At 68.6% G+C, this 57,671-nt stretch carries 50 protein-coding genes (1 of these 50 running past the window's edge); 21 read left to right on the forward strand and 29 right to left on the reverse strand.

Features of this window, described 5'->3' with window-relative positions:
* Positions 1-489 precede the first annotated feature (489 nt).
* From V9K99_RS24085 to mce, 7 genes are all read right to left on the reverse strand, one after another.
* Positions 490-1,059 carry a hypothetical protein gene (locus V9K99_RS24085; protein WP_337012275.1) on the reverse strand — a complete coding sequence of 190 codons (570 nt, stop codon included), beginning with the start codon at positions 1,057-1,059 and terminating at the stop codon, positions 490-492.
* Between the two features lie 13 nt (positions 1,060-1,072).
* Positions 1,073-1,462 (reverse strand): VOC family protein, encoded by a 390-nt coding sequence (locus tag V9K99_RS24090; RefSeq protein ID WP_337012277.1) that lies wholly within the window; start codon positions 1,460-1,462, stop codon positions 1,073-1,075.
* A 16-nt stretch (positions 1,463-1,478) separates the two neighbouring features.
* Positions 1,479-2,906: an AI-2E family transporter gene (locus V9K99_RS24095; protein WP_337012279.1), complete on the reverse strand. Its 1,428-nt coding sequence runs from the start codon at positions 2,904-2,906 to the stop codon at positions 1,479-1,481.
* The gene (locus V9K99_RS24100) at positions 2,903-4,555 is read right to left on the reverse strand and encodes a cell envelope integrity protein TolA (RefSeq protein WP_337012280.1); all 1,653 of its coding nucleotides are present in this window, start codon (positions 4,553-4,555) and stop codon (positions 2,903-2,905) included. The genes V9K99_RS24095 and V9K99_RS24100 overlap by 4 nt, the downstream gene beginning before the upstream one ends.
* Before the next feature lie 106 nt (positions 4,556-4,661).
* The gene (gene ccrA, locus V9K99_RS24105) at positions 4,662-5,993 is read right to left on the reverse strand and encodes a crotonyl-CoA carboxylase/reductase (protein WP_337012281.1); all 1,332 of its coding nucleotides are present in this window, start codon (positions 5,991-5,993) and stop codon (positions 4,662-4,664) included.
* Positions 5,994-6,129: 136 nt separating this feature from the next.
* Complete coding sequence (locus V9K99_RS24110; RefSeq protein ID WP_337012283.1) at positions 6,130-7,032, reverse strand: sensor histidine kinase; 903 nt, start codon at positions 7,030-7,032, stop codon at positions 6,130-6,132.
* A 101-nt stretch (positions 7,033-7,133) separates the two neighbouring features.
* Positions 7,134-7,568, reverse strand: a complete 435-nt coding sequence (gene mce, locus V9K99_RS24115; protein ID WP_337012285.1) for a methylmalonyl-CoA epimerase — start codon at positions 7,566-7,568, stop codon at positions 7,134-7,136.
* A 65-nt stretch (positions 7,569-7,633) separates the two neighbouring features.
* On the opposite strand from mce, the gene V9K99_RS24120 reads away from it, so the two are divergent.
* The 5 genes from V9K99_RS24120 to V9K99_RS24140 all read left to right on the forward strand — a co-directional run bounded on the left by V9K99_RS24120 (position 7,634) and on the right by V9K99_RS24140 (position 12,453).
* Positions 7,634-8,938 carry an AMP-binding protein gene (locus tag V9K99_RS24120; RefSeq protein ID WP_337012287.1) on the forward strand — a complete coding sequence of 435 codons (1,305 nt, stop codon included), beginning with the start codon at positions 7,634-7,636 and terminating at the stop codon, positions 8,936-8,938.
* Between the two features lie 54 nt (positions 8,939-8,992).
* Entirely contained in the window at positions 8,993-10,207 is a 1,215-nt protein-coding gene (locus V9K99_RS24125; RefSeq protein WP_337012289.1) for an acetyl-CoA C-acetyltransferase, read from the forward strand.
* Between the two features lie 14 nt (positions 10,208-10,221).
* Complete coding sequence (gene meaB, locus V9K99_RS24130; RefSeq protein ID WP_337012291.1) at positions 10,222-11,178, forward strand: methylmalonyl Co-A mutase-associated GTPase MeaB; 957 nt, start codon at positions 10,222-10,224, stop codon at positions 11,176-11,178.
* 284 nt (positions 11,179-11,462) lie between these two features.
* Entirely contained in the window at positions 11,463-11,621 is a 159-nt protein-coding gene (locus V9K99_RS24135) for a hypothetical protein (protein ID WP_337012293.1), read from the forward strand.
* A 121-nt stretch (positions 11,622-11,742) separates the two neighbouring features.
* Positions 11,743-12,453 carry a PH domain-containing protein gene (locus V9K99_RS24140; RefSeq protein ID WP_337012295.1) on the forward strand — a complete coding sequence of 237 codons (711 nt, stop codon included), beginning with the start codon at positions 11,743-11,745 and terminating at the stop codon, positions 12,451-12,453.
* 4 nt (positions 12,454-12,457) lie between these two features.
* On the opposite strand, the gene V9K99_RS24145 is transcribed toward V9K99_RS24140, so the two are convergent.
* From V9K99_RS24145 to V9K99_RS24160, 4 genes are all read right to left on the reverse strand, one after another.
* Positions 12,458-13,690 (reverse strand): RNA polymerase sigma factor, encoded by a 1,233-nt coding sequence (locus tag V9K99_RS24145; RefSeq protein WP_337012297.1) that lies wholly within the window; start codon positions 13,688-13,690, stop codon positions 12,458-12,460.
* A 7-nt stretch (positions 13,691-13,697) separates the two neighbouring features.
* On the reverse strand, positions 13,698-14,045 hold the full coding sequence (locus tag V9K99_RS24150) for a YciI family protein (protein ID WP_337012299.1): 348 nt from the start codon (positions 14,043-14,045) through the stop codon (positions 13,698-13,700).
* A gap of 78 nt (positions 14,046-14,123) precedes the next feature.
* On the reverse strand, positions 14,124-14,858 hold the full coding sequence (locus V9K99_RS24155; protein WP_337012301.1) for a maleylpyruvate isomerase family mycothiol-dependent enzyme: 735 nt from the start codon (positions 14,856-14,858) through the stop codon (positions 14,124-14,126).
* A gap of 32 nt (positions 14,859-14,890) precedes the next feature.
* A complete protein-coding gene (locus tag V9K99_RS24160) occupies positions 14,891-15,337 on the reverse strand; it encodes a DUF4231 domain-containing protein (RefSeq protein ID WP_337012303.1) in 447 nt (148 codons plus the stop codon).
* A gap of 41 nt (positions 15,338-15,378) precedes the next feature.
* Here V9K99_RS24160 and V9K99_RS24165 point away from each other — a divergent pair, with 41 nt between their 5' ends.
* The 6 genes from V9K99_RS24165 to V9K99_RS24190 all read left to right on the forward strand — a co-directional run bounded on the left by V9K99_RS24165 (position 15,379) and on the right by V9K99_RS24190 (position 22,913).
* A complete protein-coding gene (locus V9K99_RS24165; protein ID WP_337012305.1) occupies positions 15,379-15,882 on the forward strand; it encodes a MarR family winged helix-turn-helix transcriptional regulator in 504 nt (167 codons plus the stop codon).
* A gap of 88 nt (positions 15,883-15,970) precedes the next feature.
* The gene (locus V9K99_RS24170; RefSeq protein WP_337012306.1) at positions 15,971-17,644 is read left to right on the forward strand and encodes an acyl-CoA mutase large subunit family protein; all 1,674 of its coding nucleotides are present in this window, start codon (positions 15,971-15,973) and stop codon (positions 17,642-17,644) included.
* Positions 17,565-19,358 (forward strand): NAD-binding protein, encoded by a 1,794-nt coding sequence (locus V9K99_RS24175; protein ID WP_337012308.1) that lies wholly within the window; start codon positions 17,565-17,567, stop codon positions 19,356-19,358. The genes V9K99_RS24170 and V9K99_RS24175 overlap by 80 nt, the downstream gene beginning before the upstream one ends.
* Before the next feature lie 217 nt (positions 19,359-19,575).
* The gene (locus tag V9K99_RS24180) at positions 19,576-20,520 is read left to right on the forward strand and encodes a tetratricopeptide repeat protein (RefSeq protein WP_337012310.1); all 945 of its coding nucleotides are present in this window, start codon (positions 19,576-19,578) and stop codon (positions 20,518-20,520) included.
* 117 nt (positions 20,521-20,637) lie between these two features.
* The gene (locus V9K99_RS24185; RefSeq protein WP_337012312.1) at positions 20,638-21,522 is read left to right on the forward strand and encodes a MurR/RpiR family transcriptional regulator; all 885 of its coding nucleotides are present in this window, start codon (positions 20,638-20,640) and stop codon (positions 21,520-21,522) included.
* Between the two features lie 32 nt (positions 21,523-21,554).
* A complete protein-coding gene (locus V9K99_RS24190) occupies positions 21,555-22,913 on the forward strand; it encodes a hypothetical protein (protein WP_337012314.1) in 1,359 nt (452 codons plus the stop codon).
* 5 nt (positions 22,914-22,918) lie between these two features.
* On the opposite strand, the gene V9K99_RS24195 is transcribed toward V9K99_RS24190, so the two are convergent.
* A complete protein-coding gene (locus V9K99_RS24195) occupies positions 22,919-24,079 on the reverse strand; it encodes a citrate/2-methylcitrate synthase (RefSeq protein WP_337012316.1) in 1,161 nt (386 codons plus the stop codon).
* 84 nt (positions 24,080-24,163) lie between these two features.
* Between V9K99_RS24195 and V9K99_RS24200 the strand changes: the two genes are divergently transcribed.
* On the forward strand, positions 24,164-25,303 hold the full coding sequence (locus tag V9K99_RS24200; protein WP_337012319.1) for a citrate/2-methylcitrate synthase: 1,140 nt from the start codon (positions 24,164-24,166) through the stop codon (positions 25,301-25,303).
* A 38-nt stretch (positions 25,304-25,341) separates the two neighbouring features.
* On the opposite strand, the gene V9K99_RS24205 is transcribed toward V9K99_RS24200, so the two are convergent.
* Positions 25,342-26,784: a flavin-containing monooxygenase gene (locus V9K99_RS24205; protein WP_337012321.1), complete on the reverse strand. Its 1,443-nt coding sequence runs from the start codon at positions 26,782-26,784 to the stop codon at positions 25,342-25,344.
* A 197-nt stretch (positions 26,785-26,981) separates the two neighbouring features.
* Here V9K99_RS24205 and V9K99_RS24210 point away from each other — a divergent pair, with 197 nt between their 5' ends.
* Positions 26,982-27,353 (forward strand): YciI family protein, encoded by a 372-nt coding sequence (locus V9K99_RS24210; RefSeq protein ID WP_337012323.1) that lies wholly within the window; start codon positions 26,982-26,984, stop codon positions 27,351-27,353.
* Between the two features lie 69 nt (positions 27,354-27,422).
* The gene (locus V9K99_RS24215) at positions 27,423-28,676 is read left to right on the forward strand and encodes an RNA polymerase sigma factor (protein WP_337012324.1); all 1,254 of its coding nucleotides are present in this window, start codon (positions 27,423-27,425) and stop codon (positions 28,674-28,676) included.
* Here the strand turns inward: V9K99_RS24215 and V9K99_RS24220 are convergent.
* Complete coding sequence (locus tag V9K99_RS24220; protein ID WP_337012326.1) at positions 28,632-30,041, reverse strand: MFS transporter; 1,410 nt, start codon at positions 30,039-30,041, stop codon at positions 28,632-28,634. The two genes, V9K99_RS24215 and V9K99_RS24220, sit on opposite strands and share 45 nt — an antisense overlap.
* Before the next feature lie 24 nt (positions 30,042-30,065).
* On the opposite strand from V9K99_RS24220, the gene V9K99_RS24225 reads away from it, so the two are divergent.
* Positions 30,066-30,494 carry a MerR family transcriptional regulator gene (locus V9K99_RS24225; protein ID WP_337012328.1) on the forward strand — a complete coding sequence of 143 codons (429 nt, stop codon included), beginning with the start codon at positions 30,066-30,068 and terminating at the stop codon, positions 30,492-30,494.
* Here V9K99_RS24225 and V9K99_RS24230 read toward each other — a convergent pair.
* Both V9K99_RS24230 and V9K99_RS24235 read right to left on the reverse strand, forming a co-directional pair.
* Entirely contained in the window at positions 30,434-31,417 is a 984-nt protein-coding gene (locus tag V9K99_RS24230; protein ID WP_337012330.1) for an RNA polymerase subunit sigma-70, read from the reverse strand. The two genes, V9K99_RS24225 and V9K99_RS24230, sit on opposite strands and share 61 nt — an antisense overlap.
* Positions 31,417-32,331 (reverse strand): alpha/beta hydrolase, encoded by a 915-nt coding sequence (locus V9K99_RS24235; RefSeq protein ID WP_337012332.1) that lies wholly within the window; start codon positions 32,329-32,331, stop codon positions 31,417-31,419. Before V9K99_RS24235 ends, V9K99_RS24230 begins: the two co-directional genes overlap by 1 nt.
* An 82-nt stretch (positions 32,332-32,413) precedes the next feature.
* Between V9K99_RS24235 and V9K99_RS24240 the strand changes: the two genes are divergently transcribed.
* Together V9K99_RS24240 and V9K99_RS24245 are read left to right on the forward strand one after the other, a co-directional pair.
* Positions 32,414-32,797 (forward strand): DUF4870 domain-containing protein, encoded by a 384-nt coding sequence (locus V9K99_RS24240; RefSeq protein ID WP_337012334.1) that lies wholly within the window; start codon positions 32,414-32,416, stop codon positions 32,795-32,797.
* Positions 32,798-32,839: 42 nt separating this feature from the next.
* The gene (locus tag V9K99_RS24245) at positions 32,840-33,670 is read left to right on the forward strand and encodes an aminoglycoside phosphotransferase family protein (RefSeq protein ID WP_337012336.1); all 831 of its coding nucleotides are present in this window, start codon (positions 32,840-32,842) and stop codon (positions 33,668-33,670) included.
* Here the strand turns inward: V9K99_RS24245 and V9K99_RS24250 are convergent.
* The 9 genes from V9K99_RS24250 to arfA form a co-directional block, all read right to left on the reverse strand.
* Complete coding sequence (locus tag V9K99_RS24250; protein WP_337012337.1) at positions 33,663-34,691, reverse strand: NUDIX hydrolase; 1,029 nt, start codon at positions 34,689-34,691, stop codon at positions 33,663-33,665. The genes V9K99_RS24245 and V9K99_RS24250 overlap by 8 nt on opposite strands.
* 10 nt (positions 34,692-34,701) lie before the next feature.
* Complete coding sequence (glgB, locus tag V9K99_RS24255; RefSeq protein ID WP_337012339.1) at positions 34,702-36,984, reverse strand: 1,4-alpha-glucan branching protein GlgB; 2,283 nt, start codon at positions 36,982-36,984, stop codon at positions 34,702-34,704.
* A gap of 42 nt (positions 36,985-37,026) precedes the next feature.
* A complete protein-coding gene (locus V9K99_RS24260; RefSeq protein WP_337012341.1) occupies positions 37,027-39,909 on the reverse strand; it encodes an ATP-binding protein in 2,883 nt (960 codons plus the stop codon).
* An 82-nt stretch (positions 39,910-39,991) separates the two neighbouring features.
* Positions 39,992-41,404, reverse strand: coding sequence for a maltokinase N-terminal cap-like domain-containing protein (locus V9K99_RS24265; protein WP_337012342.1), 1,413 nt, complete (start codon positions 41,402-41,404; stop codon positions 39,992-39,994).
* Complete coding sequence (gene treS, locus V9K99_RS24270) at positions 41,404-43,125, reverse strand: maltose alpha-D-glucosyltransferase (RefSeq protein ID WP_442914775.1); 1,722 nt, start codon at positions 43,123-43,125, stop codon at positions 41,404-41,406. The genes V9K99_RS24265 and treS overlap by 1 nt, the downstream gene beginning before the upstream one ends.
* A 271-nt stretch (positions 43,126-43,396) precedes the next feature.
* Positions 43,397-43,780, reverse strand: coding sequence for a type II toxin-antitoxin system HicA family toxin (locus tag V9K99_RS24275; RefSeq protein ID WP_337012344.1), 384 nt, complete (start codon positions 43,778-43,780; stop codon positions 43,397-43,399).
* A complete protein-coding gene (locus tag V9K99_RS24280) occupies positions 43,780-43,989 on the reverse strand; it encodes a type II toxin-antitoxin system HicB family antitoxin (RefSeq protein ID WP_337012346.1) in 210 nt (69 codons plus the stop codon). The genes V9K99_RS24275 and V9K99_RS24280 overlap by 1 nt, the downstream gene beginning before the upstream one ends.
* A 6-nt stretch (positions 43,990-43,995) precedes the next feature.
* Entirely contained in the window at positions 43,996-44,583 is a 588-nt protein-coding gene (locus V9K99_RS42760; protein ID WP_442914776.1) for a sunset domain-containing protein, read from the reverse strand.
* 217 nt (positions 44,584-44,800) lie between these two features.
* Positions 44,801-45,868 carry a channel-forming protein ArfA/OmpATb gene (arfA, locus tag V9K99_RS24290; RefSeq protein WP_337012348.1) on the reverse strand — a complete coding sequence of 356 codons (1,068 nt, stop codon included), beginning with the start codon at positions 45,866-45,868 and terminating at the stop codon, positions 44,801-44,803.
* A 191-nt stretch (positions 45,869-46,059) separates the two neighbouring features.
* On the opposite strand from arfA, the gene V9K99_RS24295 reads away from it, so the two are divergent.
* Positions 46,060-47,283, forward strand: a complete 1,224-nt coding sequence (locus tag V9K99_RS24295; protein WP_337012350.1) for a glycoside hydrolase family 18 protein — start codon at positions 46,060-46,062, stop codon at positions 47,281-47,283.
* Positions 47,284-47,464: 181 nt separating this feature from the next.
* Positions 47,465-48,037, forward strand: a complete 573-nt coding sequence (locus V9K99_RS24300) for a winged helix-turn-helix domain-containing protein (RefSeq protein ID WP_337012352.1) — start codon at positions 47,465-47,467, stop codon at positions 48,035-48,037.
* Positions 48,038-48,119: 82 nt separating this feature from the next.
* On the opposite strand, the gene V9K99_RS24305 is transcribed toward V9K99_RS24300, so the two are convergent.
* Positions 48,120-48,728: a Type 1 glutamine amidotransferase-like domain-containing protein gene (locus V9K99_RS24305; protein ID WP_337012354.1), complete on the reverse strand. Its 609-nt coding sequence runs from the start codon at positions 48,726-48,728 to the stop codon at positions 48,120-48,122.
* Between the two features lie 63 nt (positions 48,729-48,791).
* Positions 48,792-53,153 carry a S8 family serine peptidase gene (locus V9K99_RS24310; protein WP_337012356.1) on the reverse strand — a complete coding sequence of 1,454 codons (4,362 nt, stop codon included), beginning with the start codon at positions 53,151-53,153 and terminating at the stop codon, positions 48,792-48,794.
* A 361-nt stretch (positions 53,154-53,514) separates the two neighbouring features.
* Between V9K99_RS24310 and V9K99_RS24315 the strand changes: the two genes are divergently transcribed.
* Together V9K99_RS24315 and V9K99_RS24320 are read left to right on the forward strand one after the other, a co-directional pair.
* Entirely contained in the window at positions 53,515-54,135 is a 621-nt protein-coding gene (locus V9K99_RS24315; protein ID WP_337012358.1) for a winged helix-turn-helix domain-containing protein, read from the forward strand.
* A gap of 11 nt (positions 54,136-54,146) precedes the next feature.
* Positions 54,147-55,307 (forward strand): threonine synthase, encoded by a 1,161-nt coding sequence (locus V9K99_RS24320; RefSeq protein WP_337012360.1) that lies wholly within the window; start codon positions 54,147-54,149, stop codon positions 55,305-55,307.
* Here V9K99_RS24320 and V9K99_RS24325 read toward each other — a convergent pair.
* Together V9K99_RS24325 and V9K99_RS24330 are read right to left on the reverse strand one after the other, a co-directional pair.
* Complete coding sequence (locus V9K99_RS24325; protein ID WP_337012362.1) at positions 55,276-55,668, reverse strand: hypothetical protein; 393 nt, start codon at positions 55,666-55,668, stop codon at positions 55,276-55,278. The two genes, V9K99_RS24320 and V9K99_RS24325, sit on opposite strands and share 32 nt — an antisense overlap.
* Before the next feature lie 46 nt (positions 55,669-55,714).
* Positions 55,715-57,671: the 3' portion of an alpha-1,4-glucan--maltose-1-phosphate maltosyltransferase gene (locus tag V9K99_RS24330; RefSeq protein ID WP_337012364.1), read on the reverse strand. It continues 32 nt past the right edge of the window; the window shows 1,957 of its 1,989 coding nt (coding positions 33-1,989); its start codon lies off the right edge, out of view; it ends in the stop codon at positions 55,715-55,717.

Below are 57,671 nucleotides of genomic sequence, written 5' to 3' on the forward strand. Positions count from 1 at the left end.
ACGAGGAGCCGGGCGTCGGCCCGGTTGGCCTCGGCGCGGTGGTCGGCGGCCGAGGCCAGCAGGTCGGTCGTCGAGAGTGTGGTCAGATCTCCGTCGAACATGTGTTCTAGTTTGGGTCACATCATGACATCGGCCAACTCCAAGAGGTGGCAGAATCCCTTATCCACAAGGGGAAACGTCACACAGGATGAGCTGTGGAAAGTGGTAGGAGTTGCTGCGTCCGGCTCCCGAACATGTCGATGGCCGGCGGATGCGTGGCACGGGTTCAGTGCTGAGTCCGCATCCGCCGATCGGCAACAGGGGCGTCGCCGATTACGCTTCGGGTGGTTTGCGGGGGCGGAATCTTGGCGGAATTTTGGGCCGTATTCGAGTTGGACGTAGCCCGAGGAGTGGACTCCGACCCCGAGGCTGCCGGGCCGGCTACCCCCGAGCCTGCGCCTTCCACACCACCCCCACCCCCGCCCCCGAAATAACCAAACTCGCCGGTCCCTAGCCGTCGTTGGTCACGCCGTCGGGTGTTTTGCGGCGGAATTTCGGGCGGAACTTCGAGTCGTACTCCAACTGCATGTATCCCGAGGAGTGCACTCCCACGGCGACACACCCAGTGGCCAGGAACGCGATTCCCGCAACGGTGGACATGTGCCAGAAGGCTGCGGTGAGGCCGGTGAACGCCGAGCCCTGGGCGATCGCCTTGGCCGCACTGACGGGCCGTGACCTGCTTGCGCGGCGACGGAACTCCTCCTGGCGATTCAGCACCAGGAGGGCGGCGAGCAACGGTATCGAGATGGCGATGGCGATGACGCACACCGTTGCCGAGGTGTCCAGCGAGTCCTCGGTCAGGAACGGCTGCACCACGACCAGGCCGGCGCCCGCCAGTCCGCCGTAGATCAGGTTGGACTGACGGATCCATTCCGCCTGGGCCGCCGGGTCGGCGACGGCGTCTTCGAATTCCTTCCGGATGCGTTTGCCTTCGGCATCGGCTTCGGCCGCGCCTTCGGTTCCGGCTTTGGCTGCGATGAGGTGCGCCTGGTCGGCCAGGAAGTCCTTGTCCTCGTTCATGGGCGTCCTTTGGTCAGGGGTGGCGGCCGGCGAGGACGCAGAATTCGTTGCCTTCTGGGTCGGCGAGGACGACCCAGCTTTCGTCGCCTGTCTGGCCGACGTCGGCGTGTCGGGCACCTAGGTCGAGGAGGCGGCGTACCTCTTCGTCCTGGTCCCTGTCGGTCGGGTTGACGTCGAGGTGGAGCCTGTTCTTGACGGTCTTGCCCTCGGGTACGTGCACGAAGGCCAACGTCGGCGGCACCGGGCCGGGGCGGGTCTTGCCTTCTCGCACCAGCGGGGAGCCGATGGTGATGAGTCCGTCCTCTTCGCCTTGTACCTCGTAGTCGAGGACCGAGCACCAGAACCGGGCGAGACCGCTGGGGTCGGCACAGTCGACCGCAAGCTCGGTGAACTTACTGGCCATGGCAGGACCTCCCGGTCTAAGAGTCGTCGGCCTTGCGGACCCAGACTTCCCGGATGATGAGCAGGATGGCGGCGGCGGTGGGGATGGCGAGCAGAGCGCCGACCACACCCAGCAGGGCGCCGCCCAGGAGGGCGGCGATGACGGTGACGGCGCCCGGGATGTCGACGGCTCGGCGCATGATGCGGGGAGCCACGATGTAGTTCTCGATCTGCTGGTAAATGATGCCGTAGGCGAGGCAGGCGACGCCGACCCACAGGCCGTCGGTGAAGCCGATCAGGGCGACGATGACGACACCGATCAGGCCACCGACCATCGGGATGAAGGCGGTGAACATCACCACGATCGCCAGCGCCAGGGCGTACTCGCGCAGGCCGACGATCTGCAGGAAGACGAACATGAAGAAGCCGGCGCAGGCCGCGACCAGGAACTGGCCGCTGACGTAGCCGCCGACCCGGCTGAGCACCTCGTCGCCGAGGATGGAGACGCGGGGACGGCGGCTGGCCGGGACCAGGCTGTACGCCGCCCGCTTCACCGAGGGCAGCGACGCGAGGAAGTAGAGCGTCAGGATGAGGATGGTGAAGCCGGAGAACAGGGCGTTCGCGACCACCTTGCCGACGCCGAGGATGCCGCCGAAGGCGCGCTGCGCCAGCGCCGGGTCCTGGATGTAGTCCTGGGCCTTCTGGATGAACTGGTACCGGTCGTTGAGCTCGTTCAGCGTCTGCGACTTGGTCAGCAGGTCGAGATAGTCGGGCGCGTTCTTGATCAGGCTGTTGATCTGGTCGGTGACGACCGGGACGATCGCGAAGCCGACGCCGGACACGGCGAGGATCATCAGCAGGAAGACGACCCCGACGGACAGGCCGCGCTTCAGGCCGCGGCGCATGAACCACTCGACCAGCGGGTTCAGGCCGACCGCGATGAACATCGAGACCAGCAGCAGGATGAGGACGGACCGGGCCTGGCCGAGCGCGTTCCACAGACCCCAGGCGACGAGTACGCCGAGGGCCGCGAAGAACCCGAACATGAACGGGTTCGACCGCCGCAGCGGCGGACCCGGCAGGCCCATGCCGACGTCGGGATGCCGCTCCTCGATCAGCAGCTCGTCGGCCAGGTTCTCGTCCGTCTTCTTCGCGGCCGCCTCAGCCTCGGCCTCGGACTCATCGGCTTCGTCGGCCGACTCATCGGCCTCGTCCGCCGCCTTGTCGGCCTGGACGGCGGAACCCGCGGCGTCCTCGGCGGAGGCGTCCGCCTTGTCGGCGGAGACCTCCGCCTGGTCCGCGGAGGTGTCGGCCTCCTGGGCGGACTGCTGCGCCTGGTGCGCGGCGGTCTCGGCCTGCTCGGCGGCGGCCTCCGCTTCGGCGGCAGCCGCCTTGGCCGAACGGGTCACCTCCGCGAGATCCTGCTCAGGCGTCGCTGTGGAGTTTTCGTCGCCGGATGGCGTCACATCTTGTCCTTCGGGGATCGCGAGCCGGAAACCGCCTCGTCGGCCTTCTCGTCGTCGGCGGCCTTCTCCTCATCGGACGTCAGTTCCTCGTCGGAGTCCGATGTGTCCGGCCGCGCCTGCACCGAAGTCTCCTGGTCGGCGAGGTCACTCAGCCGGAACTCGTCGATCTTGGTCGAGTCGGCCGGCTCCTCGTCGTCGTCCGCGGGACCGCCCGCGGACTTGCTGGCGAGCTCGTCGGCGGCCTTGGTGTCCACCCGCAGCCCGGTGTCGATCCGCGTCTCGTCCACCCGCGCGTCACCCGCAGCGACGCCGACGAACGGGCTGGACCCGGTGAAGGGTCCGTCCTCTTCGTCGTCGTACGGGCTGTCGGCAGGGGCCTCGTCCTTCGAGTGAACCGCGAACGGGCTCTCGACCGGCGCCTCGTCCTTCGGCTGCGGCCTGAACGAGTCGTCCTCATCCGGCTTCGCCGCGAACGGGCTGGCGGCCGGCTCCGGGGCGGCGGGGAGCGAGTTCTCCCGCGGCGCGAACGGGCTGGCCGCCGGTGCCGCGGCGGGCTGCTGCGGCCGGGAGAACGGGTTCACATAAGCCGGCGCGGCTGTTTCGGAGTCGAGCTCGGCAGCCTGGCGGGCGATGTTGCTGGCGATCTCGTTCAGCCCGGCGATCTGGGTGAGGATGCCGTCGCGGCGCTTGGCCAGTCGCTCGGTCTCGCGGGCGACGATGGTGCGCGACCGCTCGGCCTCGTCGGCGGCATTGGCCAACTCCGCCTCGGAGCGGGTCCGCGCGGTGGTGAGCAGTTGCTCGGACTCACGGCGGGCCCGGGCGATGGTCCGCTCGGCCGACTCCTCGGCCTCGGCGCGGATCTTGCGAGCCTGCTCGGTCGCCTCGGCGACCCGGCGCTCGGAGGCCTCGGCCGCCTCGCGCATCTGGGTGGTCAGGTTCTCGGTGTCGGCCGCGATCTGCTGGTGCTTGTCGGCCAGCTCCTTGGCCTGCTGCTCACGCTCGTCGGCCAGCCGGGCCCGCAGGGCCGCGGACTCGCGCTGGATCGCGGTCCGGATCTTCTCGGCCTCGTGCAGGGCACCGTTCTTCAGCGTGCTGGCCTGCGACTCCGCGGTCAGCATCAGCTGCTCGGCCTTGCGCCGCGCGGTCTGGAGCACCTCGGCGGCCTCGGTCTCCGCGGTACGGCGAAGCTCCGCGGCGTCACCCTCGGCGGTCCGGCGCATGCTGTCCGCCTCGTTCAGCGCGACGCTCCGGATGTCCTCGGCCTCACGCACACCGGTCGCACGGGTGGACGCCGCCTCCTTGGCCGCGGCCGTCCGCAGCTCGTCGGCTTCGCGGCGGGCCTCCTCGAGTGCCTCGGACGCCTGGTCCTGGGCCAGCCGGAGGATCTGCGCCGCCCGGTCGCCGAGGCCGGCGTACGACGGGTTGGCGCTGGCCTCGAGCTGCCGGCGGGTCTCCTCGAGCTGGCGCTGCAGGGGCGCAACGCTGCCCTGCAGCTCGTCGGCGCGGTTGCGTGCCTCGACGAGTTGCATTTCCAGTGCGCGGACGTAGTCGTCCACCGCCTGCTTGTCGTACCCACGGCGACTGACCGGGAATCCCCCGGCCGCGGTCGCCGTACGGTCGAAGAATGGCAGGCTCGACTCGTCAGGCATTTCCCGAGATTCCCTTCTGGCGGCTCAGCGTGAATCCCCCACCTTAAGCCTGTCAGAACCCGGGTGTAACCAGCCAGTCGGCCCCTGTGGACAGCCCTGCCCCGAACTACCTGTTGCGGAAGCGATTGATGGCCGCTTCGTGCTGCTCCCGCAGCGCCTGGTCCCGCACCCCGAGGCCCTCGGCCGGGGCGAGCGTGAGCACGCCGACCTTGCCCTGGTGCAGGTTGCGATGGACGTCGTACGCCGCCTGGGACGTCTCCTCGAGTGGGTACACCTTGCTGACCGTCGGGTGGACCATGCCCTTGGCAATCAACCGGTTGGCCTCCCAGGCCTCGCGGTAGTTGGCGAAATGGGAGCCGATGATCCGCTTCAGGTTCATCCACAGATAGCGGTTGTCGTACTCGTGCATGAAGCCCGAGGTCGACGCACACGTCACGATCGTCCCGCCGCGACGGGCGACGTACACCGAGGCGCCGAACGTCTCCCGGCCCGGGTGCTCGAACACGATGTCCGGGTCGTCGCCACCGGTCAGCTCCCGGATCCGCGCACCGAACCGCTTCCACTCCTTCTGGTCCTGGGTGTGCTCGTCGGACCAGAACTTGTACCCCTCCGCCGAGCGGTCGATGATCAGCGAGGCGCCCATCGCCCGGCAGATCTCCGCCTTCTCCGGCGACGACACCACGCAGACCGGGATCGCCCCGCCGTTCAGCGCGAACTGGGTCGCATAGGAACCGAGCCCGCCGGACGCGCCCCAGATCAGGACGACGTCGCCCTGCTTCATGTTCGCGCCGTTCGAGGAGACCAGCTGCCGGTACGCCGTACTGTTCACCAGACCCGGCGACGCGGCCTCCTCCCAAGTCAGGTGGGCGGGCTTGGGCATCAGCTGGTTCGACTTCACCAGCGCGATCTCGGCCAGGCCGCCGAAGTTGGTCTCGAAACCCCAGATCCGCTGCTCGGAGTCGAGCATCGTGTCGTTGTGCCCGTCCGGGGACTCGAGCTCGACCGACAGGCAGTGCGCGACCACCTCGTCGCCCGGCTTCCACGCGTTCACACCGGGACCGGTCCGCAGTACGACGCCGGACAGGTCGGAACCGACCACGTGGTACGGCAGGTCGTGGCGGGCGGTCAGCGGGGACAACTTCCCGTACCGCTTGAGGAAGGAGAAGGTCGACACCGGTTCGAAGATCGACGTCCAGACGGTGTTGTAGTTGATCGCGCTCGCCATCACCGCCACCAGCGCCTCGCCGGGACCGAGCTCAGGCGTCGGGACGTCGTCGAGATGGAGGCTCTTGCGTGGATCCTTCTCCTTGCTGTCCAGACCCTCGAACATGCTCGCCTCGTCGGCGTGCACGGTGATACCGCGGTAATGGTCCGGTACGTCGAGCGCGCCGACGGCCGCGGTGTCACCGGCGAGAATCGCTTCGAGGATCTGCTTCACGTCGTACCTCCTGCAGCGGCGGTCTGGGTGAGCGGAACTTACCGCTGAGTATGCACGTCTGGCTGTGCCCTGTAACACAGGACGGGACGGTTGAGACGACCGTCACTTTTCCAGTCCACCGTTGTCAGTGGTCTTATCACCGCAGCCGGGTGTGCAGGCGCACCTGGGTGAAGTCGTCACCGGACCGCAACTGGACCAGGTCGCACAGCTGGTTCGCCAGCCAGACACCGCGTCCGCCGAGCCCGTCGAGGGGCGGCAGCACCCGGCCGACGAGCAGGTTGTCGATCCGGCCGCGGTCCGCCACGTCGCAGATCAGCGAGCCGTCCGCGATCCACACCGACAACGTCCCGCGTCCACCGCCGAACCGGATGCTGTTCGTGCAGATCTCGTGCAGCGCGAGCGCCAAGTCGTCCAGCCGGTCCCGTGACACCCCGTGCGACGACGCCTGCGCGTTGACCCACTGCCGTACCTGCGCGAGATCCTCCAGTCCGAACTCCCACCGCTCGGCCCGATCCGGTACGTCGCTCAGCGCCGTACGGAACGTCTTCTCCGCAAAGGCTTCCGCGCCGGCGTGGGTGACGGTCGGGTCGATCCCGACCGACGCCTCGTACGGGCAGAGCAGCCGGAAGTTCTTGTCGTCGGCGAAGGCGATGTCGAGCAGGGCTTCGTGCAGCACGGCCTCGTCGTACTCGGCCGCGGTCCGGCCGGCATAGGCCGGCTCGCCGAGGCCGCGGACTGGGCGGCCCGGGTTGCGTTCGAGCGCGTCGCGCCACAGCGGGATCAGGCGGGCCGGATTGCGGCCGGCCACGGTCGCGTCGATGAAGCCGACCTGGTCGCCCTCGGGCCCGAGAGCCGCCCGCAGGCGGGCGATCCGGGCGGGCGGCAGGGCAGCCACGATCGCCTCACCTGTTGCCAGGCCGTCGCGGACGAAAGGTGTCGCGAGCCGCACGAACTCCTCGTCCGAGGTGTAGACGAAGGCGCCGTGCTGGAACCCCGTCGGCACACCGTCCAGAGAATCGGTGGCGCTGTCCTTCAGCACCCGAACAGCGTAGTCCGGTCAGAGCCACTCGGCAGTGTGTCGGCGCGTGCCGTCACACCCCGTTCGGCGGTGGTAACAGTGAGGTTTCTTCAGCTTCGGATTCAGGCGGGCTCGACCAGTTCGACCAGCACACCGCCGGCCGAGCGTGGGTGGACGAAGTTGACCCGCGACCCGCCCGTGCCGCGCTTCGGCTCGTCGTACAGCAACCGCGCGCCGCGCTCCCGCAGCGTCGCCGAGACCGCGTCCAGATCGCGCACCCGGTACGCGAGTTGCTGGATCCCCGGACCGCGCTGGTCGAGGAACTTGGCGATCGGCGACTCGTCCGACAGCGGCGCCAGCAACTGGATCGAGGAACCCGATTCGCCCACGGACAGCATCGCCTCGCGCACGCCCTGCTCCTCGTTGATCTCCTCGTGCGCGACGGTCATCCCGAACACGTCGGCGTAGTACCGCACAGCCTCGTCGAAGTCGGCCACGGCGATCCCCACGTGGTCGATCGCCTCGAACAGGGCCTTGGTCGTGGTGAGGTGATCCATATCGCCAGCGTGGACCAGTCGGCTGCGTGATTCCAATGAAAAGTGGCCGATGCGACACTCGAACCGTGGCGGGGGATGTGCTCATCGGCCTCGGCCGGCTGCTGGCGGCCGTGCGGCCCTGGCGCGCGCCCGGAGCGTTCCGCGCGCACGGCCTGACCCTGGCCACCCTGACAACTCTTGCCGCGCGCAACCATCCCGGCGACGTCGCGCTCATCGACGACGACGGTCCACTCACGTACGCCGACCTCGATCAGCTGACCCGCGAACCCGCGACCGGCGAACGCATCGCGGTCCATGAGCTCAACGGGCGGTCGTTCGTCGTAGCAGTCGTCTCCGGTCTACGAGCCAACGCGGACGTCGTCCTGGTCGATCCCCGCGCACCCGCCGTGGAGGTCGGCACACGACGGGCCGGGCAGCGCGGGCAGGTCGTAGTGATGACGTCCGGAAGCACGGGTACGCCGAAGGTCGTCGAACGGAAGGTGACCGCCGCACAGGCCGTGCCGATCGCGACGTTGCTGCGGCGATTGCCCTTACAGCGTGGGGTTCCGCTGGTGATCACGCAGCCGTTGTTCCACGGGTTCGGGGTGGGATTCCTCGCCTTGGGGCTGGCCTTCGGGATGCCTGTCGTCTTACGGCGTCACTTCACTGCGGAGGAGGTGGCCGACTTCCTGCGCGACCACCCGGGCGCGATGCTGACCGGCGTACCTCCGGTGCTGGCGAAGGTTGCGCGAACCGGAGTCGTGGTTCCGCTGGCAGCTGTGGTGAGTGGTGCCGGGCCGTTGCATCCAGCGGTCGCGGATCGGTTGCGGAAGGCATTCGGGCCGGTGCTGTTCAACCTCTACGGATCGACCGAGCAGGGTTGGTCGACGCTCGCGACACCCACCGACCTCGCCGAAGCGCCAGGGACGATCGGCCGGCCGGCGGCCGGCGTGAGGCTCGCGATCCTCAACGACGCTGGTGGTCCCGTGCGGGCCGGGGAGGTCGGTCACGTCTGGGTCGGTGGACGACTGGCCGGCCGGATGGCGGACTCCGGTGACCTCGGTCATCGTGACTCGGCCGGGCGGTTCTTCGTCGACGGACGGGCCGACGACCTGATCGTGACGGGCGGGGAGAACGTATTCCCCGTCGAGGTGGAGAACGCGCTCCTCAGTCACCCGGCCGTGGCCGACGCCCGCGTCGTCGGCGTACCGGACGAGGAGTACGGCGCTCTGCTCGAGGCCCACGTCGTACGACGGCAAGCGGTGGACGCCTGGGAATTGCTCCGGCACGCACGGGCGCGGCTCAGTCCGGTGAAGGTGCCGCGGTCGATCACGTTCGTGGCCGAGCTTCCGGTCACGTCGACGGGTAAACCGGCCAGGCGTGTGACCTGATCGACAGGGTCGGACTTGGGGCGTACCAGTGCCGTCGCAGGTATCGTGACAGACATGTCTGACGCCTCTCGCAGCTCGCAGAATCAAACCGTCATAGTGGCCGGCGCGCGCACCCCGATCGGGCGGCTGCTGGGTGGCCTCAAGGGCTTCACCGGCGCCGAGCTCGGCGGGTTCGCGATCAAGGGCGCACTGGAGAAGGCCGGGGTCGCACCGGACCAGGTCGAGTACGTGATCATGGGCCAGGTACTGCAGGCCGGCGGCGGCCAGATCACCGCCCGCCAGGCCGCGGTCAAGGGCGGCATCCCGATGAACGTCCCGGCCATCACGATCAACAAGGTCTGCCTGTCCGGCCTGAACGCGATCGCGCTCGCCGACCAGCTGGTCCGCGCCGGGGAGTACGAGATCGTCGTCGCCGGCGGGATGGAGTCGATGACGAACGCGCCGCACCTGCTGCCGAAGTCCCGCGAGGGCTTCAAGTACGGCGATGTGCCGCTGGTGGACTCGATGGCGTTCGACGGGTTGTGGGACGCGTTCACCGACCAGGCCATGGGTGCGCTCACCGACCAGGCGAACAACACCGGCCTCAAGCTCAGCCGCGAGGAGCAGGACGAGTTCAGCGCCCGCTCGCACCAGCAGGCCGCCGCGGCCTGGAAGAACGGCGTCTTCGCCGACGAGGTGGTGCCGGTCGAGGTGCCGCAGCGCAAGGGCGACCCGATCGTGGTCGACAGCGACGAAGGTGTCCGCAGCGACACCTCCGCGGAGTCGCTGGCCAAGCTCCGGCCGGCCTTCGGCAAGGACGGCACGATCACCGCCGGTTCGGCCTCGCAGATCTCCGACGGCGGCTGTGCCGTGGTCGTGATGAGCAAGGCGAAGGCCGAGGAGCTCGGGCTGTCGTGGATCGCCGAAATCGGCGCCCATGGCTCCGTCGCCGGTCCTGACTCGTCGCTGCAGAGCCAGCCGGCGAACGCGATCGTCAAGGCGTGCTCGAAGGAAGGCATCGAGCCGGCTGCCCTCGACCTGATCGAGATCAACGAGGCGTTCGCGGCCGTCGGGATCGCCTCGGCGCGGGAGCTTCAGGTCGACCTCGACAAGGTCAACGTGAACGGCGGTGCGATCGCCCTCGGCCACCCGATCGGCATGTCGGGTGCCCGGCTGGTGCTGCACCTGGCGCTCGAGCTGCAGCGTCGCGGTGGCGGCGTCGGCGCCGCGGCCCTGTGCGGCGGCGGCGGTCAAGGCGACGCGCTGATCGTGCGGGTACCCCAGCGCTGACTGAGAGAGGGCTGATGCCACGACGCACCGCTCCGGTCGGCGAGTTGGTCGAGCGAGCCCGGGAGGGTGACTCCCGGGCCGTCGCTCGATTGATCTCGCTGGTGGAGGACGAATCGCCGCTGCTCCGCGAGGTGATGGCGGCGCTTTCGCCGTACGCCGGGAACGCGCACATCGTCGGGATCACGGGCTCGCCGGGGGTCGGCAAGTCCACCTCGACGTCGGCGCTGGTTTCGGCGTACCGGAAGACCGGGAAGCGGGTCGGCGTGCTGGCGGTCGACCCGTCGTCGCCGTTCTCCGGCGGTGCGTTGCTGGGGGACCGGGTGCGGATGCAGGACCACGCGACGGACACCGGCGTGTTCATCCGGTCGATGGCGTCGCGCGGGCATCTCGGTGGGCTGGCGTGGACGACTCCGCAGGCGTTGCGGGTGCTCGACGCGGCCGGTTTCGACGTCGTCCTGGTGGAGACCGTCGGGGTCGGTCAGTCCGAGGTGGAGATCGCCGGGATGGCCGATACGACGCTCGTGCTGCTGGCGCCGGGGATGGGTGACGGGATCCAGGCGGCCAAGGCCGGCATCCTCGAGGTCGGCGACATTTACGTTGTGAACAAGGCGGATCGCGACGGCGTGCAGAACGTCACCCGGGACCTGCGGGCGATGCTCGCACTGGCCGAACGGCCCGAAGGAGCCTGGTCGCCGCCGATCCTGAAAACTGTTGCCTCGCGCAACGAAGGGATCGCCGAGGTGGTCACCGCGATCGAGGACCGGCTGGCCTGGATGGAGGCCAACGGCGTCCTGGACGAGCGCCGGCGCAGCCGGGCCCGGGACGAGATCGAGGCGATCGCGATGACGGCGCTGCGGTCCCGGTTCGCGCACCTGCACGGCGACGCCCGCCTCGACGTGCTGGCGGCCAAGGTCGCCGAGGGGAACACCGACCCCTACACCGCGGCCGACGAACTCATCGCCGCGCTTTGACTGCGACATTCGACCACTGTCTGTCACATTGTGCCGATGGGTGCGGATAGAGTGGAATGAGTTCCGAAATCGGGCAAAGACCGGAAGATTTCCGCATCACGGTGCGATCCGCGTCTCACGGCGGCGCGCCGGAGGCTGCCATGCCCCCGAATCCGTTACAGAATGGACCTTGTAGCTGGTGAGCATTGTGCGGTGGGCTGTGTTCAGTCAGTGACAATTGGTGACGGTCCGTGATACAAACACAAACACAGTCGACCGAGTGGTTGCGAACGAGGAGTGGTGACATGCCGAAGAAGCTGTTGATCTGGTCGGTCATCGCCTTTGCCGGCTTCTATCTGTTCACTCAGCCGGCGAACGCCGCCGACGCGGTGGGAGGCGCGTTCTCGGCCGTCGGCGACGCGTTCACCAGCGTGATCACGTTCTTGAGTGCGCTGTTCAACTGATCTGCTGTCCGAGTGTCCCGTGACGAGCCATCGTGCGGGACACTTGGCTGTAAGGAGCGTTCAGGCCGCGTGGCCGACAACGGGGACAGTGCCCGCAAGTGGGGTGTAGGGGAGTGAACGGATGGCCGGAATAGGCCTGTTCCGGATCTTCGACCCGAAGGTCCGGCGCCACCTGATCTCGGACGAGGGCGAGGTCGTCATCGACGAGGTCAGGCACCACTGGGTGGTGTTCAGCGTGCCGATGCTCGAGGTTGTGCTCGCGGCGGCGCTGCTGATCGCGATGGTGACCACCAGCATCGGCGGGCAGCAGGTGCTGCTGGCCATCGTGCTGGTGCTGCTGGCGCACGCCTTCTGGCAGTTCCTCACCCAGCATCGGGACCGGTTCGTGGTCACCAACATGCGGGTGATGCGGATTCGCGGCGTCTTCTCCCAGACGGTGGCGACCACCCCGATCGCGCGAGTCCTGGACATCACCCTGCAGAAACCGATCATCGGCCGGATCCTCGGCTACGGTCACTTCGTCTTCGAGTCGGCGGCGCAGGACCAGGGCTTCCGGGAGATCAAGTGGGTCAGCCGGCCGGACGACCGCGACCTGACCATCCAGCGCGTCATCCAGCGAACCGGTCTGCGCGCCTCTGCCAGCGTCGACGTCGTACAGGGTGACGAAGACTCCGATGACGACGGCACCGGCCCGATCGGGATGGACTCCGCCCAGGAGGTCACCACGACCACGGCCCCCGCGCCCGCCCACCACCAGGCTCGCCCAGCCGGCTCCGGGACCAAGTCCATCTTCAACAGCGAACGCGGCAACTGGACCGACGACCCCGACTGACCAGTCAGTCAGGTCGAGCCAGGTCGAGGAAGGCCCGGCGACGACGTTCGCGATGCGCACGTTCGGGATCCGTGGCCGGCCCGGCGAGCGCGCGGGTGAGTTCGTCGGCTGCGTCGGCGTACCGGTGATCGCGTGCGAGCAGTTCGGCGCGTACGGCGTACCAGCGAGGGCTCGGCGGGAGTTCGTCGAGCATGGCGAGCCCGGATGCGGTGCCGTCGGCCTCGGCGGTCGCGACCGCATGAGCCAGCTGCGCGGACGTGCTGGGCGCGATCGACACGAGCAGGTCGTACAGACGGACGATCTCGCGCCAGTCGGTGGCGCTGTAGCTGGGTACGCGGGCGTGCTCAGCGGCGATGGCGGCCTGGAGTTGATAGGCGTCAGCCTGTTGGCCCGAGCGCAGGAGCGATTCGTTCAGGAGCGCGATCCCGCGAGTGATCGCCTGTTGGTCCCAGCGACTGCGATCCTGCCGGTCGAGGGTGACCACCTCACCGTCATCGTCGAGCCGAGCCGGACGACGTGCCTCGGTGAGGAGCAGCAAGGCGAGTACGGCGGTCGGCATCGGCTGGTCGGGCAGCAGTTCATGGAGTAGCTCCGCCAGCCGGATCGCCTCGGTGCAGACGTCGACGTCGTACGCGGTCTGTCCCTCAACTGGTGCATGGCCGGAGGTGTAGAGGCTGTGGATGACTCCGCACGCGGCCGGCAGCCGAGCGGGGAGTTCGTCCTCGCTCGGCACGCGGTAGGGGATCCGCGCGGCCGCGATCTTCTGACGGGCTCGGGTCAGCCGCTTGTTCGTCGCGACCTCGGTGGTGAGCAGTACGGCGGCGATCTGGGCCGGCGACAGACCACACAACGTCCGCAGCGCCAGTGCGACCCGGGTCGGTGGCGACAGTGTGGGATGACAACAGGTGAAGATCAGCCGCAGCAGATCGTCCTGCACCACGCTGTCCGGCACGATGCCGTCCGACTGGCTGAGTTCCATCAGTTCCAGCCCGTCTCGTTCCTTGCCGGGGCGTGCTCGCTCGCGGCGGATGATGTCGATCGCCTTCCGCCGGGCGGTCACGGTCAGCCAGGCGCGCGGCTCCGGCGGTACTCCGGTGACCGGCCAGGCGCCGAGGGCCGCCAGGGTCGCTTCCTGGACGGCGTCCTCGGCCAGCTGGACGTCGCCGACGGTCCGGATCAGGGTCGCCAGGATGCGCGTCCCCTCGACCCGGATCGTTTCGGCGAGTGCGTCGTACATCGGGGAGCTACTTGGCCAGGATGACTGGGCGCACCTCGACGGCGCCGTTCCACGCGGCCGGGATCTGCGCGGCGATGGCGACCGCCTCCTCCAGGTTGTCGGCCTCGATCAGGTAGTAGCCGGTCAGGGCTTCCTTGGTCTCCGCGTACGGCCCGTCCGTCGTGACGACCTTCCCGCCGCGCGCACCCTCCACCCGGACGACGGTCGCCGTCGGAGTCGGATGTAGGACGGCACTCGCCTTGATGGTGTCGGCGTGGTCCACCCCGAACTGCCGGTACTCCGCCAGCTCACTCGCCTGCTCAGGCGCCCACCAGTCGACGTCCGCCGTGTAGGTCAGTGCAAGGTACTGCGCCATCGGAACACTCCTTCTTCGCCAGGCCCACTGTGGCCTCTCAGCAAGTGAACGAACAGCCACGCACCTCCAGGACATCTCTCAGGTGGTGCACTCCGCGACCCGCGCCCGGAACTCCCGTACGACGCCCGCGTCGCCCGCGGACTGAATCACCGACGCGTCCTGCCGACCCCACAACCAGAGGAACAGAGCATCCGCCGACCCGAAGATCTCGGCGTCCACCTCACCCTCGGCCACCTGACTCACCACGACCTTCGTCGCGTCGGCGCGGACCGTCCACGACCGCCCGTCGGCCGTGATGCGTACGGCGGCATCGACCGGGTGGGCCGTATCGCCTTCCTCCCACCACGGGCCGGCGAGGTTGGGGAAGAGGAGCTCGTCGATGCCGTCGAGGGCCAGCTCCGGGTCGATCGGTGTGATCACGTCATGCGCCTGTTCGACGTCGATCCGGTGGACCACACTCTCCAGCGCCATCCGCCGGAACCAGAACCCGGAGGTCTTGTCGTCCGGGTTGAACGTCCACGTCTCCCGCTCGGTCCCGGCGGCCTCCAGCGCGTCCACGATCGCCGCGCGTGCCTCGTCGTACAACTCGATCGCATCCCGCCCGCTGAAGTCCGGCGGCCACGGATCTGGCAACGCCGCGAGCTTCAGGACCTCCACCTTGTGCAGGTAGACCGTCGCCACATGCCGCACCACCGACTCGACCGTCCACCCCGGACAGCTGGGCACAGCGGCATCGAGCCCCATCCGCCCAACCTCACCCAACCGCGCGGACTCAGCCCGCAACTGCTCGAGGTAGAACCCAGCCAACGTCATACGGCCGAGCATGCCACCGCCGACGGACAGTTTCAGATGGTCCGGGACTTCATCGCCTCGGCCCAGTCGGTGGTCTCGGCCTGGCTGATCTCGACCACCCGTTCCGCGAGCAGGCGGACCGGGTCCTCGGCGTCGGCGAAGCGCCCGGCGCGCTGGGCGTAGAGCCAGGCCTCGTTCCGCAACTGTTCGGCCGTCCGGGTGTACATCGGGTAGGAGTCCTTGAACCCGAACAGGGTGCGGATCCCTTCGGCCAGCGCGATCAGGCCGCCGAGCGCCGGCGCCAGCCAGTTCGGGGCGTCGATGGCGACAGAGATCGCGATCACAAGCGCCGCGACCAGTTGGATGGTGCCGAGGGCTCGGTAGGCGATGCGCGCCCGGTTCGCCTGGGCCCGGTACCAGCGGAATCTGATCGTGATCAGTTCCTCGGCCGGCGAGTCCGTGCCGAGTGCCGGGAAGTCGGATTCTCTGAGAGTCGCCACGGTCAGCCACGATAAGCGTTTCGGCGGTTAATGTTCCGGTCATGGCGAGGAAGCGGGCGTTGCCGTTCGATCCTATTGACGAGGCCTCCCGGCAGTGGGGGCGGCGGTGGGGCGCGGTCGAGCAGATGCGGGCGGTCACGTCGCTGATGCGGGCCCAGCAGATCGTCATCGGTGAGCTCGACGACATCCTGAAGAAGCACGGGTTGACCTTCGCGCGGTTCGAGGCGCTGGTGCTGCTGACGTTCTCGCGGCGCGGGTCGTTGCCGCTGGGCAAGATGGGGGAGCGGCTGCAGGTGCACCCGACCTCGGTGACGTCGATCGTACGGCGCCTGGAGGCGGCCAAACTGGTCACCCGGACCCCACACCCGGACGACGGGCGGGCCGTCCTCTGCGAGATCACCCCCGAGGGCCGGGAACTGGTCGAACGCGCCACCGCCGACCTGGTCGCCGCCGACTTCGCCCTGTCCGGCCTCACCGACGAGCAGCTCAAGATGCTCTGGTCCGTCCTCGAGCCCCTCCGCCACAACGCCGGCGACTTCACCTGACCCAACGCGGGACCTCAAAGTTGTCCTCAGGTTGGAAATAGTTGGACGTCCTAGTATTTTGGGACCAGTTCCCGAGGAGGTCTGACTGATGGATGCCGAGCAGATCGCCGCCGGCCGGAGCCGGTGGCAGCAGCGGTACGACGCGGCACGCAAGCGGGAGGCGGACTTCACCACGCTCTCCGGCACCACGGTCGAGCCCGTCTACGGGCCGCCCGAGGGGGTCGACGACCCGCGGATGGACCGGATCGGCTGGCCGGGCGAGTTCCCGTTCACCCGCGGCCTCTACCCGACCGGGTACCGCGGCCGCACCTGGACGATCCGCCAGTTCGCCGGCTTCGGGAACGCCGAGCAGACCAACGAGCGGTACAAGATGATCCTGAACGGTGGTGGCGGCGGCCTCTCGGTCGCGTTCGACATGCCGACGCTGATGGGCCGCGACTCCGACGACCCCAAGTCGCTCGGCGAGGTCGGGCACTGCGGCGTCGCGATCGACTCGGCCACCGACATGGACCGGCTGTTCAAGGACATCCCGCTGCAGGACGTCACGACCTCGATGACGATCTCCGGTCCCGCCGTACCGGCGTTCGTGATGTACCTGGTCGCCGCCGAGCGCCAGGGCGCCGACATCACCAAGCTCAACGGGACGCTGCAGACCGACATCTTCAAGGAGTACATCGCGCAGAAGGAGTGGCTGTTCCCGCCGGAACCGCATCTGCGCCTGATCGGTGACCTGATGGAGTACTGCGCCGCGACCATCCCCGCGTACAAGCCGCTCAGTGTCTCCGGCTACCACATCCGTGAGGCCGGCTCGACCGCCGCGCAGGAGCTGGCGTACACGCTCGCCGACGGATTCGGGTACGTCGAGCTGGGGCTCAGCCGCGGCCTCGACGTCGACGTGTTCGCGCCCGGGCTGTCGTTCTTCTTCGACAGCCACCTGGACTTCTTCGAGGAGATCGCGAAGTTCCGCGCCGCCCGCCGGATCTGGGCCCGCTGGCTGCGCGACGTGTACGGCGCTCGCACCGAGAAGGCCCAGTCGCTGCGCTTCCACACCCAGACGGCTGGGGTGTCGCTGACGGCCCAGCAGCCGTACAACAACGTCGTACGGACTGCTGTCGAGGCGCTGGCAGCCATCCTCGGTGGGACGAACTCGCTGCACACCAACGCGCTCGACGAGACGCTCGCGCTGCCGAGCGAGGAGTCGGCCGAGATCGCGTTGCGGACGCAGTCGGTGCTGATGGAAGAGGTCGGGGTCACCAACGTCGCCGACCCGCTCGGCGGGTCCTGGTTCGTCGAGGCGCTCACCGACGACATCGAGGCCGAGGCCGAGGAGATCTTTGCCCGGATCAAGGAGATGAGCCCGGACGGCTCGATGACCGGCGGGATCCTGCGCGGGATCGAGGACGGCTGGTTCATGGCCGAGATCGCCGACGCCGCGTTCGAGTACCAGCAGAAGCTGGAGAAGGGCGAGAAGAAGATCGTCGGGGTGAACACCCTGACCGACACGGTCTCCGGTGAGCTGTCCATCCTCCGGGTCAGCCACGAGGTGGAGATCGAGCAGTGCAGGGTGCTCGCGGCGCGCAAGACGCACCGCGACGAGGACCGGGTACGTCGTACGCTATCGGCTCTGGTCGAGGCGGCCAGTCGGACCGGCAACCTCATCGAACCCATGCTGGAGGCGGCGCGTGCGGAGGCCACGATGGGGGAAATCTGTCACGTTCTTCGGGAACTCTGGGGCGAATACCGAGAGCCCGCCCGCTTCTGACGAGCCCCCGGCAGACCCGCCACCCGCACCGCCCGGCGGCAACGGCGGCGGTCCGCTCGACGGTCGCGGTGTGGTCGTCTGCGGATCGGACCGCACGATGCTGCGGGTCGTCACCGAGCTGGTCGGTTCCGGCGAACGGGTCACCGCGATCGTCAACCCCGCGTCCCGGCACTACGAACGGATCGGCGAACTCGGCGCGCAGGTGATGGGTGTCCGCGTCGTCAGCGAGGCGTTGCTGCGGCGCGCGGGGATCGATGCCGAGAACGGGCGGCCGTCGAACGCACGCGCCCTGGTGCTGCTGGACAACGACGACGTCCACAACGTCCACACCGCGTTGACCGCGCGGGACATGGATCCGGATCTGCGCATCGTCGTACAGATGGTCAACCCCCGGCTGGGTGAGCAGTTGCATCGGCTGCTGGGTGACTGCGTGGTGATCTCGGGACCTTCGCTGGCCGCACCGGCCTTCGTGTCGGACGCCCTGGAGGACGACGAGCTGACCTGGCTCGAAATCGGAGGTCGGCGGCTGGTCGCCGGTCAGGCCGATCTGATCCGGGGGCCGCATATCGCCGTACTGGCCGACACCACCTCGTCGGCGACACCGGAGCTGCTGCCGATCGTGAGCTCCGACCCGACCGGCGACATCGTCCTCGGCACCGGCGTCCGCAGCGTCTGGCGGACCAAGGACGTACGACGGGCCGGCTGGCTGATGGCGCTGCGCGACATCTTCGATCGCCGGGTACGGCGGATCGCCGCGGTGATGACGTTCCTCGTGCTCACCGGGACCGTGCTGACGCACTACATCGCGAACCCGAACATCGACTGGTGGCGCGCGCTCTACCTGGCCGCCGGTGCGGTGACGTCGGCCGGGATCGAGGACGACGCGTTCTCCGAGGCGGAGCCCTGGGCCAAGGTGGCCGCGGTCCTGGTGCAGCTGACCGGCATCGTGCTGATGGCCCTGCTGACCGCGGTCGTCGTCGACTCGTTGATCGGGGCGCGACTGTCCCGGGTGATCGGCGGTGTCCGCGGCCGGCCGCGCAACCACGTCGTCGTCTGCGGTCTCGGTACGGTCGGTGCGCGCGTACTGGAGATCCTGGCCGAGCGTGGTGTCGCGGTGATCGGGGTCGAGCACGACGAAGACTCGCCCGGTGTGCAGACCGCGCACCGGCTGCGCATCCCGGTGGTGATCGGGGACAGCAGCAACGAGGAGACGCTGCGACAGGCCGGCGTACAGCGAGCTCAGGCGGTGCTGGCGATCACCAACGGCGACATCACGAATCTGGAGTCGGCGATGGTCGTCCGCGACCTGAACCCGGAGGCGCGGATCACGATGCGGATGTTCGACCATGACCTGGCCCAGCGAGTCGAGCGGCGGCTCGGGCTCGGGCACAGCCGGTCGGTGTCGATGCTGGTCGCGCCGGCGATCGCGGCGGCGGTGGCGAACCGGCGCAGTCAGGTCACCGTGCCGGCCGGTCGTCGTGTCCTGCTGCTCACCGAGGTCACCGTCGAACCCGGGTCGGTCGCGGGTGGGCGCCGGCTGGGCGAGCTGGACGAAGCCGGCGGTCTGCGGGTCCTGGCGCGCCGGGACGGGACTACCTGGGACTGGTCCCCGGCGTACGACAAGGAGCTCCAGCCGGGCGACCGGATCGCCGTTGCCGGCACCCGCAGCGGCCTCGCCCGCCTGCTCCTGGCCACCCGGGCACAACACGCCTAGTGGAAGTGCCCGCCGCCGGACCTCCGCACGCCATCTCCGGCGCCCATGCGGGCACCTCGCTGCGTTGGAGGGAAGGGCACGATGAACCCCGCATCGAGCCCTTCCCTCCGCCTTGCGATGCACCCACCTGGACACCGGAGCTGACGCACGGATTTCCGGCGGCGGGCACTCTCGGGGAGGATGGACCCGTGAACGTGAACGGAATGCGAGGGCAGTCGTGAGTCAGTCGAACTTCTCCCGTCCCGGGGCGATCGATCTGTCGTCCCTGCGCAAGCCCGCGGCGGCTGGTGGTCCACCGGCTGCGGGTGGTGCTCCGGCAGCAGGCGGTGGCGCCGCGGGGTCGTATGTGCTGAACGTGAGCGAGCCGACCTTCCAGGCCGATGTGATCGAGCGGTCGCTGCAGGTCCCGGTGGTGGTCGAGTTCTGGTCGCCGCGGTCGCAGGCCTCGACCGCGCTCAGCCCGGTGCTCGCCCAGCTGTCCACCGAGTACGCCGGCAAGTTCCTGCTGGCCCGGATCGACATCGACGCGAACCCGCAACTGGCCCAGGCGGTCGGCGTCCAGACGGTTCCGCTGGTGATCGCCGTACTGCGGGGTCAGGTGGTCCCGCTGTTCCAGGGTGCGCTGGGGGAGCCGGAAACGCGGCAGTACCTCGACCAGCTGCTCACCGTGGCGGTCGCGAACGGAATCACCGGGCGGGCCGAGCCTGTCGGTGGTCCGGCCGAGCCCGCCGCGGAGGAGGAAGAGCCGGCCCCGAACCCGCGGTTCGAGAAGGCCGAGAACGCGGTCGGTGCCGGTGACCTGGACGGCGCGATCGCGGCGTACGAGGAGCTCCTGAAGGAGACCCCGAACGACGCCGAGGCGAAGTCCGGCCTGGCCCGGGTCCAGCTGGTCAAGCGGACCCAGGAGGCGCCGGCCGACATCCGGACCCGCGCGGCCGACAACCCCGGGGATGTCGAGGCGCAGAAGCTGGTCGCGGACGTCGACCTGATGGGCGGTCACGTCGAGGACGCGTTCAACCGGCTGATCAGCACCGTCCAGGCGACCTCGGGTGACGAGCGCAACGATGTCCGGCTGCATCTGCTGGAACTGTTCGAGGTGGTGGGCGCCGACGACGAGCGCGTGATCAAGGCTCGCCGGCGGTTGATGGCCGCGCTGTTCTGATCTGTTCGGGACTCGACCCCCTCGGCCTTCGTGGCCGAGGGGGTCTTTTCGTCTGTCCGTTTGTGGCCTCGTGTGAACTCTTGCAATCGCTGTTGGCTCGGTCTGAGAATTATTCACATGAGTGCTGTCGCCGCATCGCCGCAACCGAGTCTGGAAGCCCGGATCAACGGGTTGCTGCCCGCGCTCAGCCCGGCGCAGGCCCGGATCGCGACCGAGGTACTGCGGGATCCGTCCGGCGTCGCCGCGTCGACGATCGGCCAGCTCGCCGCTCGCTGTGGGACGTCCCTGCCGAGTGTCACGCGGTTCTGCCTGGCGCTCGGGTTGTCCGGGTACGCCGAGCTGCGGCTGTCACTCGCGGCCGAGAGCGGGCGGACCAGTAGCAGCTGGGAGCTGGGGACCGGTGCCGAGGTCGGGCCGGACGACTCGCTCGACGACGTACTGCGGACACTGCTGCGTGCCGACACCCGGGCGCTCGAGGACACGGTCGCGTCGATCGACGTGAATGCGCTCGGCCGGGCGGTGCAGGCGATCTCCGATGCGCGGCGGATCGACATGTACGCCGTCTCCGGGTCCGCGTCGGTCGCCGAGGACCTGCGGCTCCGGCTGCATCGGATCGATCGGGCCGCCAGCACATGGAGCGATGTGCACAACGCGCTGACCAGTGCGGCGTTGCTCGGTCCGGGTGATGTTGCCGTCGGCATCTCGCACAGTGGCGAGACGGTCGAGGTGCTGGAGCCGTTGCAGCGCGCGGGCCGTGGCGGTGCGACGACTGTTGCCGTGACCAACTATCCGCGATCGCCGCTGGCGTTGTCGGCGGACGTCGTACTGCTGACCGCTGCTCGTGACGTCACCTTCCGCACCGGCGGGATGTCCGCTCGGCACGTGCAGATGCTGGTCCTCGACGCGCTGTATCTCGGGGTGGCCCAACGCGACTACCCGCTGGCCGAACAGGCCTTCGACGCCACTGCCGAGGCCGTTGCGTCGCATCGCAAGCGCACCTGAATGCTCCGTCCACCCGCCCGTGAAGGAGAACCATGCAGAGCCCGCACCGCATTCTCGGTCCCAGTCGTCGCACCCTGCTGCTCGGCGCCGGCGCGACCGCCCTGACCGCCGCTGCCTCGACCACGTCGGCCGCTGCCGCCTCAGCCGTCGTACCTGCTGCTGTTCCGTCGCCGGACGACCTGCCGTTGACGGGTGGGCCGGAGTTCCCGATCGGGTTGTTCTGGCCGCCGCACCCGTACGCGAGTACGCCGGAGCGGTACGCCGAGATCAAGGCGGCCGGGTTCGACTTCGTCATCTCCGGCAACTACGCCGGTGACGGCAACATCTTCCAGTACCAGCTCGGGCTCGCCCGCATCGCCGGACTGCAGATGCTGATCTCCGACGACATCCAGATCCGCAACATGTCGCGCTGGTTCTCGATCTCCGACAACCCGGCCGACTTCCTCAGCGTCACGACGGCCGAGGCCCGCGCCCTCTACATCCGCGCCCGCGACGCCTACGGCCCGTTCTCCTCGCTGGCCGGTTTCAATCTGTACGACGAACCCGGCGCCGGCTGGTTCGGCACCCTGGCTCGAGCGGTCGCGGTCTCCCGTGAGCTCGCCCCTGCGCTCTTGCCGTACATCAACCTGTTCCCGTCCGATGACCCGGCGTACTACCGCAGTTTCGTCGACGTCGTGAAGCCGTCGCTGATCTCCTTCGACCGGTACCCGCTGCTGTCCGGCGGCCGCGAGGACGGGAACTACTTCCACAACTGGGCGATCGTCCGCGAAGCCGCGCTGCACGGCGACATCCCGTCCTGGGTCTTCATCCAGACGCTTGCCTACGACAACCATCGCGAGCCGACCGCGGCCGAGCTGCTGTGGCAGGTCAACATCAGCCTCGCGTACGGCGCCAAAGGCATCCAGTACTTCACCTACTGGACCCCGGAGGCCGCCCGTGGTGAAGGCTTCGGCCCGGCCCTGATCACGGTCGACGGCCAGCGCACACCCCGGTACGACGCCGCCCGCACGATCAACACCACCTGGCTTCATCAGGTCGGCCGCGAACTCAAGCCGCTGGTGTCCGAGTCAGTGGTTCACGCCAACGAGAACCCGCTGCCGAACGGGACCGTGGGGTTCACCCCGACCAGCTCGATCTCCGCCATCTCCGGATCACCTGCCGTGGTGGGCACCTTCCGCTCCCGCGACGGCTCAGCCGATCGCTGGGTCCTGGTCGCGAACCGCTCCCACTCCGCCGAGGCCCGAATCACCCTCACCCCGAACCGATCCGGCGTCTTCTGGGTCAGCGTCTTCAACCCCAGCACCCAAACCTACTCCCGCCGCCCCGCTGTCCCCGTTCCCCTCACCCTGGCCCCCGGCGCCGCTGTCCTCCTCAAACTCCAACCCCGGTAAGGGTTTCAGCTGGTCTGGCCGGTGTAGATGCCCAAGGCCCGGAAGCGCAGAGCCGGCGCCGCGTACTCCTCCAGCGCATGTGCGGTCCATCCGATGATCCGCGCCAGCGCGAACAACGCGTCGCCGGCATCTGCCCGGAACTCGAAGGCATGCATCATCGCCGCCACCGCGAGATCGCTGTTCGGGAACGACGGCATCCGCGCACCCAGCACCTGGACTGTCTCGACGATCGGGTGGTCGCCGAGCAGCTCCAGCAACACCTCGGCGCGCGGGTCCCGCTCGCGGTAGATCCGGTGCCCGAACCCTGGCACAGGTTCACCTGACCGGAGCTGATCCGACAACGCTTGGAGCGGATCCCGCTGGGCTCGTTGGAGGAACTCGTACGCCAAGGTCGGAGCGGCGCCGTGGTACTGCCCGTCCAACGCGCCCAGTCCTGCCGACACGACGGCGTACAGATTCGCCCGGGCGCTGGCCGCTACTCGGGCCGCGACGGTCGACACCGCCAGGCCGTGGTCGGCCAGGAGGATCAGCGCTGCCTCCAGCACCTCTGGTCGCGGCGGGTGCGGTGACAGCTTCGGCCAGAGCCGCTTGCCCAGTGATTGCTCGACGCCCGATGCAGGCCCGGGAAGGGCGGCGGTGAGCACGCCGATCAGCTTCTCCGCGGCCAGGATCACCGACCGGGGCGCCAGGTCGAACCGCATCGGATCGGCAGCTCCCAGTACGGCGACCGCCACGCGCAGCCGGTCCGTCAGGCGGGCTGAATCCGGCACGACCCTCATCGCTGAGCGGGCGAGCTGGACCGAGTCACCTGGCGCGGGGAACGTCGGTTGTGTGGTCAGCTCGCCGGTCCAGAGCAGGTGCGCAACCTCCTCGACCGTCCGCTCGGTGGCGAGCTCTCGGACCGAGTGACCGCGGTAGTACAGGTTGTCGTCGTGGAGGAGGGTGAGCTCGGTTTCGATCTGCTCGACCACGCCGGAGTGCTCCACGGACTTGCTCGCCAGTCGCTCGACGTCGGCCGCCGCGAACAGGCTGCCGCGCCGGCCGCGGGCCCGGACGCTCGTCAGCAGCCCGCGGCTCACATACGCGTAGATCGTCTCCGGCTTCACCTTCAGCCGGCGCGCGACCTCTGCCGTGGTCAGGTAATTCTCATCACCCTGCTGACTCATCCACCGCTCCTCCGCGCCCCTTCAGACGCTCATGTTGACTGGATCAATATTGACAATCATTGATTGCCTGTCAACTCTGAAGATATGTCAACAACAATCAATGTTCCGCCGGGCCTGCGCAACGTCGTCGTCACCGAGACGACCCTCGGCGACGTCCGCGGTGACGAAGGGTTCTACCACTACCGCCAGTACTCGGCGATCGATCTCGCCAAGTCCAAGACCCTGGAAGACGTCTGGTTCCTGATGTTCGAGGGCCACCTCCCGACCGCTGAGGAACGCGACCGCTTCGTCGCCGAACTGGCGCCGCTGCGAGTGCTGCCGGACGAGGTTCGCGCGGTCCTGCCGGCGATCGCGACCGCCGGCCCGACGTTCAACCCGCTGGCCGGTCTCCGCACCGCCTTGTCGCTACTGGCCGCCGTACGGAGTCTCCCGCCGTTGTGGGACGCGGACCCGGTGCGGAGGAAGGCCGACGCGATGCTGGTGTGCGCGGTGACGCCGACGATCCTGGCGGCGCTTTACCGCCTGCGTGAGGGGCAGGAGCCGCTCGAGCCGCGTGCCGACCTGACCGCCGCGGCGAACTGGCTGTACCTGGTGACCGGCGCGGAGCCGAGTGCCGTGCAGAGTGCTGCGATCGAGCACTACCTGGTCGCGACCGTGGACCACGGGTTCAACGCGTCGACGTTCACCGCTCGCGTGATCGCGTCGACGGGTGCTGACGTCGTGGCTGCCATCGCTGGTGCGATCGGAGCGTTCTCGGGACCGCTGCACGGTGGTGCACCGGACCGGGCGCTGGCCAGCCTGGACGAGATCGGTACGCCGGATCGCATCGACGCCTGGGTGCGCGAGAAGGTGTCGGCAGGGGACCGGATCATGGGCTTCGGGCACGCGGTCTACACGACCGAGGACCCGCGGTCGCTGATGCTGCGCGACATCGCCCGCGGCATAGGCGGGGACCTGGTGGACTTCGCCACCACGGTGGAGCAGCGCATCGTCGACGTACTCGCCGAGCTCAAGCCGGGCCGCAACCTCTACGCCAACGTCGAGTTCTACGCCGGTGTGGTGATGGAGCTCTGCGGTCTGCCCCGCCCGATGTTCACGCCCACCTTCACGGTCAGCCGCGTCATCGGCTGGTCCGCCAACATCCTCGAACAGTCCACCGACCCCAAGATCATCCGCCCCATCGCGACCTACGTCGGCCAGCAGCCGCCCGTCCCGGTCCCGTAGTCGGTGTGGTGCGGCCGCTCGCCGGCCGCACCACATCCTCAGGCGGCAGGCTTGAACTGCATGGAGTCGTCGGTCACCGGGCCGAAGCGCAGCAGGACCAGGTCCCGCGGGTAGTTCTGGCGGAGGCGCCACGGGCCGTGAGAGCCCTGGCGGGGGAGGATCGACGCGGCTCGCTGGATGTAGCCGGAGGAGAGGTCGACCACGGGACGGCGTGGGGCGTCGTACTCGGACTGGTCGATCTCCGGCACGCAGATGCTGGTGCCGGTGGCCGTGAGGTGGTTGAGCAGGCGGCAGACGTACTGCGAGGTCAGGTCGGAGCGGAGCGTCCAGGAGTTGTTGGTGTAGCCGATGCACCAGGCCAGGTTCGGTACGCCGCTCAGCATCATCCCCTTGTAGACAAAGGTGTCGTGCGGGTCCACCTCTCGCCCGTCGACCGTCAGTCGGATGTTGCCGAGGGCGGCCATGCGCAGTCCGGTCGCGGTGACGATCAGGTCGGCTTCCAGCTCTTGCCCGGACCGCAGTCGCAGACCGGCCCGCGTGAAGGTCTCAATCTCGTCCGTGACCACAGAGGCCGAGCCATCGCGCAGTACCTCGAACAGGTCCGCGTCCGGCACCAGACAGAGCCGCTGATCCCACGGCTTGTATCGCGGGGTGAAGTGCGGGTCCACCGGGATCGAGTCCGGCAATTGCTTGGCCACAGTGCTGTTGAGCAGCCACGCAGCATGCGCCGGCCACCTCCGGAGCGCGCTGTAGACCGCAGTACTGAAGAGAACGTTCTTACCCCGGATCACCCGATGCGCGAGCTTCTCAGGCAGTACGGCGCGCAGTCGGTCGGAGAACGCGTCGTGAGCCGGTCTGGACGCGACATAGCTCGGCGACCGCTGCAGCATCGTCACGTGCTCCGCCGTACGAGCCATGGCCGGTACGAGCGTCACCGCAGTCGCACCACTGCCGACCACGACCACCCGCTGCCCCGTGTAGTCCAAGTCCTCCGGCCAGTGCTGCGGATGCACCACCCGGCCCTCGAACTCACTCTGCCCAGGGAAGTCGACCACATAGCCCGAGTCGTAGTCGTAGTACCCGCTGCACGCATACAGGAACGAGCACGTGCACGACGCCTGCGGGGTCTCTACCGTCCACAGTGCGTCCGCTGACGACCACGACGCCCGTACGACGCGCTCGCCGAAACGGATGTGTTTGTCGATGCCGTAGGTGGACGCGGTCTCGTGCAGGTACTCCAGGATCGACGGGCCGTCCGCGATCGCCTTGGCCGCCTTCCACGGGTGGAACGGGAAGCCGAGGGTGAACATGTCGGAGTCGGACCGGATGCCGGGGTAGCGGAACAGGTCCCAGGTGCCGCCGAGGCTCGTCCTTGCCTCGAGGACGGCATACGTCCGGTCGGGGCATTGGGTCTGGAGTCGGTAGGCGGCGCCGATACCGGACAGGCCGGCCCCGACGACGAGGACGTCCAGGTGCTCCATGAATGCCTCCTGGGTTCCTGTTGAGTTCCTGGTCAAGAGTACGCGGGGTCGGCACGATGGTGCTGTTCGTAGCCGCCGCGTCACTGGGAGGTGAACCGGAAACATGACTGGGAAGTTCGTTGCCGGTGCTGTCGATTCCGCCCGCCGCCGATCGTCAGCAAGATGTTCAGTACAAGCCCGAGACAAGGGAGCTCGAGATGGCGCAGTACATGTTCTTGCTGTTCGACAGCGAAGAGTGGTTCGACAACCTCACGGCGGAGGAGTGGCAGCAGGCGATGAAGCTGCACGGCGCCTTCTCGGAGGCGGTGGAGAAGGCCGGGGCGCGGATCCTCGGCGGGGAGGCGCTGGAGAAGTCCACCACCGCGAGCACGGTGCGGAACCGCGAGGGCGCCGAGCCGCTGGTCACCGATGGCCCGTTCATCGAGACCAAGGAGGCCCTCGGCGGTTACTACGTGATCGAGGCCCGCGATCTCGACCAGGCCCTCGAGCTCGCCAAGATCTGCCCGTCCGGGAACGTCGAGGTCCGCCCGATCATGGACACCTCGGCGGACGCGGCGCCCCCGGCCTGACATGTCGCAGCAGCCGGGTGCCCCGACGCGCCTCCCACCGTCGGCGCACCCGCCTGCACTGGAGCGGACATGAGTGAGGTGCGGTCGGCGTCAGTGGTCGAGGTCGCTCGGGTGGTGGATCGGGCGCACCGGGAGTGCTGGTCGACGGTGCTTGCGTCGGTGGTGCGGCTGACGCGGGATCTGGATCTGGCCGAGGACTGCACGCAGGACGCGTTCGTGCAGGCGTTGCGGACCTGGCCGGACGGACTCCCGTCGAACCCGGGCGGCTGGCTGACCACGGTGGCGCGGCGGCTAGCACTCGATCGGTTGCGCCGGGAGACGAACCTGCGACGGAAGCTCCCGTTGCTGGTGGAGGATCCGCTCGCGCCGGACGACGACGAACAGCCGACGGATCCGCTCCGGCTCGTGTTCACCTGCTGTCACCCGGCGCTGGCGCGGGATTCGCAGGTCGCGTTGACGTTGCGGCTGATCTGCGGCCTGACCACCCGCGAGGTGGCGGCCGGCCTGCTGATCAGCGAGCCGACGGCGGCCGCGCGGATCACCCGGGCGAAGAAGAAGATCGCCGCGGCCTCGATCCCGTACCGGATCCCGGCCGATGACGAGTTGCCGGCGCGGCTGGACGCCGTCCTGACGGTCGTGCATCTCGTGTACACGGCCGGGCATGTGGCGGCCGGGTCCGAGCTGACCCGCGCGGACCTGACCGGGCGGGCGGTCGAGCTGGCGCGGATGCTCGTGCGGTTGATGCCGCAGGAGGCGGAGCCGCAGGCATTGCTGGGATTGCTGTTGATGACGGAAGCGCGCGGCGATGCGCGGGTGAGCGAGGACGGGGAGTTGGTGCTGCTGGCGGATCAGGACAGGTCGCGGTGGGACATCCGGATGTTGGCGGAAGGTGTGTCGAGGGCGACCGCCGCGCTGGAGCAGGGACAGGGACGGTTCGCGCTGCAGGCAGCCGTGGCCGGGTTGCACGTGACCGCGCCGTCGTGGGAGAAGACCGACTGGACCCAGGTGGTGCGCATGTACGACGCCATGATGGTCAGCTGGCCGACACCCATCGTCGCGCTCAACCGTGCCGCCGCCCACAGCCTCGTCCCGGGTGCCGATCTCGACACCGTCCTCGCCGAGTTGGATGCCCTCAGCAACGAGCCTGCCCTCAAGTCCTACGCCTACCTCCCGGCCGCCCGCGCCGACGTGCTCGCCCGCCTGGGCCGCACGGACGAAGCCGCGCAGGCCTACAAGACCGCCATCACGCTCACCCCCAACGAGACGGAACGCCGCTTCCTAAACCACCGCCTCGCCAGCCTGCCGGTGGGCGAGGTGGGTTAGGAGCAGGAGGGCCAGGCCCAGGCCGAGGGCGGTCCACCAGACGGGGTGTTCGGCGGTGGTGAAGGCCCGACCGCCTTGGGAGGCTGTCGTGCCGAGGATGGTGCCGGCGATGGCCACGCCCAGCGTGGTGCCGGTTTGGCGGCCGGCGGACGCCAGGGAGGCGGCCAGGCCAGCCATGGACGTGGGCATGTCGGACACGGCGGTGTTGGTAATGGGTGGGTTGACCATGCCCAGGAAGATGCCGAAGAGGAGGTAGATGGCTAGGACTGCTGGGAGTGGGGTGGTCGGGCCAAGCCAGAGGGATGCGGCGGCGCCTAGGGACAGGGCGGTGCCGGCCACCACCAGGGACAGGCGTGGGCCGCGGCTGGCGACCAGGCGGCCGGTGATGGGGGAGAGGAGCAGGATCAGCGCACCGACCGGCAGCAGGCAGAGACCGGCGGTCAGCGGGGACAGGCCGCGGATGTTCTGCAGGTAAAGGGTGGTGACGAAGAGGAAGGCGCCGAACGCACACAGGGCAACGAGCGCCATCAGGATGGCCGAACTGAACGGAACACTGCGAAACAGCCTGAGCTCGAGCAGTGGATCGGTACGGCGTGGTTCGTAGGCGAGGAGGCCAAGGAGAGCGAGTACGGCGACAGCGAGCAGACCGAGGATCACAGGTGAGGCCCACCCGAGGCTGTGGGACTCGATGATGGCGTAGACGACGCTGCCGAGCAGCACAACCACCAAGGTCTGGCCCACCGGGTCGAAACGGCGTGCGCGAGCAGCGCGGGACTCAGGGACGAACAGCGCCGTGCAGACGATCGCGGCCGCCACGACGGGCACGTTGACCCAGAAGACCGAACGCCAGCCGAAGGTGTCGACCAGGGCACCCCCGAGAATCGGGCCCAGGGCAAGCGACAGGCCGGACATCGAGCCGAAGACACCGATCGCTCTGGCTCGCTCGGCCCGGTCGGGGAAGGTCGTCGCGACGATCGCCATCGCCACCGGGTTGAGCATCGTGCCCCCGATGGCCTGCACCGCCCGCGCCGCGATCAGCCAGCCGACGCCGGGCGCGAGACTGCAGAGCAGCGAGCCGAGGCCGAAGATCGCCAGTCCGATCAGGAAGACGCGCCGCCGGCCGACCCGGTCCGCGGTGGATCCGCCGAGGAGCAGGAAACCGGCGAGCACCAGGGTGTAGGCGTCGACGGTCCATTGCAGGTCGGACACCGAGGCGTTCAGGTCGGCGCGGATCGACGGCAGGGCGACGTTGACGATGGAAATGTCCATCACCACGACGATGATGCTGGCGCAGCAGATCGCGAGTACCAGGGATCGGCGGCGCCGGCTGAGCTCGGCGGGAGCGGGAAGCGTTGGGGCACTCATGACCACGACGCTAGGATTTAGAGCGTGCTCGAAGTCAACCACACCGATGAGCCCGGGATGAGCATCGCCGAAGCTGCCCGCCGTACCGGGGTGAGCGTGCACACCCTGCGGTACTACGAGCGCGCCGGACTGGTCGTGACGACCGTTGATCGGACCGCTGGTGGGCGGCGGAGCTATCGCCAGCTGGATCTGGACTGGATCAAGGTGTGCACGCGACTGCGGGCGACCGGCATGCCGATCAGGACGATCCGGAAGTACGCCGACCTCGTCTCAGCCGGGCGTGGAAACGAGAAGGACCGGCTCGGGCTGCTGGAGGCACACCGAGCCGAGGTGCTCGCCAAGCTGGCCGAGTTGCAGGAGAACCTGGAGCTGATCGATCACAAGATCGACGTCTACCGAGGACGGCTGGAGGCCGGCGACGCCGACCAGCTGTGGGCACCGCGCGGCTCATAGCGCGTGACCAGAGTGGGGTCACTGAAGACGTGGATGTGGCTGAGGCCGGTGGGTGTCGGGGTGAGGACGGCCAGGCCCATCGGTTGGTGGGTGCCGGCGGCATCACGAAGGTGGGCGAAGACTCCAGGCTGGCCGTTCACCACTGTGGGCAGCATTCGCCAGTCTCCAGGGGAGCCGACAGCGTCGGCCAGCACTCGCAGGCACATCACGCGGCCGGAGAACCAGTTCGAGCTGCCGACCATCTCGATCGCGGCGTCGGCACGAAGGGCGCGCTCGAGGGCAGCGACATCGGCGTTCTCGAAGCCGGCGACGTACTCGGCGAGCAGAGCACGAGCCTGCGGATCGGTCGGCTCGATGACCTCTGACCGTTCCGGTGCCGTCTCGTCGAGCCGGGCCCGGGCTCGCTGCAGGGTGCTCTTCACCGCCGCAACCGAGGTCTCGAGCATCGAGGCGACCTCAGCGGCCGGAAACGCGAGGACCTCGCGCAGGATGAGTACGGCGCGCTGCTTCGGCGGAAGGTATTGCAGCGCAGCGATCAACGCCAGCCGCAGACTTTCCCGGGTGGCGACGATCGTCGCGGGGTCAGTGTCCACCAAGGAATCCGGCATCGGCTCCACCCAAGCGACACCCGGAGCCGTGCCGTCCGCGGCGAGGTCGTCGCTGGGCCCGCCGATCCCGGACGGGAGCGCCCGCCTGCCGCGTTGCTCGAGCGCGGTCAGGCAGGCGTTGGTGGCGATCCGGTACAGCCAGACCCGCACCGAGGAACGGCCTTCGAACGTCGCATATGCCCGCCAAGCTCGCAGGTAGGTCTCCTGCACGAGATCCTCAGCCTCGTCCACCGAGGCGAGCATTCGATAGCAATGCGCCAGCAGTTCCTTGCGGAACGGTTCGGTACGACGCTCGAACTCAGCCTTTCCTGTCATCACGCCTCCCAGCGTGGCAGACCCAGCAACGGCCGGACCCAGGCCGCCATCCGCTGAATGGCGTCGTCCGCCTCGGGCACCCGCCCGGCCGCCATCTGGAAGGTGTGCTGCATGTCGGGAAAGACATCGAGCCGCGCCTCGACCCCCGCCTTGCGGGCGAGCTCGTAGAGCATCCGAGCGTCGTCGACCAGCGCCTCGTCCCCGCCGGCCTGGATGTAGGTCGGCCCGAACCCGGTCAGATCGCCGTACAGCGGGTTGACCAGTGGATCACGGAGATCGCCACCCGGGCCGACGTACATGGCGACCAGTTCGCGAACGAGCTCCCGGTGGAAGAAGGCGTCCCGGTCCCGGTTGGCGTCGTACGAGTCGCCGGTGAGCTCCATGTCGACACACGGCGAGAACAGCAGTGAGGCGGCCGGCAACGGTAGCCCGTCCGACCGGGCGCGCAACTGAGTGGTGATCGCCAGTCCGCCGCCAACGGAGTCACCGGCGAAGACGATCCGGGCCGGATCGATGCCCTGATCGAGCAGCCAGCGGTAGACAGCGATCGCGTCGTCGAGCTGGGCGGGGTACGTGTGCTCGGGCACGAGGCGGTAGTCGAAGACCAGAGCCCGCGCGCCGACTGCCTTGGCGAGGTGACCGAACATCTTCCGGTGCGAGTGGATCGACCCGCCGACGAACCCACCGCCGTGCATGCACAGCAGCACCCGATCCGGTACGGCGTCCTTCGGCACGATCCACAGCGCGGACACCTCACCGACGGAGAGGTAGTCCACGTCGCGAGGTTCGCTCGTCAGACCCGCCCAGGTGTGATCGGCGGTCTCCCGGTCGGGTTGCTCCGCCATCGGTAGCTGACTGGTCAGGCGGGCCGCCGCCCAGTGTCGCTTGACCGCCTCGGACTCCTTGCTCGGCATCGTCGTAGATCCCTTCCTCGATGAGCATTCACCTGTACAGACCGTCGGCGGCCCGGAAAGGAATCGGTGTGCATACTGGAGTATGAGTGCGCCTGGTGCCGGGCCGCCGTTGTCGGCCTCGGAAGAGCGGACGTGGGGGATGGTGGCTCACGTCGGGGTGTTTGTCGCGGCCTGGTTCGCGATGGGGTTCCTGTGCCCGCTGGTGATCTGGCTGGTGTTCCGGAACCGGTCCGAGTTCGTCCGGCGGCATGCGCTGGAGTCGCTGAACTTCCAGCTGTCGTTGCTGATCTACACCGCGGTCGCGGTGGTGCTGATCCTGATCACGTTCGGCCTCGGCGTGCTGATCGTCATCCCGCTGGTGGTGATCGGGGCCATCGCGGCGCTGGTCGTGATCATCCTGGCCACGATGGCGGCCTCCAGCGGCAACGAGTACCGCTACCCGCTGACGATCCGCCTGGTGCGCTAAACCGGTTGGACCCACCGGGCACGCTTTGGCAGAGTGCCGTGGGTGGAGCTGATCGGCCAGGGAATGGAAGGTGCCGTCTACGACCTCGGTGACGGCCGGGTCCGCAAGATCTGGTTCGATCGGCGGCCGGACGACGTACGCCCGCTGAAGGCGTTCCTCGACGAACTGCCCGCGCTCCCGTTCCGTACGCCGAGGATCCACCAGATCGCCGCGGACGCCGACGGGCAGGCCGTCAGCGAAGAGGACCTGCTGACCGGCACCGCGCTGCACGAAGCCGGCCTCGCCGAGGAGCAGGCGCTCGACGCGTTCGTGGCCGTGGTGGAGGCACTCGGCACGACCGTCCCAGGCCCGGCGAGCAAGGCGCTTCCAGTCCTCAACCAGCCGTTCTGGCGCGACGACCTGTCCTGGGGCGAGGCGCTGGCAGCCCTGGTACGACGACGTGCCGCCGAAGCTCACCACCATCTCAAGCGCGACGTGCCCGACTTCGACGACCTGCTCGAGCGGCTCACACAGCAGCTCGAGACGATCCAGCCGGACAAGCTGAGCGTCGTACACGGTGATATCTGCCAGCCCAACCTGCTGATGGACGGGTCGCGCACTGTCGCCGTACTCGACTGGGGTTTCTACTCGACAGCCGGAGACAACACGTTCGACGCCGCGCTGGCAGCCGGGTTCTTCGACATGTACGGCCCCGATGCGCAACGGCTCGACACTCTGCTGCTCGACCGGTTCGAGCGGCTCGGGCACGACCGGGAGCGGATGTACCTGTACCGCCAGGCGTACGCCATCACCACCGCGACCATCTACGACGCTGATGCCAGCGACGGGCACTACGCCTGGTGCGTCGGCAATCTCAACCGACTGCCTAGATGATCGGCTCCCCGTCGCGCAGGTTGTACAGGCGCGAGGGGTCGGCGAGGATCAGCGGCAGCCGGCGCGCGTTCAGCGGCGAGACCAGCCCGTCCAGCGCGTCAGGCGCATGCCACGCCAGTCCGCGGATCTCGAAGCCGTCCGGATGCAGCGTGTCCACCAGGGACGGGTCGTGGACGCCGCCGTCGTACAGGATCTCGATGGCGTCGCCCCAGCCCTCCCAGCGCGGCAGCCAGTCGATCGCGAGTACGCCGACCAGCGGCAAGGCGACTCCGAGTTCCTCATGCATCTCACGCGACGCCCCGGTCGCCGGGTCCTCGTCCGGCTCGACCACACCGCCGGGCAGCTCCAGATCCTTCTTGTAGCTGACCTGACACAGCAGCACCCGGCCAGTGGTGTCCCGCACGATCACATGCGCGATGACCCGCTTCTTCGGCAGCACCGAGTCCATCAGCGCGGTCCAGCCGAACAACGTGTCCGGTCGGGGATCGTCCCGCCGCAGGCCGTAGACCGCCACGTCACGGCGTTCACCCTGCATCGTCCCCGCACCTCGGAGCAGACCTTCACGCCGGAACCCGGACCGGATCGCGACCCGCGCGGAGGCCCGGTTCTCCGGATCCACCCGCGCCTCGAGCCGTTCCAGCCCGAGCTCACCGAAGGCGTAGACGGTCAGCAGCCGGACGGCGCGTCGCGCGACCCGGCGGCCGCGGTACGGCTTGTACGTCGTCCAGGACACGTTCCCGACGCCCGGGGCGATCCGGCGGATCTCGACGGAGCCGACCGGACCGGCCTCGCCGGCCAGCTCGATGACGAAGCTCACCACCTGCCGGTCGTCGGCGTACTGCCGGTGCCACTCCTCGACCGCCGAGGCCAGGTTGGACCGCGCCGGCAGGCCCGGGAAGTCGAACCACCGGACCATCTCGTCGTCGTGGAGGCCCACGGCGGTGTCGATGTCCTCCTCCCGCCACGGACGCAGCGTCAACTCACCATCGGTCAGCGTTGGTTGCGGCGGTACGGCGGTCACCCCGTGAACGCTACCCGTTGAAGCGCAGGTACACCGTCGCCAGGGGTGGAACGGACAGTTCGGTGCTGGTTTCCATCCCGTGCCAGCTGGGACCGTGAGCGTCGACGGCGCCGAAGTTGCCGACCCCCGAGCCGCCGTAGACGTCGGCGTCGGTGTTGACCGCCTCCTCCCACTGGCCGCGGTACGGCAGGCCGAGGCGGTAGCCGTGGTGCGGGATGGCGGAGAAGTTGGAGATGCAGGCGATCGTGGGTTCGCCCTCGTCGCCGTACCGGACGAAGGAGAACACGTTGTTCCCGGCGTCGTTGGCGTCGATCCAGGTGAACTTCTCCGGCGAGTGGTCGGTCCGCCAGAGCGCCTCGGTGGCGCGGTAGACGCCGTTCAGATCCCGCACCAGTTGCTGCAGGCCACGATGGTCGGCGTGGTCCAGCAGCCACCAGTCGAGCTCGCCCTTCTCGGACCACTCCGACTCCTGGCCGAACTCGCAGCCCATGAACAGCAACTGCTTGCCCGGGTGCGCCCACATCATCGCCAGGTACGCGCGCAGGTTCGCCAGCTGCTGCCAGCGGTCGCCCGGCATCTTGCGCAGCAGCGAACCCTTGCCGTGCACGACCTCGTCGTGGGACAGCGGCAGGACGAAGTTCTCCGAGTAGGCGTACATCATCGAGAACGTCAGCTCGTGGTGGTGGTACTGCCGGTGGACCGGCTCGTGCTCCAGGTAGCGCAGCGAGTCGTTCATCCAGCCCATGTTCCACTTGAAGCCGAACCCGAGCCCGCCCAGATGCGTGTCCCGGGTGACCCCCGGCCACGAGGTGGACTCCTCGGCCACCGTGATGACACCGGGCACCCGCTTGTACAGCGTCGCGTTCATCTCCTGCAGGAACGAGACCGCCTCGAGGTTCTCGCGGCCGCCGTACTGGTTCGGCACCCATTGGCCCTCGGAGCGGGAGTAGTCGAGGTAGAGCATCGACGCCACCGCGTCCACCCGGAGGCCGTCGATGTGGAACTCCTCGGCCCAGTAGATCGCGTTCGCGACCAGGAAGTTGCGCACCTGCGGCCGGCCGAAGTCGAACACCAGCGTGCCCCAGTCCGGCTGCTCGCCGCGGCGCGGATCCGGGTGCTCGTACAGCGGCGTACCGTCGAACCGGGCCAGCGCCCAGACGTCCTTCGGGAAGTGCGCCGGCACCCAGTCGACGATCACGCCGATACCGGCCTGGTGCAGGCTGTCGACCAGGTAGCGGAAGTCGTCCGGATCGCCGAACCGCGAGGTCGGGGCGAAGTACGACGTCACCTGGTAGCCCCACGAGCCGCCGAACGGGTGTTCCATCACCGGCATCAGCTCGATGTGGGTGAAACCCATCTCGTTGACATAGGCAACGAGCTCGTCGGCCAGCTCACGGTACGTCTTGCCCTTGCGCCACGAGCCGAGATGCACCTCGTAGACGCTCATCGGCTCGGCATAGGCCTGCGATGCCGTCCGCCGCTCGATCCACTCGGCGTCGTTCCACTCGTACGACGTCTCGTGCACGACGGACGCGTTCGCCGGGGGAGTCTCGGCCAGGTTCGCCATCGGGTCGGCCTTCTGCCGCCAGACGCCGTCGCGACCGCAGATGTCGAACTTGTACCGCGTGCCAGGCCCGACGCCGGGGACGAACAGCTCCCACACGCCGGATCCGCCGAGCGAGCGCATCGGGTGCGCGCGGCCGTCCCAGAAGTTGAAGTCCGCGGTGAGGCGGATGCCCTGCGCGTTCGGGGCCCAGACGGCGAACGACGTACCCGTGATGGTTCCGGTCGGGCCGTCGTACCGGCGGACATGGGCGCCGAGGGCGGTCCACAGCTGCTCGTGGCGGCCCTCGCCGATCAGGTGCAGGTCGACCTCGCCGAGCGACGGCAGGTAGCGGTACGGGTCGTCCAGCTCGAGCGCGGGACCGTCGGTGTAGGCCACCTCGAGGCGGTAGTCGGGCACCTTGTCGGTGTCGAGTACGCCGACCCAGACACCTTCGAACTCATGGCGCAGCTCGAGCCGTTGGTCGTCGTACAGCACGGTGACGGACTGCGCGAACGGCCGCAGCACGCGCACAGTGACACCGTGGTCGCCCAGATGCGGCCCGAGCACCTGGTGCGGATCGTGGAACGTCCCGCCGACGAGTCGCTCCAGCACCGTTCGATCAACGGGAACCGCTGTCACCACAGGCTCTTCGGCCGCCACCACCGGCGCCTCGAAAGCATCGGAAACCGGCCCGGCGTCGTGCTCGCTCGATCCCATGAACCCCATCCTGCCCGATCCTTCGGTCATCTACCGCACCCCCGTACCCGACGATGCAGGACGTACACAAAGTCAGGCGGCGAGCGCCGCTCGGACGGCGTTCAGGCGGTTGGCGTAGCGGGGCCAGGCGAAGCCGGTTTGGGTGTAGGCGGTGGTCGTTTCGTCCACCAAAACCGTGGCGTGGGCACGGTCGCCTTGGGCTAAGGCGAGGGCGGCGGCCACGGCGCGGGCGGCGAGCCATACGGTGCTCTGGGCGGGGGCCTCGGCGAAGACGGTGTCGAGCAGGGTCGCCGCCTCGTCGGTCTCGCCTTGCAGGATGAGTACGTCGGCCAGGTCGATGTGGGCCAGCGTGGCCCCGCTGTCGTCGGCGATCGCGTACTCGACCGCCGAGCGCAGATGTTTCTCCGCGTCGTCGAGGGAACCGCGGGCCACCGCGACCGCGCCGCGGATCACGTCGTTCAGCGGCAGGATCTGCCGGTCGTCGAGCCGGCGGGCGTAGTGGTCCGACTCGGCGGCCGTCTTCAGCGCGTCCTCCAGCCGGCCGAGGTTGGCCAGGGCGCCGGCCAGGTTGCTCAGGCCGCGGGACAGTCCGTGTTCGTCGCCGTACTCGCGATCCGCGACGATGCACGTCTCGTAGCACTCGACCGCCTTCTCCGGCTGGCCGGCGTACACGTAGAGGGTGCCGAGCGCGTCGGTGAACGCGGACAGTCGCCGCTCGTGCTGGGGTGCGGTCCGGGCCAGGGCCTGACCGGCCAGCAACGGGGTGAAGGCGTCGAGGAGGTGACCGCGCTCGATCTCCACGATGCTGCGGTAGTACAGCACCGTCAGCGTGAGCGCGTCGTCGTTGTGCTCCTTGGCCAGCGACTCCGCCTCGGTCAGCAACGTCGCGGCCTGGTCGAGGCTGCCGCGCATGGTCAATACGAAAGCGTGGTTGCTCAACGCGGTCAGCCGCTCGGCCGTGGTCGCGCCGGGCGCGTCCGTCAACGCGTCGAAGTGCCGCACGGCCTCGGCGTACCAGCCGCGGATCAGCCACGGTGTGTGCATGGCGATCGCGAGCCGGAGCCCGGCGACGGCCCGATCCGTCCCCGGCGCCCGATCCAGTACGTCGAGCAGGTTCGGCCACTCGGAGAAGACTTCCGCGACCGACTCGGCCGAGGAGAAGTCGTTGTCGGCACTGCCGACGGCCCGTACGAAACCGACCGCCCAGTCGAGTTCGGCGGCCCGGGCGGTCTCGGTCTCGCCGGACTCCTCGAGCTTCGCTAGTGCGTAGTCGCGGACCGTCTCCAGCAACCGGAACCGCCGCCCGTGGACCGCCTCGACCGTGAGCAGACTCCGATCCGCCAACTCGGTCAGCGCCGGCGCGACATCACGCGGATCGATGGCGACCTGCTCGGCCGCCTCCAACGTGAATCCACCGGCGAAGACCGCCACTCGCCGCAATACGGCGCGCTCCGTGTCGCCGAGGAGCTGATGGCTCCAGTCCAGCGCGGCGACCAGACTGGCGTGGCGGGCCTGCGAATCCCGCGCCCCCGCGACCAGCAACCGCATCCGGTCGGCCAACCGCTTCGCGAGCTGCGGCACGGTCAACGTCCGAGTGAGACCGGCGGCCAGCTCGATCCCGAGCGGCAAGCGGTCGACCGCCGTGCAGATCGCTGCGACCTGCTCCGGGTCAGCGCCTTGCGCGTCAGTGGCACAGCGCTCGGTGAACAATTGCGCAGCGGACAACGCGTCCAGCGGCGGCATCGGCCGTACTTCCTCGGCTGCGAGCTGCAACGGCCGCTGCGACGTCACCAGCACGGTCAACAGCGGCGCCCGGCGCAATAGCGCGGCGACGATCTCGGCGACCTGCTCGATGACATGTTCCGCGTTGTCGAGCACCAGCAGCGAGCCGTCGAGCGCGGTAGCGGCAGCCCCGATCGGATCCGGACCACCGGTGTCGTCGCCCACGATCGCTTCCAGTACGGCGCTTTCCCGCTGCAACGGAGCAAGTTCGACCAGCCGTACGACGCGACCCGGCACCGCCCGGGCGGCCTCGAAGGACAACCTGGACTTGCCGCTGCCCGGACCACCGGTCAACGTGATAAGACCAGGCTCGCCGAGCCGTTTCACCAGCGACGACAACTCCTGCTGCCGGCCGACGAAGCTGGTCAGCGGCGACGGCAGGTCGGCTGGCGGCGGCGCGGCCGGTTCAGGGGCCTGGAGCAACAAGCTCGGGTCCTGCCGGAGCAGTCGCAGTTCCATCGCCGCGGTGTCCGGTGCGGGGTCGACACCCAGCTCATCGGCCAGCCGGGTCCGCAGCCTGGCCATCCGACTGAGCGCATCCGCCTGGCGGCCGGTCCGATACAACGCCAATGCCAGCAGGCACCACAGCCGTTCGTGCAAAGGGTTCTCGGCTGCCAACGCTTCGAGCTCGCGACCCGCCTCGGCGGCGTGGCCCAGCGCGAGCTCGGCGTCGAGCAGCTCCACCTGCAGGGCGAGTCGCCACGCGTCCAGCTGTTCGCCCTCGGTTACGGCGTACGGGATCGTCCGGAGATCCGCGAGTGACGGCCCGCGCCACAAGGCCAGCGCTGCTCGGGCCGCAGCCCGGACGCCGAAGTGGTCGCCGGACCGGACGGCCGCGTGCACGCGTTCGGCCGCGGCCTGGGCCTCGGTCAGGTCCGACAGTCGGGCCGCGAGCGCGTAGCCGCCGTTGACTCGGGTGAGCGAGTCGGGGGAGCCGAGCGCGGCCCGGAGCCGGGACGCGAGCACGCGCAACCGCTCGGTCGGGCGGGCCAGGTCGACGTCACCCCACAGGTCGGCCGCGAGCCGATGGTCGGGCACGGACATGCCGCCTGCCAGCGCCAGCCGGACCAGCAGCGCCCGCTCCAGCGGACGGTCGACGGACACCGGGATGCCGCCGCGCCGGACTGCCAGAGGACCAAGAACCAGGACCTCTAGCTGGGGCTCGGGCGGCATACCCGCAAGTATTGCAGTGGTCGGTCACCCACGCTCTGTAATTCTCAGCTCAGTGAGGATTACTTGGCGGGGATTTGGGGTATCAGTGTTCGGCCAACTGGGCAGCCGCGGCCAGCGGGATCGGCAGCCAGCTCGGCCGGTTGCGGGCCTCGTAGAGGGTCTCGTAGATGACCTTGTCGGCCAGGAACGCGCTCAGCAGCACCGACTGCTCGCGCGGATCCGTGCCCGCCACCTCGGCGTACCCGTCGCAGAACGCCCGCTGGTTGCGGCCGGCCCACTCGGCCGCCCGGTACGCGATCTGCTGGTCGCCCTGGTGGTCGGCCAGCAGCGACCGGGCCGCGTAGTCGAACGAGCGCAGCATCCCGGCGATGTCCTTGACCGGGGTGTCCAGCGCCCGCCGCTCGACCAGCGACTTGGCCGGCTCACCCTCGAAGTCGATCAGCTTCCAGCCGTCGATCGTCCGCAGGACCTGACCCAGGTGGAAGTCGCCGTGGATCCGCTGCACCGTGACCGGCTGGTCGTACGCCGCCAGTGCGTCGAACGCCCGGGTCAGGCCGGGAGCGTACGGCGCCAGCTCCGGGATCGCCGCGGCCGCCGCGTCGAGCCGGCGCCGCATCGCCGCGGAGTGCTCGACCAGCTTGGACGGCTCCCAGATGTCGGTACCGAGCGCCTTGGCCAGCTCGGAATGCACCTGTGCCGTACTCGCACCGAGCCGGTGCGACTCGGCCGCGAAGTCACCGCCGACCTCCTCGGCGTGCAGATCCGCCTCGGCGTACAGGTCCCGCACCGACGAGGTCGCGAACGACCAGCCGTCGGTGGCGTTCTTCTGGAACGCCGTCATCATCGCCAGCTCGCCGGTGTCGGTCCCGCCGCCCGCCCGCGGCCAGCTGCCGCGCGCGGACCCGAGCACCTCGGGAACCAGCTCGGACCCCGACTCGGTGAGCGCCGACTCGATCTCGACCCCCGGATTGCTCCCGGGCTCGAGCCGGCGGAACACCTTCAGCAGCGCCACGTCGCCGAACACCAGCGACGTGTTGCTCTGCTCCACCGTGAGGACGAGCGACTGCGCGTCCTCCGGTACGACGGTCGCATGCTCCGGAGCGTGGACCGGATGGAACTCCAGCCCTTCCAGCTGCCGTCCGTGCGTCAGCCCGTCCAGCCAGTACGGCGTCGCTTCCTTGTCGTGCAAGGCGTCGTACACCCAGACCTCGGCATCGTCGAGGTCCTGCTCCGCCCACTCGCCGACCAGCGCGTGGCCGAGGTGCTCGACCGGTTCGCGGTGGTAGCTGAGCGGCAGCTGGTACACCCGGATCGGGAACTCCGACCCGGGCGGACCGGCACAGTAGACGAACCCGATCCGGACCGCGGGCCAGGCGTCCGCGGCGGACAGCCACACCGAGGTGGCCATCGCGTCGACATGGACGTCGTGTCCCTTCTCGCCGAACCACCTCTGGCCCGAACAGAAGGACTGGACCTGGTCCAGATGGGAAGTCACTACATGCTCTCCTCGTGGTCAGCCGGCTTGTGCACCGGCAGCCGGAACCAGTAGAAACCGTGCGCGCCGAGCGTCAAAAGGTAGGGCAACTCACCGATGGTCGGGAAGTGCACCCCGCCGAGCAGCTCGACCGGCTCCACGCCCTGCCACTGGCGCAGGTCCAGCTCGATCGGCTGCGGGAACCTCGACAGGTTGTTCACGCACAGCACCACGTCGTCACCGAACTCGCGGACGTACGACAGCACGCTGGGATTGGAACCGCCCAGGTCTGTGAAAGTACCCATGCCGAAACATGGGTGCTGCTTGCGGGTCTGGATCATCCGCCGGGTCCAGTGCAGCAGCGACGAGGCGTTCTCCATCTCGGCCTCGACGTTGACCGCCTGGTAACCGTAGACCGGGTCCATGATCACCGGCAGGCTGAGCTTGCCCGGTGTCGCGGTCGAGAACGAGGCGTTGCGGTCCGGCGACCACTGCATCGGGGTCCGGACGCCGTCGCGGTCGCCCAGCCAGATGTTGTCACCCATGCCGATCTCGTCGCCGTAGTACAGGATCGGCGAGCCGGGCAGGCTGAGCAGCAGCGCGGTGAACAACTCCATCTTGTTCACGTCGTTGTCCAGCAGCGGGGCCAGCCGGCGGCGGATGCCGATGTTGGCCTTCATCCGCGGGTCCTGCGCGTACTCGCCCCACATGTAGTCGCGGTCCTCGTCGCTGACCATCTCGAGCGTCAGCTCGTCGTGGTTGCGCAGGAAGATGCCCCACTGACAGGTGTCCGGGATCTCCGGCGTCTGGGCCAGGATCTCCGAGATCGGGAACCGCGACTCCCGCCGTACGCCCATGAAGATGCGCGGCATCACCGGGAAGTGGAACGCCATCTGGCACTCGTCGCCGCCCGACGACCGGTCGCCGAAGTACTCGACCACGTCGGCCGGCCACTGGTTCGCCTCGCAGAGCAGGACTCGGTCGGAGTAGTTCGCGTCGACCTCCTTGCGGACCCGCTTGAGGAACTCGTGGGTGCGCGGGAGGTTCTCGCAGTTGGTGCCCTCGGTCTCGAACAGGTACGGCACCGCGTCCAGCCGGAACCCGTCCACGCCGAGGTCGAGCCAGAACTTCAGCGCCTCGATCATCGCGTCGCCGACGGCCGGGTTCTCGAAGTTCAGGTCGGGCTGGTTGGAGTAGAACCGGTGCCAGAAGTACTGGCCGCGGACCGGGTCCCAGGTCCAGTTCGACGACTCGGTGTCGACGAAGATGATGCGCGCGTCGCTGTACTTGTCGTCGGTGTCGGACCACACGTAGAAGTCGCCGTACGGACCGTCCGGGTCGCTGCGCGACGCCTGGAACCAGGGGTGCTGGTCGGAGGTGTGGTTCATCACGAAGTCGACGATGATCCGGATCCCGCGGGTGTGCGCGGCCTCCATGAAGGCGGCGAAGTCGGCGATCGTGCCGACCTCGGGCATCACCCCGGTGTAGTCCGAGATGTCGTACCCGCCGTCGCGCAGCGGCGACGGATAGAACGGGGGTAACCAGAGACAGTCCACCCCGAGCCACTCGAGGTAGTCGAGTTTCTCGGTCAGGCCCTGCAGATCGCCGATGCCGTCGGCGTTCGAGTCCTTGAAGGACCGCACGAGGACCTCGTAGAAGACGGCCCGCTTGAACCACAGCGGGTCACTCTTCGTCAGTCCGTGGTGCTGCTCCGGCAGCATGTCGGTCACGCTCACCTCCATCGGGTGTCTCCAAACCTAGCGGTACTGCGGACTGTCGCCACGGACCGTGGCGACAGTGTGGGTGGACTTTCCCAGGCATGCACAGGGTCCCTTACCCCGTTGCGGAGTAACTAAAAGGGAGCCGTGCGATAGACCGGGAGGGTGTCCGGTGATGTGGTGGACGCCGTGGGTGGGCGGATCCGGCCAGGCGTTGCGCACAGTCTGACGGGCGTTTGCCAGTACAAGCAAATAGGGGCCTGATCGCCCTATCCGCAGGTCCGGCGGCCGGCCGTCAGCGCGGTGATCGCTCGTCACGTTCGCGCCCGCGACGCCCCGATCCGCGCCTGCCGCCGGAGCGTCCGCCCGGCGACTTGAACGGGTCGACCGCACCCTGCGGGCTGGCCAGCCCTTCGTTGACCTGCTCCGGCGTCAGCTCGAGCCGCTTCTCCGACTTGCCGGTGCCGAACAGATCCTCCGGACTCACACCCGCCTGTTTGGCAATGCTGCGCATCGTCCCAGGCTTGAGGTCCTTGCCACCGTGATTCGGGACGGTGACCGTCCTGCTCTCCCGGCGGAACATCACATGGCTGCCTTTTTGCCTGACCTCCGCGAAGCCGACCTTTTCGAGGTCCTTCGCCACCTCACGGAACGGCTTGGGGCCCCAGCCGGCTGCCATCAGTCCAGCTCGATGGTGACGACGAGTTCCTCGGGCACTCCGACTTCCTCGAGCAGGAAGGCGACGGCCTCGCGCAGGTCCTCGATAGCCTCTTCCCGGGTGTCGCCCTCGCCGTTGGCGAACGCATCCGGTGTCACTGCGGCCGCGGCGCTCCAGGCGCCGGTTTCGTCCTGCTCGACCGTGTAGGGGACGTGGACTTCGCGCTTCACTGTGTCCTACTCCTGGGGTCGAGGGTTTGCCGACTTGCGGGGGCGGCGGGCGTACTTGGTGAACCCGGCGCGTTCGGCGTCGGCCTCGGAGCGGAACCAGACCTCAGGTTTGGTCCGGCCGTAGTACGGCGAGTCAGGGGTGTGGAACAGCATCGACTGGACCTTGCCCTTGATGGTGAACCCGTCCGGCGGACCTTGGTGCGGTACCGCTTCGGCCGAGCCCTCACCGTATCGTCCGGGCGGCACAACGGCCTGTACCTGCGGCTCGGTCGCGTTTGTGTCGTCGTGGTCGTCGAACAGCGTCGGTTCACGCACCCGCTCGGCGTCCATCCGCACCGAGAACACCGGCTCGGGAGCAGGCGGTACGTCGGCCACCGGTGCAGGCCGTGGTTCCTCCGGCGCCCGCACCGCGGTCTCGGACGCTCCGACCGCGGCTCCGACGAGAACCTCTTCCTTCTCCTCGACAGGCTCCTCGGCGGCGACCTCGGCCGGCGCTTGCTGTTCCCGTCGTACCAGCAGGAACCAGGTGATGCCCGCGCCGAGCAGGAACGCCAGTAACGACCACAGCCAGTTGTGTCGCAGCAGCCAGCTCATGAGCGCGCGCCTCTCGACGGTCGGAGGCGATATGCCAGCCAAGCTGTCGCGCTGCCCAGTACGAACGCGACCAGCAGCAAGATCCAGACCTGTGCGATCAGCCAACTCATGGAGTCCCCTAGGGAATCTACGACCGTGCGCGAGGACATTACTCCGTCAGGCACCGCCATCGCACACCAACCCACCGCGACCACCCTCACCTGGCTGGGGTGATCGGCTACAGGACGCGGAGCTCGACCCGGCGGTTGGCGATGCGCCCGGCGGGGGTGTCGTTGGACGCGGTCGGGAAGGTCTCGCCGTAACCGTGGGCGAGCAGGCGGCCGGCCGGCACTCCGAGCCGCACCAGCGTCGCCTTGACCGCGGCCGCGCGCTGCTCGGACAGCGGCAGGCTGCTGGCGGGGGAGCCGAGGTTGTCGGTGTGACCCGCGATCTCGACCCGGGCGGTCGGGCACGTCTTCAGCAGCGCCGCGGCACGGACCACCGACGAGTTGGAGGCGTTGTTCACGATCGACGTACCGGACAGGAAGATGATCGAGTGCTGCCGGCCGAACTCCGACAGGCGGCTCTGGAACGTTCGGCACGCCTCGCTGACCGCTGACTTCGGCGGCGCCGGGATCTGCAGTTGGTCGGCGATCACCGCACCTGGCACCGCCTTCGCCGCTGCTCGCGCCACGGTCGCTTTGGTCGCCTGGTCCGGCACCTTCCCGGTCAGCGTGATCGTCGTACCGTCGTACCGCACCGACGCGTCGCCGGTGCCGATCGCGAGCGCGTGGATCAGAGCGGACACCGTGGCGGCGTCGGCCAGGCCGGCCGCAGGCTCAATCGTGATCCGGTTGTCGAACTCGCGGTCCGGTCCGAGCACCTCGTCGACCTGCGCGGCGATCGCGTCCTTGACCGTCTGATCCTTGACCGCGACCTGCACCCGGATCGAGTTGTCCGTCCGCCCGACCTCGAACGCGGCAAGAGCCGGCGCTTCGGTCGGCGGGGGAGTCGACGGCGTGCCGCCTTCTACCTGGACGGCGCGGACGCCCTCGACGCTCGCGACCACTTCCTTGACCACTCCGGGATCGACACCGGCCGGTACGGCGACAGTCGCATCGCGACCGTCCACGTCGACCTCGGCGCCGTTGATTCCACGAGCCTGCAGCGCCGCCAGTGATCGGTCCCGAAGATCGTCCTCGGTGGTGCCCGCTTTGGCCGGAATGAGCACAGCGGTCAGCAGCACGGGTACGGCGAGGGCCGCGAGCAGCCAGACGACGATCGGCCGCCGAACGAGTCCGGGCACTGTTCCTCCGTCGGATGCGGTCAAGAGTGACCGTGCGCGTGGACATTACTCCGCCCTGCGCCCTGTCTGCACACCTGTCCGGGGAGCGTCGTGATGATCACGAGATCATTTTTATTCGGGTTGCTTCTTTTCTTAACTGGATGTGCTCGGTAGGGTGCGGACAGTTCCTCTCCCGCCCCCAGGAGGTACGCATGAGAATCCGAGTTCTGGCTGTCGCCGCGGCGATGGCTCTGTTGGGTGCGGGCGTCGTACCCGCGGCCGCCCGCACCGCCGAACCGAGTGGGACCCAGGCGGTCGCCGCCGGCAAGCGGGTCGTCGGCTACTTCACCGAGTGGGGTGTCTACGACCGCAACTACCACGTGAAGAACATCAAGACGAGCGGCTCGGCCGCGAAGCTGACCACGATCGTCTACGCGTTCGGCAACACCGCCGGCGGCCGGTGCGCGATCGGCGACTCCTACGCGGCGTACGACAAGTTCTACGACGCGGCCTCGTCGGTCGACGGCGTGGCCGACACCTGGGACACCGGTGCGCTGCGCGGCAACTTCAACCAGCTGCGCAAGCTGAAGCGCGAGTTCCCGAACATCAAGGTGGTCTGGTCGTTCGGCGGCTGGACCTGGTCCGGCGGGTTCACCGAGGCCGCAAAGAACCCGACCGCCTTCGCCAACTCCTGCTACGGCCTGGTCGAGGACCCGCGCTGGGCCGATGTGTTCGACGGGATCGACATCGACTGGGAGTACCCGAACGCCTGCGGCCTGAGCTGTGACACGTCCGGGCCGAATGCCTTCAACAACGTGGTCACGGCGCTGCGCAACCGGTTCGGCTCGTCCGCACTCGTCACCGCGGCGATCACCGCCGACGGCACGAACGGCGGCAAGATCGACGCGACCAACTACGCCGCCGCGGCCGGCAAGCTCGACTGGATCATGCCGATGACGTACGACTACTTCGGTGCGTTCAACGCCCAGGGCCCGACCGCGCCGCACTCGCCGCTGACGTCGTACAGCGGGATCCCGACCGCCGGGTTCCACAGTGACGCGGCGATCCAGAAGCTGAAGTCGAAGGGCATCCCGGCATCGAAGTTGCTGCTCGGGATCGGGTTCTACGGCCGCGGCTGGACCGGGGTCACCCAGGCCGCGCCCGGTGGTCGCGCGACCGGTGCGGCGCCGGGGAAGTACGAGGCCGGTATCGAGGACTACAAGCTGATCTCGACCCGCTGCCCGTCGACCGGGACCGTCGGCGGTACGGCGTACGCCTTCTGCAACGGGCAGTGGTGGGGGTACGACACGCCCGCCACGATCCGCAGCAAGATGACGTACGCGAACCAGCAGGGACTCGGTGGCGCGTTCTTCTGGGAGCTGTCCGGCGACACCGCCAACGGCACCCTGATCACCGCGGTCAAGACAGTCGGCTGATCGGGAGAAAACGTGTCCGGGTCCGCCGCGCCGTTCCCCGCGGCGGGCCCGGACGCACTGTTGCGCTGTCCTGTCTCGGACAGGTCGCATATGTGCCAGCCCGGTGCCCGGTGAATCGCTTGACTTACTTCGCGCCGTAAAAGGTACTTGTGCCTGGTGTTTGACCAGGAGGGGACTCGATATGGAGAGGTCGTCGGACTCGTCGTTGATCATCGGGGTGGCCACGTCCACGGCCGAGCGGGTGCAACTCGTCCGGCTGCTGGGTGGCGCGGAGGCGCTGTTGCTGGTGTCCAATGCTGACCAGGCGCGCGCGTTCCTCGAACTCACCGCGGTGACATCGCCCGCGGGTCCCGTCGTCCTGACGCCGACCGTCGTGCCCGGCGCTGACCGGCCCGCTGCCCAGATCGAGTCAGTGCCGCGGTCGGTGCCCACGGTTCCGGTGGCTGCCGCCGTACCTGCTCTGGAGACGGAGCTGTACCTGGACGTGGATCGGCGGGTCGTGCGGTGGAAGGACCGCGAGGTGCCGCTGACCCGGCTGGAGCACGACTTCCTGCACTGCCTGGTCAAGGAGCCCGGCCGCGTCTGGACCTACCAGCGCCTGCACCACGCGGTCTGGGGCAACGAACACCTCGGCCACGGCTCGCACATCCACTCAGTCGTCAAGCGCCTCCGCCAAAAACTCGCCAACCTAGGCGCCACCGTAACCATCCACGCCGTCCGAGGCGTGGGCTTCCACCTCCTCGCCACGACCTGACTGAGGCCCGTTCACGCCAGGCCGTGACTGGCGCGTGAGGTGTTACCCCTGGCCGTCGGTTCGTACCATCCGCCCTTGAGGACTACGCCTTGATTGGTGACGGGCGGCGGGCGACTGTGTCGGCGGTGAGGACGAGGGCTTCGTCGTCGTTGTAGGGGATGAAGTCGAGATCCGGGTGAGCGGCTATCAGTCGCGTGTAGCGGTCGTGGCGGCCGCGGTTGGTGTGGACGAGAGGGTAGAAGCTCGCCAGCCCGAGCCCGGCGGTCGACTTCACCTCGCCGGGGTCGTCGGGAGCGTCGTACAGCTCCAAGTCAGGAGCAGTGAGGATGGCGCCGGCCGAGACTCCGGCGTACGCGAGCTCACCAGCACGCACAGCCTGCGGCACAGCATTCGCGAACCCGCTCCGCTGAGCGTGCTCCAGTAGGAAGATCGGCTGCCCACCGGTGACGAACACCAGATCCACATCAGCCAGTACGGCGTCCACGTCGCCGGCAGCAGCGCCTTCGAGGTCGAATGTCGACACCGTCAGACCGCATTCGGCGAGTACGCCCTTCGCCACGTCCACCCACGGTGTGGCCGGCAACGGATTGCCGGCCGTCGGGATGAGCACGACCCGCCGAGGACGCTTGGGCAGCTCCTCGAGCCAGCCGGGAAAGGCGCCGAGGCCCTGACTGCCTAAGAACACATGCACGCCCTCAACGTAGCGACCGGCCCCCGCCCGGGTGGGCGAGGGCCGGCCTGAACTACGTGACTGCTACCTGATGGACTTCAGGGCGAAGTCTTCGATCACCGGTTCACCGGCGATCAACCGCGTCGTGCGGGTTTGGGGCTTGTAGCCGTCCTTGGCGGCGATCAGGGTGAGCGGGTTGTTGCGACGGTCCAGCCAGTAGGCGTAGTTGCCGTCCTTGTCGGTGATGAAGGTGTACGACTGGGCCCACGAGTCGACCTGGACGATCGCCCCCGGGAGCGGAGCCGAGACACCGGTCGAGCTGACGCCCGTGACAGTGCCGAGCAGCTTGCTCCAGGTGGTCGGCGGGGTGACGTTCATCGTCACGGCCACCGGAGCGACCTGGTACGGCGTGTTCTCGCCGATCGTGACCGCCCCGCTGTAGGTGCCGGGCTGGTCGACGCTCGCGGTGAGCGTGACCTTGACCGTCGTCGACGCGCCCGGGGCCAGGGTGGCCTCGGTCTTGTCGATGGACAGCCAGCTCACGTCCGCCGACGACTCGGCGCAGTCCTCGAGACCCGGCAGGGCCTCACTGTCCACCGTGGCGGTGAAGCCACCGGAGGAACCGCCGACCTTGTAGAAGCCACACGCCGCACCACCGCGGTACCGCGGCAGGTTGGCGTTCGGCAGTGCCGACCAGGAGTCGGCGGCCGGGTCGTAGGCGAAGCCGGCGTTGGTGACCGCGCCGGCCTGGACACCGCCGACGACCAGCAGCTTGCCGCCGGCCACGGCGTACGACGCCGCCCAGTGGTCGGCCGGCGCGTCGGCGACCGCGGACCAGGCGTTGGTGCCCGGGTCGTAGACGTACGCCGACTTCAGCGAAGCCGCCCCGTCGTTACCGCCGGCGCAGTACACCTTGCCGTCGATGGCGCCGCAGGATGCGAACGCGATCGACTTCGGGTAGTTCGCCAGGGTCTCCCAGCTGTTCGCCGCCGCGTCGTAGCGGACGACGGTGTTGCTCATCGGGAGGCAGCTGGAGGTCGTGCAGCCACCGACGGCGTACAGCTTGCCGTCGACGACGGCCTGACCGGCCGCGGCCCGCGGAGCCGGGTTGGCGGCCACCGAGGTCCAGGCGTTGGCGGCCGGGTCGTAGGACCAGGTCGCCGCGTCCGGACCGGAGGCACCCCAGCCGGAGCTGGCGATGATCTTGCCGCCCACGACGCCGACGGTGATGGCATTGCGAGCACCCGGCAGCGGCGCGATGGCGGTCCAGGCCAGCGTCGCCGGGTCGTACACGTAGCTGTTCCCGGTCGAGGCACTACCGTTGCCACCGGCAATCGAGTAGGTCTTGCCGTCGACGTTGACCACCCGGTTGTCCATCACGGTCGACGGGTAGTCCGCGATATCGGTCCACGGCGCCGCGAGCGGCTGGGCGGCGGCCGGCGTACCGGCCGTCTTGCCCGACAGCAGCTGTGCGAACGAGGTGGGCACCTCGAGCCGCTGCAGCGGGGCCCCGGTGCTGTTCAGCACCTGGTTCTTGCTGGTGGTGGTGCCGTTCGCGTTCTGCAGGACGAAGCCGTTGTCCTTCTCACCGAACTTCACGTCGACCGGCGCACCGCCGGTGTTGGTGACGGTGAACGACTTGGTCACCTTGCCGGTGGGCAGCTTCAGGTTGCCGGTGATGCTGCCCGGAGTGATGGCCAGCTTGCCGGCCGCCAGCGTGTAGTCGGCCGTCGTGGTCCAGTCGGCCTCCACGTCCACGCTCTGGTTCGAGCTGACGTAGTTGCCGGCCTTCGCGGTGAAGCCCTGCGCGCCGGACTCCGAGGAGTACAGCCAGTAGAAGCCGTCGTTCAGGCCGGTGTCCTCGGGCGTCGCCACGGAGGTACCGGTCTCCGCGGCGTTGCCGTCGCGGGTGACGACCGCACCGTTCACGAAGCCGTTCGTGTTGGCGTCCTTGACGTTGCCGACGACGATGCCGCCGCCGTTGGCCTCACAGGTGACCTGGCTGCCGATCAGTACGCTGTCGACGATCCACCACCACTCGTACGAGGCGTTGTAGTAGTGGAACCGGACCTGCACGGCGGACTTGCCGGCCGCCTGCGGGATCGCGATCTCCTTGACACCGCGGACGTCCGCGGCCTGGGTGAGCACGTTGGTCCAGGTGGTCCCGCCGTCGATCGACAGGTCCACGTCGGCCTTCTCGCCGCCGAGCCAGTTGAGGTCCTGGTTGAACCGGATCACCGGAGCGGCGACCGCACTCAGGTCCACCACCGGGCTGACCAGCGAGGTGTCCTGCGAGCCGCCGGGACCGTACTTGTCGCTGTCGATGACCGCGAACTTGCCGGTGCCGCCGGCCAGGTTGCCCCGGTTGCCCGGGTCGTTGAACTGCCAGACCTGGCCGTTGCCCTTGTTGTCGACGACGGTCCAGTTGCCCGGCTTGTCACCGGAGTCGAACGTCTCGAAGACGCCGTCCGAGCCCCACTTGTAACCGGGCGCGGTAGTGCAGGCGTCGGTGCGGACCGGGACCGCGACGTTCTTGGTCAGGTTGCCGGTGCCGACCGTGATCGGCTGGCTGACTGTCTGGTAGCCCGGGTACTGCGACTCGATCTTCAGCGAGTACGACGCACTCGACGGCACCTTCAGGCTGAAGCGGCCGTTGCTCGGCGTCGTGTAGTCGAACACACCGCCCGGACCTTCGACGGTCACCTTCGCGTACAGCGGCCAGCCGTGGCCGGAGCCGTCCATGATGGTGCCACCGACGTTGACCTGCGGAGCGCTGGCCAGGGCGTAGCTCTTCGTGGTGGTGGCGCCGGTGGTGATGACGGCAGTGTCGGTCTGGGTCACGTACCCGAACGACGCCACGGTCAGGTCGTAGCTGCCGGCCGGCAGTACGGTCGAGAACGCACCGGTGCTCGTGGTGGTGAGGACACGGTCGGGCTGACCGGCTGCCTTCACCGTCACGCTTGCGCCGGCCAGCGGGGTACCGCCGGTCGCCGCGGTCACCGTACCGGCCAGTGTGCCGGTGTCACCGATCGGCGCGGCGTTCAGCAGAGCCAACGCGTCCAGACGGCCTTGGCCGTAGACGTTGTTGTTCTCCGTGGTGCCACCGCACTGGCTGTCGGCCTTGTCGATCGCGGTCCCGTTCAGCAGTGCCCGGGTCGCGTTGACGTCACCCTTGAGCACCGGCGAGGCGGCCCACAGCAGTGCGACGGCGCCCGCGAGGTGTGGCGTTGCCATCGACGTACCGTTGAAGCTGCCGTAGGTGCTGCCGGGCAGGCTGGACCGGACGTTGACGCCCGGGGCCGAGATGTTCGGCTTGATCGTGCCGTTCTGGCCGACACCGCGGCCGGAGAACGAGGCGACGTTGTTGTTGATGTCGTAGGCACCGACCGAGTAGTTGCTGGTCAGGGAGCCCGGCGACCCGCTGCTCTGGCAGCCGAGGGATCCGCTGTTGCCGTTCGCGAACGCGCCGAAGATGCCGGACGCGGTCCAGGCCAGCGTGATGTCCTCCATGAACGGGTCGTTCGACGGCTGGGTCGAACCCCACGAGTTGTTGATGATGTTCGGCCGCTTGCTCGCGTCCGGGTTCGCCCCGGCGAGGTCGGTCGGCTCGAGCATCCACTGACCCGACTCGATCAGCGCCGCGTCACTGGGGCAGCAGCCGTTCGCTGCGATCCACTTGACCGCCGGCGCGACGCCGATCTGGTTGCCCGCGCCGTCGTCGCCGACCATGGTGCCCATCGTGTGGGTGCCGTGGCCGTTGCCGTCGGACGGTGCGGTCGGCGAGGTGCCGGCCGCGTCGAACCAGTTGTAGTTGTGGTTGAACGTCCCGTCGCCGTTGTTGCCGCGGTAGGAGTTCACCAGCGCCGGGTGGTCGTACTGCACCCCGGTGTCGATGTTGGCGATGACGATGCCCGCGCCCTTGTCGCCGTACTGGGCCCAGACGTCGTCGGCGTTGATGTTGGCGATACCCCACTCGAGCGCGTTGATCTCGTTCGCCCGCTCGGCCGGGGTGACCTTCGGCACCTCGACGGCGGTCGGGTTGTAGAGACCCTCGACCTCGGTGTGGTTGGCCAGGTTCTGGGCCAGCTCGAGCGTTCCGCTGCTGATCCGGATCGCGTTCGTGCCCCAGAACGCCTTGTACTTCACGTTCGCTGCGTCGAGTTCGGCGCGCACCTTGGCCTGGCTCTCCGCGGCGGACTTCTTCAGCGCCGCGGCGACGGCGGTGCCGCGCTCGTTCCAGTCGGTGATCTTGCTGGCGGCGGTCAGATCGGCCTTGGCGGCGAACCGGACCCAGTAGTCGGTCGCCTCCTTGGCGTCCTTGCCGTCCAGCTTCGCCATCAGCTCCGGCTTGATCTTGCTCGCCGGAGTCGGCGTGGCTTCGGGTTTGGTGGGCGGCGCGGCCTGGGCCTGGCCGGCGGCGGCCATCCCGGTCGCGACGACTGCCACCGTCGCCAGGGCGCCCACCAGCGATCTGGCGAGCCCCCTACGTGGTTGATGTGACATCTCTGCAGCCCCTCACTGGTAACGACCCCGAGTTGACTCCCCCGAGTCATCTGGTGCAGAGGTGCAGGCCCGGTCGCGCGGTGCCGGCCATCAGGCGGATGAACCAGTCAAGCGAACGCTGCGTGCCCCCCAGGTCGCGGCATGTGACACCGTGAGCCTGACGTGGACCCTATGTGTCAGAACAACGTGGTAACAAGCACACTTCGTGAGCAAGATGTGACTAGCCGTCGCACCGATCCAGGCAAAGTGGTCAAAGGTTGTCAGTTCGTTGACGATCCAAGGCAGAGGTTGACATTGTGATCAGATGGTCACCGCCCGTGTACCCGCCCCTGCGGACGCCGATCTGACCCCGACCGATCTGACCCCGACCGACCGGACGCCGTTCCCGCTGCTGATCGCGGTCGCGGCCTCACCGGACGAACGGGTCCGGCTCGCCGAACTCGTCGACGACGTCGCTCCGCTGCTGCTCGTGTCCAGTCTCGAAGAACTGCGCCGGTTGCTCGTCCCCGCGCAGCAACCCCCGCCGGCGCCTGAACAACCGGAGCAGCCGGAGCCCGCGGAGATCGACTCGACGGCCCGGCAGGCGTCCGTGGGTGAGCCCGATGCCGACGTGCTGACCATCGACCGGGCCCGATCGGTCGCCCGGTGGCGCGATCGCGAGGTCCAGCTCACCGAGCTCGAGCACGACCTGCTCACCCGGCTGATGTCGGCGCCGCTGCGAGTCTGGACGTACGACGCCCTGCACCAAACCGTCTGGCGCAACCGGCACCTGCGCGGCACGGCCGACATCCACTCGGTCGTCAAACGCCTCCGCCGCAAACTCGACGACCTCGGCACCACCGTCACCATCGACGCCGTCCGCGGCACCGGCTTCCGCCTCACCGACCACCAACGCCCGACGATCACCAATCTGCGCGCGGGGTAGTTTCTGCAGGTGTGACGTTCTCAGCGCTCAGTCATCTCGAGTGTCCCAAGTGCGGTCTGACTCACGACGCCGATCAGGTCATCGGGCTGTGCCCGTGCGGATCACCTTTGCTGGCCCGGTACGACGTACCTTCAGTGAGGCTGACCAAGGACGAGTTGGCCGCGCGGCCGCCGGACCTGTGGCGGTATCACGAGCTGCTGCCGGTGCGGTCGCCGGAGAACGTGGTGACGCTGGGGGAGGGGATGACCCCGCTGCTGCCGTTGCCGCGGTACGGGCGCGAGGTCGGGGTCGAACGGTTGCTGATGAAGGATGAGGGGCTGATCCCGACCGGCACGTTCAAGGCGCGTGGTGCGGCAGTCGGGGTGTCGCGTGCGTACGAGGTCGGCGTACGGAAGATCGCGATGCCGACGAACGGAAACGCCGGCTCGTCGTGGGCCGCGTACGCCGCCCGGGCCGGGATGACGGCGTTGATCGCGATGCCGATCGCGGCACCGGAGATCTGCCGGCGCGAGGTGAAGGTCGTGGGTGCCGAGCTGCACCTGGTGGACGGGCTGATCGGTGACGCGGCGGCGTTCATCCGCGAGCAGCCGGGGTACTTCGACGTCTCGACGTTGAAGGAGCCGTACCGGATCGAGGGCAAGAAGACGATGGGCCTGGAGATCGCCGAGCAGCTCGGCTGGCAGTTGCCCGACGTCATCCTCTACCCGACCGGCGGCGGGGTCGGCATCATCGGCATCTGGAAGGCGCTCGTCGAGCTCCGCGAGTTGGGTTGGATCGACGGCCCGCTCCCGCGCCTGGTCGCCGTACAGTCGACCGGTTGCGCACCCATCGTCCAGGCCTACGAGAAAGGCCTGCCCGAGAGCGAACCGTGGCCCGACGCCAAGACCGTTGCCTTCGGCATCACCGTGCCGAAGGCGCTCGGTGATTTCCTCGTCCTGCAAGCGATCGCGGACACCGGCGGTTGCGCCGTTGCCGTCGACGACGAAACCATCCTGGCCGAACAACACCTGCTGGCTCGGCTCGAGGGCGCCTTCATCTGCCCCGAGGGAGCCGCCACCTTCGCCGCCGTCCGCCGCCTCCGCGAGTCCGGCTGGATCCACCCCGACGACCAGGTCGTAGCCCTCAACACCGGCCTCGGCCTCAAGTACCCGGAGACTGTTCCGCTGGCTTAGCGGTCCCGGCTCGCTGCAACCGCGTGGCGAGAATCAGACCGGCTACGATGCCGAGGCAGAAGTACAGCACGTACTGGTCTTCCCGCAGCTCGCCCTCGATCGGCAGCAGGAGAAGGACACACAACAGCAGGAACGCGCCGCCGGCCACGAACAGCCGCTCCGCCAGCTCCCGTGGACTGAACCGCCACAAGCCGATCAGTACACCGGCCAGCCCCAGGCCGCCGTACCAGAGCTGAGTGCTCCGGCCGACCACTTCGCCCGATCCGGGTGCGATCGCGCCGGCAACCCATCCCGCGGTCACCGGGACGAGCCAACCGGTTCGGCGACGGGTCTCCGCCGAGAGTCGTTCGAGAACTGACATCCTCTTCCCCCACTTCACCGTGGGGGAGAGGATCTCACGGATCGGGTCAGGCTTGGCCGCGGCGGATGGCGAGGATGTGGGCGGGGTCGCCGTTGGGGTCGAGTTTGACGTAGTTCTGCTGGCCCCAGCGCCAGGTGGCGCCGGTGATCTCGTCGTACACGGTGAAGGTGTCCTCGGGGCGCATGCCGAGGGCGGCCATGTCGAGGTGGACCATCGACTCGCGGACCGAGTGCGGATCGGTGTTCACCACCACGAGAACCGTGTCACTGTGCCCGTCCGGCCCGGTGATGCGCTTCGAGTAGCACATGATCGCCTCGTCCTCGACCGTGTGCAGCGTCAGGTTGCGTAGCTGCTGCAGGGCCGGGTGGCGACGGCGGATGTTGTTCAGCAGCGTCAGGTACGGCGCCAGCGTGCGACCCTCGGCGGCCGCGGCATCCCAGTCCCGCGGCCGGAACTGGAACTTCTCGGTGTCGAGGTACTCCTCCGACCCCGGCCGCAACGCGACATGCTCGAACAGCTCGAAACCGGCGTACACACCCCAGGTCGGTGACGCGGTCGACGCGATCGCCGCCCGGATCTTGAACGCGCCCGGTCCGCCGTACTGCAGGTACGCGGTCAGGATGTCCGGCGTGTTGACGAAGAAGTTCGGCCGCAGGAAGTGCGCGGTCTCCTGGGTCAGCTCCTGCAGGTACTCCTCCAGTTCCCACTTCTCGTTGCGCCAGGTGAAGTACGTGTAGGACTGGTGGAAGCCGACCTTGGCCAGCTCGCGCATCATCGGCCGCCGGGTGAACGCCTCGGACAGGAACACCACGTCCGGGTCGGTCTTGCGGATCTCGCCGAGCAGGTACTCCCAGAAGTTGACCGGCTTGGTGTGCGGGTTGTCGACCCGGAACACGGTCACCCCGTGCGAGATCCACAGCCGCACGATCCGCAGCACCTCGGCGTAGATGCCCTCGGGATCGTTGTCGAAGTTGATCGGGTAGATGTCCTGGTACTTCTTCGGCGGGTTCTCGGCGTACGCGATCGAGCCGTCCGCGCGAACGCTGAACCACTTCGGGTGCTCGGTCACCCACGGATGGTCCGGCGACGCCTGCAGGGCCAGGTCGATGGCGACCTCGAGACCGAGCTCACGGGCCCGGCCGACGAAGTAGTCGAAGTCCTCGAAGGTGCCCAGCTCGGGGTGGATCGCGTCGTGACCGCCCTCGGCCGAGCCGATCGCCCACGGCGAACCGGGGTCACCGGGCTTCGGGTCGAGGGTGTTGTTCGGTCCCTTGCGGAACGAGTGGCCGATCGGGTGGATCGGCGGCACGTAGAGGATGTCGAAGCCCATGCTCGCGACCGCGTCCAGCCGCTTGGCCGCCGTACGGAAGGTCCCGGACGTCCATTGCCCGGTCGCCTCGTCGTACTTCGCACCCTCCGAACGTGGGAAGAACTCGTACCAGCTGCCGTACAGCGCGCGTTCCCGGTCGACCCACACCGGGAACGTCTCCGACGACGTGATCAGCTCGCGCACCGGGTAGCGCCCGAGCGCGGCCCGGACCTGCGGCGAGATCCCCGCGGCCAGCCGTGCCTCCGGCGGCAGCGCGCCGTTGGCCAGCGCGTGCGCGGCATCGGTCAGCGTCCCCCGATCAGCCCGTACGGCGGGGGGCACGCCGGCGGCCGCACGGTCGAAGAACGCGGCACCCTCGGCGAACATCAGGTCCACGTCGATCCCGGCCGGCACCTTGATCTCGGCGTTGTGCCGCCAGGTGCCGTACGGGTCGCTCCAGCCCTCGACCGCGAACGTCCACGCGCCCTGCTCCTGCAGCGTCACGTCGACCGTCCACCGGTCCGAGCCCTGGCCGACCGGTGCCATCAGCATCCGTCTGGTCTGCCCGGTCGGCGAGGTCAGCACGACGTTCGCATTCACGGCGTCATGGCCCTCACGGAAGACCGTTGCCGCGATGGTGAACGTCTCGCCGACGGATGCCTTGGCCGGATACGCTCCGGCGTCGACGGTCGGG

The sequence above is a fragment of the Kribbella sp. CCNWLW201 genome (assembly GCF_037203805.1).
In the GTDB taxonomy this organism is placed as follows: Bacteria; Actinomycetota; Actinomycetes; order Propionibacteriales; family Kribbellaceae; genus Kribbella.

Excerpts from the sequence above, each read along its gene's own strand:
- V9K99_RS24125 (WP_337012289.1), top strand. The coding sequence starts at position 8,993 with ATGTCTGACGCCTCTCGCAGCTCGCAGAATCAAACCGTCATAGTGGCC.
- V9K99_RS24205 (WP_337012321.1), bottom strand. The coding sequence starts at position 26,784 with ATGGAGCACCTGGACGTCCTCGTCGTCGGGGCCGGCCTGTCCGGTATC.
- V9K99_RS24135 (WP_337012293.1), top strand. The coding sequence starts at position 11,463 with ATGCCGAAGAAGCTGTTGATCTGGTCGGTCATCGCCTTTGCCGGCTTC.
- V9K99_RS24155 (WP_337012301.1), bottom strand. The coding sequence starts at position 14,858 with ATGACGTTGGCTGGGTTCTACCTCGAGCAGTTGCGGGCTGAGTCCGCG.
- V9K99_RS24200 (WP_337012319.1), top strand. The coding sequence starts at position 24,164 with ATGTCAACAACAATCAATGTTCCGCCGGGCCTGCGCAACGTCGTCGTC.
- V9K99_RS24235 (WP_337012332.1), bottom strand. The coding sequence starts at position 32,331 with ATGCCGAGCAAGGAGTCCGAGGCGGTCAAGCGACACTGGGCGGCGGCC.
- V9K99_RS24100 (WP_337012280.1), bottom strand. The coding sequence starts at position 4,555 with ATGCCTGACGAGTCGAGCCTGCCATTCTTCGACCGTACGGCGACCGCG.
- V9K99_RS24165 (WP_337012305.1), top strand. The coding sequence starts at position 15,379 with ATGGCGAGGAAGCGGGCGTTGCCGTTCGATCCTATTGACGAGGCCTCC.
- V9K99_RS24145 (WP_337012297.1), bottom strand. The coding sequence starts at position 13,690 with ATGTACGACGCACTCGCCGAAACGATCCGGGTCGAGGGGACGCGCATC.
- V9K99_RS24195 (WP_337012316.1), bottom strand. The coding sequence starts at position 24,079 with ATGAGTCAGCAGGGTGATGAGAATTACCTGACCACGGCAGAGGTCGCG.
- V9K99_RS24220 (WP_337012326.1), bottom strand. The coding sequence starts at position 30,041 with ATGAGTGCCCCAACGCTTCCCGCTCCCGCCGAGCTCAGCCGGCGCCGC.
- meaB (WP_337012291.1), top strand. The coding sequence starts at position 10,222 with ATGCCACGACGCACCGCTCCGGTCGGCGAGTTGGTCGAGCGAGCCCGG.
- V9K99_RS24140 (WP_337012295.1), top strand. The coding sequence starts at position 11,743 with ATGGCCGGAATAGGCCTGTTCCGGATCTTCGACCCGAAGGTCCGGCGC.
- V9K99_RS24230 (WP_337012330.1), bottom strand. The coding sequence starts at position 31,417 with ATGACAGGAAAGGCTGAGTTCGAGCGTCGTACCGAACCGTTCCGCAAG.
- V9K99_RS24295 (WP_337012350.1), top strand. The coding sequence starts at position 46,060 with ATGAGAATCCGAGTTCTGGCTGTCGCCGCGGCGATGGCTCTGTTGGGT.
- V9K99_RS24215 (WP_337012324.1), top strand. The coding sequence starts at position 27,423 with ATGAGTGAGGTGCGGTCGGCGTCAGTGGTCGAGGTCGCTCGGGTGGTG.
- mce (WP_337012285.1), bottom strand. The coding sequence starts at position 7,568 with ATGGATCACCTCACCACGACCAAGGCCCTGTTCGAGGCGATCGACCAC.
- V9K99_RS24300 (WP_337012352.1), top strand. The coding sequence starts at position 47,465 with ATGGAGAGGTCGTCGGACTCGTCGTTGATCATCGGGGTGGCCACGTCC.
- V9K99_RS24325 (WP_337012362.1), bottom strand. The coding sequence starts at position 55,668 with ATGTCAGTTCTCGAACGACTCTCGGCGGAGACCCGTCGCCGAACCGGT.
- treS (WP_442914775.1), bottom strand. The coding sequence starts at position 43,125 with ATGGAGGTGAGCGTGACCGACATGCTGCCGGAGCAGCACCACGGACTG.
- V9K99_RS24090 (WP_337012277.1), bottom strand. The coding sequence starts at position 1,462 with ATGGCCAGTAAGTTCACCGAGCTTGCGGTCGACTGTGCCGACCCCAGC.
- V9K99_RS42760 (WP_442914776.1), bottom strand. The coding sequence starts at position 44,583 with ATGAGCTGGCTGCTGCGACACAACTGGCTGTGGTCGTTACTGGCGTTC.
- V9K99_RS24210 (WP_337012323.1), top strand. The coding sequence starts at position 26,982 with ATGGCGCAGTACATGTTCTTGCTGTTCGACAGCGAAGAGTGGTTCGAC.
- V9K99_RS24240 (WP_337012334.1), top strand. The coding sequence starts at position 32,414 with ATGAGTGCGCCTGGTGCCGGGCCGCCGTTGTCGGCCTCGGAAGAGCGG.
- V9K99_RS24085 (WP_337012275.1), bottom strand. The coding sequence starts at position 1,059 with ATGAACGAGGACAAGGACTTCCTGGCCGACCAGGCGCACCTCATCGCA.
- V9K99_RS24260 (WP_337012341.1), bottom strand. The coding sequence starts at position 39,909 with ATGCCGCCCGAGCCCCAGCTAGAGGTCCTGGTTCTTGGTCCTCTGGCA.
- V9K99_RS24170 (WP_337012306.1), top strand. The coding sequence starts at position 15,971 with ATGGATGCCGAGCAGATCGCCGCCGGCCGGAGCCGGTGGCAGCAGCGG.
- V9K99_RS24185 (WP_337012312.1), top strand. The coding sequence starts at position 20,638 with ATGAGTGCTGTCGCCGCATCGCCGCAACCGAGTCTGGAAGCCCGGATC.
- glgB (WP_337012339.1), bottom strand. The coding sequence starts at position 36,984 with ATGACCGAAGGATCGGGCAGGATGGGGTTCATGGGATCGAGCGAGCAC.
- V9K99_RS24190 (WP_337012314.1), top strand. The coding sequence starts at position 21,555 with ATGCAGAGCCCGCACCGCATTCTCGGTCCCAGTCGTCGCACCCTGCTG.
- V9K99_RS24275 (WP_337012344.1), bottom strand. The coding sequence starts at position 43,780 with ATGGCAGCCGGCTGGGGCCCCAAGCCGTTCCGTGAGGTGGCGAAGGAC.
- V9K99_RS24150 (WP_337012299.1), bottom strand. The coding sequence starts at position 14,045 with ATGGCGCAGTACCTTGCACTGACCTACACGGCGGACGTCGACTGGTGG.
- V9K99_RS24315 (WP_337012358.1), top strand. The coding sequence starts at position 53,515 with ATGGTCACCGCCCGTGTACCCGCCCCTGCGGACGCCGATCTGACCCCG.